Genomic DNA, 57,671 nt, shown 5'->3' with positions numbered 1-57,671 from the left:
AACCACACGGTTCGGCGGCGTGCGCGTTTTCTCCGTTTCCGTGTTCATGTTTGGCATTTTTTCTTTGCTTTGCGGCCTTTCCACTTCGCTGGGAATGCTGCTGCTGATGAGGGTTTTTCAGGGCATGGCGGGAGGCCCCCTGATGGCCTTATCACAAACCTTACTGCTGCGTATTTTTCCGAAAGAAAAATCCATGCAGGCGACGGGATTATGGGCGATGACAACATTGCTCGCGCCCGTAATAGGCCCAGTTCTGGGCGGATGGATTTGCGATCATTACAGCTGGTCTTGGGTGTTTATCATCAACGTTCCGATGGCAATCGCTTTTTCAGTCGTGGCGTGGTCAGTACTGAAAATCTTCGAAGATAAGCTGGTTAATAACTCTATTGATATTGTTGGGTTTATTTTATTGGTTATCTGGGTTGGCGCACTGCAGATCATGCTGGATGAAGGGAAAGACCTTGACTGGTTTGCCTCAGAAGAAATTTGCGTTCTGGCGATTGTTGCCTGTATCGGCTTTTTAAGCTTCTGCATCTGGGAACTAACCGCTAAACATCCGATCGTCGATATCAGAGTGTTTCGCCATCGCGGTTTTTCGGCCAGCATGTTTGTTCTCGCACTCGCGTTTGGATGTTTTTTTGGCCTGAATGTCCTCACGCCTTTGTGGCTGCAATATAACTTAGGGTATACAACAACATGGGCAGGGATTGTAGTTGCCTGGGGCGGACTTCTGCAGGTGGTATTTTCTCCGGTTGCCGCTAACCTCTCCAACAAAATCGATCCGCGCATTCTTATTTTCTTAGGCTGTGCCTGGCTGGGTCTCGACACCTTCTGGCGATCCTATGCGACGACCGATATGGACTACTGGTCCATCTGCGTACCGTTGTTATTCATGGGCGTGGGCATGCCGTTGTACTATGTCCCCATTACGGGGCTTGCAATGGGCTCTGTTGATGAAACGGAAATGGCTTCAGCAGCAGGGCTAATGAACTTTGTTCGAACGTTATCAGGTGCGTTTGCCACATCGCTCGTGACGACGTCATGGCAAGATCAGCGCTATATAGCACATGACAAACTGGCGTCCGTCGTCGATCCAACTGGCGATCTTTCGCACTACATTAGTTCGGCCCCTCAGCAAGGTGGACAGTTTGTTCGGGAGCTTTTTGACAAGATGGTTAATAGCCAAAGCATGATGCTTTCGACCAATAATCTGATGATGTCGATCGGCGTCATATTCTTTATCGCTGCTTTTGCTATTGCTTTAGCACCAAAACCTTCGCGCGTTGTTGATGCCGCATCTGTAGGACATTAATCGTTATTAAGCACAGGGATGTGAGCGTCAAATAAAAGAGAACATTTGATGGACGAAAAACCAGGCCTTTCTTTACAGGAAAACCGTTGCTTAATATCAGAAATATGATTTCCAATATATAAAAAAGTGGACGCTTCCCAGTGGAAGAAGCGTCCTAAATCAGGCAATTATTCAGACACAGATTGAAACCGTTAACTGACGATCTCACTGATAATATCGCATACTCCCTTCTGCTCATTATTTACATTTTCTGCCATCGCCTACCTGTTTCGGCACTTTTTCACGCTGGGTCACCGACTCGGTCAAAATTTCCGACACGATGAGTAATCCGGTCTTATGACAGCGGAAAGATTTAAACTTTTCGTGATATTCTTTCTTTACGCCCCTTAGTTCCTATACTCGAGCTATATTCGCCACTGTATTACCACATGTCACGCGCATTACGTTGTGCATGACAGGTGATGGTATTTTGTTCTGGAAAAACGTCTATGTCGAAACTGGATTTGAGGTCCAAAAAAACCTGGGGTGCGCTGGCTGCGATCGCCGTTGTCGCCGGTACGCTGGCTTCTGCTTTTGCATGGACGGCGGGCTGGCTTGGGTCACGCACGGTCAGCCAGGCACTGGTGGGTGAAACACCGAAACCCTTCCCGCCGGGTTTTCGTCGCGCGCATGGAAAAGGCATCTGCTTTGCTGGTACCTTTACGCCAAACGGCTCGGCGGATTCCCTTTCAACCTCCCGCCTCTTCTCGCAGCAGGAAGTGCCCGTGGTGGGCCGATTCTCTATTGGTACTGGCGATCCCCATGCCCCGGATAGTACGACCAAAACCCTGAGCATGGCGCTGCTGCTGAAGACAGATGACAAGCAACAATGGCGAATGGCGATGAACAACGAGCCTTTCTTCGCCACGCACAGCCCTGAGGGTTTTCTGGCCTTGCGAAAGGCCACTGCTGTTGATGCAGCCACCGGAAAACCGGACCCGCAGCGTCTCAAAGACTTTTTAAAAGCGTACCCGGAGGCGGAGAAATATCTTAAATGGGCGGCACAAAAACCCGCGCCCGGCAGCTTCGCGGGCGCGACGTTTTACAGCATTAACGCCTTTTATCTTGTGAACGCGCAGGGGGATCGCCAGGCCGTTCGCTGGATGATGCGTCCGCACGAGCCTTTCCTGTCGATAAGCGATGAAGAACGACAGAAAGCTGATGACAACTTCCTGTTTGAAAACCTGCGTCAGCGCCTGGCGCAAAAGCCACTCTACTGGGATTACGTTTTGCAGCTCGCACAGCCGGGCGATCCGGTAGATGATCCTTCCCAGCCATGGCCGGACGATCGCAAAAAGATGATGGCCGGCACGCTGGAAGTGACGCGCGTCGAAGCACAATCCACAGGCGCGTGCCGCGACGTTAACTTTGATCCTTCTGTCGTTCCAGCAGGCGTTGCGGTGTCTGATGATCCCATCTTAAACGCACGCTCCGCTGCCTACTCCCACTCTTTCAGCCGCCGCGAGCGGGAAATCGGCTACGGTAAGGCCACCGAAGCCGTGCAAAAGCAGGAGGTAAAATGAGCTCGAATAAAGATATGCGAGAGCACGCGCCGCAGCATTTCAATATCCTGGCGCGAAGCCTGCACTGGCTAATGGCGGTGATGATCCTGGCGATGCTGTTCATCGGTGTCGCGATGATGACGTCGTTGCATCACCGGATTTGGTTAATCGACCTGCACCGGCCGCTGGGTGTCGCCATTTTACTGATGGCACTGGTGCGTCTGGTCAACCGGCTTCTTAGCCGGACGCCTCCACTTCCTGCCGATTTGCCCGTCTGGCAGGTGCTTGCAGCAAAGGCATCACACTGGATGCTGTATGGGCTAATGCTGGCAATGCCGCTGCTGGGTTGGGCGCAACTGTCGGCAGCCGGCCTGCCGATTGTCATGTTTGATGGCGTCAACCTGCCGGCGATTGTCCCGACCAGTCCAGCACTGTATGCCTGGTGTCACGACGCCCATAGCCTTCTGGCAAAGTTGCTTTTTGCTGTGGTGCTGGTCCATCTCTCTGCGGCACTCGTTCATGCATGGATCTACCGGGACGCAGTGTTTTCCAGCATGGCGAAAGGGGGTAAGTCGGCGGCGGCCACCGAGGATGGCCTCAAGTAAGCAAAGCGGAATGGGACACGCACAATCAGAATGTTCGTGTCCTCGCTTATCAACGTCATCCTGAAACTACGGTCACAACCGGGGCGCGTATTCAGTCTCCAGATTCGCGTCCCAAAAAGCCACGGACATCCAAAAATTGTCGTGGAAGTTAATATCAATCAATTAAAGCGATTATTTTTTAAACAGAAGAGCATTTATGCCCGCAATTTTAGCTTTTATCAAAAAGTTAAGCGTCGCTCGAGTATCAAACACCCTGCCACCTGCAACACCTAACTCATTGATTAAAATGAGTTTATATCAATAAAAACGATAAAACCCCTTACTTCCCAACAAAATATATCAACTCGTGTGATATCTAAATTATAATTCTTATACTTACGTTAAAAAGGTGGAGGTCAAAATGCGATTAACCCTACTGCTGTTATGCTGTCTTGTACAAAGTGTAACCTGGGCTGGCGACCTGCCAAAACCAGTTGGTAAACCCATTTTAACGATTTACGGTAATATAGAAAATACCAACGAAAATGGAAAAGCAGTGTTTGATCTCGCCAGCCTTGAAAAACTCGGAGTAGTGAGTTTCGAGACGACCTCCCCCTGGTATAACGGTCGTACGAAGTTTGAGGGTGTCCCAATGAGCAAGCTCATGGATTATGTGGGTGCAAAAGGTACAAACGTTAATGTTATTGCGCTCAATGATTACTCAACCGTCATCCCTCTCAGCGACTTTAAAAAATACAACGCCATACTTGCCTTAAAGGTCAATGGCGAATATATGCGCATCCGCGATAAAGGCCCATCGTTCATTGTATACCCCTATGACAGTCTTCCTGAGTTGAATAATCAGATTTATTACTCACGATCAGCATGGCAGGTTAGCAAAATGAAGATTGAGTAGTCGTTCAGGAGAACATAATGAACAGGATACTGGTTGGTATCATTTTTTCTCTTTTTATCACGACAGGATATATTGCATTCCTTGTTTACGATCGACAGCAGGAATTGCAAAAACTGACTCAATACACTGAGTCCTGGTCCGTGGCACAATTGGTATCAGAGTATTACCGTTTTGAATCATGGCTTGGTCTATACGCAACCGATACCGATGACGTTACGATAGACCAGGTCCGCATGCGCCTCGAAATTATGCTTAGCCAGGCCGATTTAATGAAGGGGGGAGATTTAGGTCGCTACATTGACAGCGATAAAACGCATCAGGAGCTGGCTTTACGCTTAGAAAAAATACTGACCTATCTCGATAGTCATCTTGAAAAAATGAGCCATCCGGAGTTAAAGTCATACCTGACAAATATGCATGAGCTCGATGCACCGCTCAGCCAGCTGTCTGCAACGGCATTAACAAAAGATATTAACACGGTTAATGAATCCAACAACAAAATACAAATACTGTATTATATTTATTCCGCACTCTCTTTGCTCCTGGTGATTTTAAGCTTTATTCTTGGCTTCCTAATGATCTACCAGAATAAAAACATTCTGAAAGCACACATGCAGGTCAAAAGCCTGGCTGATGAACTTCAAATATCAAAAGAAAAACTGCAAATTCAGAACGCGAAGCTGGAGTATGATGTTTATCATGACTCCCTCACCGGCATGAAAAACCGCCTTTTCTTCTGGGACGATCTCAACAAAATTAATCTTCAGGCAGATAAAAATCACGTCCCCGTCACGGTGATGTTATTTGATTTAGACCGCTTCAAAGAGGTCAACGATACCTATGGCCACGATACGGGAGATTTGCTGTTGAATCAGGTATCCCGACGGCTGACCTCGATGAGCAGCGCAACGGATACGTTTTACCGTTTAGGCGGAGACGAGTTTGCCCTTCTGTCGAGTGGACTCACCGAAACTGCCGCCGTTTCACGCGCCAAAGAAATCAGCGAGCATATTAGCCAGCCCTACACGATAAATAACCAGCTGATAAAAATCGCCACCTGCGTGGGTATCGTTTTATCTGATAATGAACGACGCTCTGATTATCTTTATAAATTTGCCGATCTGGCGCTCTACGAAGCCAAAAAAGAGGGTTCACAGCAGATAAAAGTTTTCCGTCAATGGATGCTGCAAAAGTTGCAGGAAAGCAGAACTCTTGAACATGATATGGCACTGGCGATCGATAACCGTGAATTCGTTGTTTATTATCAGCCTATTGTCGATTCATTCAGCAATGAGATTTACGGCTATGAAGCGCTGATTCGCTGGATACACCCGGTGAAGGGGATGCTTGCACCAGATTATTTTATTTCCGTCGCTGAAAAAACGGGGATGATCAATCAGATCGGCAAAACCGTGCTTGAGCTTGCCTGCCGGGAAGCAGTTTCCTGGGCCGTTCCGGCAAGGATCTCTGTAAACGTTTCGCCTATTCAGTTAGGTAATAAATCTTTTACAACGATGGTGCAGTCCATCCTGAAAGAGACTGGGTTACCGGCTAGCCGACTTGAGTTAGAGGTAACGGAGTCTTCACTCTTCAGTGACAGCAACATGCCGATCACTATTCTCAAAAAGCTCAGAGCGCTGGGTGTAAAAATTTCTATCGATGATTTCGGAACGGGTTATTCGTCACTCTCACGACTGAGCGAACTCAATTTTGATAAAATCAAAATCGACAAATCCTTTGTGAGTCCGATATCCACGCAGGATGATGCCCTTAATATCGTTAAGTTAATTACCGGCATGGCGAAAAGCCTCAACATGCGGGTCATTGCAGAAGGTGTTGAAACCGAAGCGCAGCTTGAACGTCTTCAGGCGCTTGGCTGCGATCTCGTGCAGGGATACCTGTTCGGAAAACCCCAGGCTGAGATTGACAGGAAGATTAGATACGGTTGAAATGGTTGTCCGGTTGTTTATGGCCCAAAATCATTTAGACGATTGATAATCAAAGGTTAAGCAATGAAAAAAACAGCCCCGGCCTATACGCCTGTTGATTTATCTCGTTGGCCAAGGAAGGAGCATTTTGAAGTCTTCCAGTCATTTGCTGAATGCACAATTAACCAAACCGTTCTGATCGACATTACCGCGCTGAGAAAACACATCAAAGAGGTTGGCTGGAAGTTTTACCCGACGATTATTTTTCTCCTGTCTAAAATTATGAACAGGCATCCTGAGTTCCGCATGGCTATGAAGGACAATGAGCTTGTCATATGGAATGAAGTTCACCCCAGCTACACCATTTTCCACCCAGAAACGGAGACGTTTTCGTCATTGTGGAGCCACTATGACGGCAATATTCATCACTTCCAGAACACGTATACTGAAGATACGGCCCGCTATGGAAATATCCTTTCGTACTGGCCTAAGGAAGAATCCCGGGAAAATGTCTTTTTCGTCTCGTCTATTCCGTGGGTAACGTTTACCAACTTTAATATGAACATTGCGCACATGAAGAACTTCTTTTCGCCTATGTTCACGTTTGGAAAATACTACGAACAGGATGGAAAAGTGTTGTTGCCTATGGCAGTGCAGGTCCATCATTCGGTGTGCGATGGTTTCCATGTGGCAAGGATGTTTAATGAGCTGCAGGAGATGTGTGATGGTTTGTCGGGGCTTTCAGAGGAGAGGAATGGCTGATGCACAAGGGACAAATGTTGTTTATTTGATAGTCGGAAGACTACGTTTAAAGATGGTGCGATAATAGGAGTGAAACATTAATTCAAGTAATTGTTTAATAAGAGAAAAAATAAAATAAAACAATAAGATGCCCCCTAAAATGCCCCCATCACCATTGATTGTGAATGTTGGGGGCACTTACAAGTTAGCTTGCTAATTTGGCACAGAGCCTATCATATATGGCCAAAAACTCATCGCCATCTTGGGTAAAGAAGCTTTCCCTTAATTCGTCAAATGTTAGCGAACAAAAATGTTTATGAGTAACCTTTTTTCCTCCTAATCTTATTGTCAAAGCGTGACTTTTACACATTGCTTTAACATCACACCACTCATCTAAAATTAGGGATGAACCAGGAACCAACCTCTCTAAAGATTTTCCTGTGAAATAGTTTTCTATTTCTCTCCTTCGTAACACATTAAAATCCACATTTTCTACAAAGCCCATCTGCTCAAGTTCTTTTTTATTTGGAGATTCATGCTCTTTACTTTCCTTATCTGAATCCAACACAATAAAAAATGGCTTGTTGAATTCTTTAATAAGATCAAGCGTCACCCAGTGCTTGATACTGCTACACCCCCCAATAGGAATAGTTAAAATACCAAGCTCTTCGAAATGATTTGGGATAAGAGTTTCTTCATGGTACTTTTTACTAAGGTATTTAAATGCTGTACAATCATCTATACCTTCGAGTAAAAGTAATAATTTAGATTTTTCTATAGCCGGAAAGAAAGTGCTATCGGGTTTTATACCTAGATCATTAGCTATCTCCAAAACGTTATCTACTTCAGCATGATAACGATAGTCACCATTTTCTTTTATGACGTGATGTAAATGTCTTTTACATGATTTAGCTACTATGACTGGCGAATGTGTTGTAATGATAACCTGATATCCACTTTTGGTAATATCAAAGAGTTTATCAAAAAGATTTTCTTGTGCTGATGGATGAAGGAAAGTTTCTGGTTCTTCAAATCCGAATATTATATTTTGATGTTCAACTTCTTCAGCAAGGCTTTCAAAATAAGCCATCATCGTGATACGTCTAAAACCATCACCTCGATTGCTAAGAGGAATAGCCCCTTTATCAGAGATTGACTCAAATGATGTGCTTATTATTTTTGACCAATCGAAATCAACTCTAGCTCTTACCTGCTCAGTTGCTGGTACTACTGCATTTATTTTAGATGTTATTTTATCTAATACTTTTTGTAAACGTGAGCGTATAAGTGTTTCCGATTCAGAAGTGTCAATTTCATTTTTTATTGTAGAAAGTGCTAAATCCCTAAAATAATTTTGTATTTTTGTATCACTTTCGTCTAGCGATGAGTCTGCTACAAAATATTCAAATCTAGGCATTAATTTCTTTAATTCTGCCTCGACTTTTTTAATCCTGTTTTGTCCTTGAGTAGGAACTTTATCGAATATGTAATGATATTCATAATTCATCTCAATATAATAAGACAATAACTTTTCACGTTTTTCTGTATTGCTAAAAGCTTCAACATCTTTTTTAGTTGCAATGCCTTTTTCTGTTTTAATACCAGCTTCGGTACATGCCTTTATCAGTTGGGTTTCAGTCATTCCAAAAAAATCTTTATCTCCATAACTACGTCTTTGTATTGATATTTCAGGGGAAATCTTCCCAACCTTAGTCCCATCCCAAGTTTTTCTATACAAAATCAAACCATCTTGATTAACGAACCCTTCTTTTTGAAAAGTAGTTAAAACTGTGTCGTCTATTACAATACCATCATCATTTGGTAAAAAGCATAGAGTGATTTCACAATATTTCTCAGTTTCGTTATTCAAAAATTGCGGGTAAAAGGTTCTGTTATTGATGAAGAGATCCAATGCCTTGAGAATCGTTGATTTACCCGCATCATTTTTACCTACTATGACGTTAAGTTCTTTGATAGGAACTGTTATTTCTTCTTTAATCCCACGGAATCCTTTAATGCAAACTTTTTCTAATCTCATTATTTTTTCCTCAGAGGAGCTGTGTGAGCAATAAAAAGTTAGCACATAGTGTTTTATCTTTGAATACCTGTAATTTTATATATCTATGACTTAACTCAACTTTTGCAGAAGTAAAAATTTCTAACCTGACAAAAATTGCACTACACCGCACCCGCCTGCGGTTTTCAGATCGCAAAAATTTTTCAGTTGGGATTTTTTACAAATGATAGCGCCAGACCGCGCCACAACTGGGGATTTACAGCGAGAAGGGAACTGAAAAGAGTGAAAAGAATTTCAGCTTTTTTCAGTTTAGCTTTACTCCAACATCATAACCACTTGAATTAAGCCATTGATAGTAAAGAGATATAAAATTTTAGGTGAGATTTCTCATGATAACTGACGGCATACTTAAAAGTTAAGAAACTGATTCTTATAGACATTTTCCTTAAGCAACTGAAATTTAATGAACCGAAGCCGGGAAAATTTTAGTTTCTCCCGGCGAACCGTTCAGTGGCTCTCTTTGGCTGCCAACAGGAGTTCTAATGCTTTTTGTCGCTCGTCCGGTGGCAGGGCATCCATTAGCTCTTTAATCCGTCCCTGGCCGCTCAACGCGCTGGGACTAATCGTGTGTGAAAAGGAAACGTTCATCACAAACGTATGCCCACATTCTACATTTGAGCAATAACAGTACACATCTGATAATTTGGGGTGCTTTCGGTTTGTTTTCCTCACCGTTGCCGCAGACATACACTCCGGGCAGTAAATTTTCATCACTCGCATAACTAAACCTCTGTTGCCTGCCAGAAGAAGGGATTTTGGTTCCCTCCCTCTTGTTCTGAACGTGTAACACTGGTAACACGTGTAACATCGTTGATTTAATTGAAATTAATCTGTTACCAGTGAGCCAAATAAAGAGGTAACGCGTGGTAACACACTGATTTTTGTTACCACTGTTACCAGTGGATATTTCTGACTGGTAACAGTGGCAAGCCTCGTCATTACTGCCTGTTACCTCTGTTACCAGTGTTACCTCATAAAAATAAGACTCACGCGATAACTATTCGGGATCGGTGCTACCCAATACTTGCGTATTAAACTGGTACACGCGCTTAAGCCCTATTTCTGGCAGGCGAACGCTGTTTTGTGTTCTCCCGTCCTCTCCGGCCTTCAGCCATCCCGCCTCAACACACAATCTGGCCACCTTACGCGAATCGAACCCTTTACAAATTTCTTTCCAGCCAGATGGCAATACGTAGAAGGTCACAGTGGATTCTGTCACGTTGTCGCCCTTGTCCACTTTCCTGAACCCCATCATCGCCAGTGGACGGTTCCTGTCGTCGTGCCAGTCAGCAAAGCGGCTGAACTGATTACGTGTCATATAATCCCTGACCTGCTCCAGTGCGGTTTTATCCTCCTGGTTCGCGGTATGCCCACGATCAGCCATCCATGAGGCCAGGCAACACTCAGCAGCCCTGAACGCCTCACCTTCAGGCCATCCGGTTATCCCGGCTTGTGTGGCAAGTTCTCCGGCCATAGCAACCAGCGCAAAACGGGTAACAGCACGCCCAACCTGATTTCCTGCATCCGCTGGTGTCAACCTGCGGGTGTAGTCCTTCAGCAGCGCTTTCGCCTGGCTGGTCAGTTCTTGGAGATCGGCTGTCAGACAATGCAGCCAGTCGCGGAAGGGTGAGCCATGATAATGAATAACGGCGTGTTCCAGATGCTCCGCCAGCGTTTTACCGTCACTAAAGCCGTGCAGCTCCTCAAATACTCCATGCTTGCCCGAATCACTCGGGATCTGGATCATGCGCACTTCAACCCCGGCGTAGGTTCGCTCTCCGGCACTGGCGGCATGCTCGACCAGTGACAGCTCCCCCGTGGAAAGAAACAACAAATTCCAGCGGTTTGTTTCCCGTACCGAACCATCAGTTCGGGCGCGGGCTTTGCCCTGGCCGTTCGCCAGCATGTAGGCAATATTTCCCGCCTCTCTGCCATCCACCTCGCGGATTTCATCAAGCATCAGTGTGGCATCATTGCGGCGGCTGGCCGTTCCTTCCAGCGCGTTCCCGGTAGCACGCCATGTATGCCAGAAATCCGTACCACCGCACACCGAAGCAGCCACTTTCATGGTCGTGGTTTTACCGTCTGTAGATTCACCTTTCAGGTGATAACCGCCGCCACCTATGCCAACCAGCTTCAGAAGCGGCGCGGCGAATGCCAGGCTTACGGCAAAGGCCAGTCGGGCATTATTGACGCAATAGCGGCCTATGTTTTCCCGCCATTCTTCCGTGGTGCCCGTAACACGAAAATCACGCCCCTGAACGCTGGAAGTCTGGAGAATGACAGACTGTGACTCTTTGCCGATCACTTCATCCTGAAGAACATAAACCCCGCCATGCCAGCCTGTTTTATTTACACAGGTCACTTTTCTGTCGGGTTTGCACAGGGAGATATATTCCATCAGGTGTGCTCTGGCCATCCCGTTGATATTGATATAAGAAAGCCCATTGACCAGCAGCACGCGCCGCAGCTCTTCCCCGCTGCCGCCCAGCATTTCCATCGGCATTGCCCATTTTCGGCTCATACCGTTGGTGTCCTCCCATTCCAGCAGTCGGCCATAGTTGCTGCCGTCAGCATCGCTGGTGATGGCTGTCACACGCAGCGGGCTGCAAATCTTGATATTGCGGATCTCAGTGTCACCATCTGATTTGTTCACCAGCTTGTCGTACCACAAATATTCTTTCGTGAGCCTGAAGCCCTGCGGCAATCTGGTTTGCCCTTTTCCGTGCAACGTCATTTCCTCCCGGAAGGCTTCACGCGCCCTTTCCTTCCCGGTTTCCTGGCGATAATCATCCCAGTCGGCTTTATGACGTACCGGAGGCAGAGTTACCCAACCATCTACGGCTTTCGCCGCTTTTTCAGCCCATACCCGGCCAGTGTTCTCTTTGCCGTCAACAAGATCGTTATCTCCAGCCAGGATAATCCGGGTGTCAGGCCATCGAAGGCGGATTTGCTCAGCAACCTTTACCAAATTTGTGGCCGCAATAGCTGCAACGATCCAACCTTCAGCCAGGAGGCTGACCGTCAACGCAGTGGCATATCCTTCAGTGATAATGACCTGTTCCGGAGCATCAGACGGAACATCAGCCACGGCAATAAAAGCACCTGACAGCTGACTGCCGGGTAAAAGACTTTTATCACCATCGGAGTTAATAAGCTGACCACCTGTAACATTCCCGGTGATGTCAGTTAAAGGCAGCAGCAGCGACCCGGCTGGAAAAGACATCCCCGCCAGATTGATGGCGGCAGTAAGAAGCGGTAAAGAGTAACCCTGTAATCCCTTTTCGGTCAGATAGGCTGATTCACCGTTTTGAGACAGCTTTTTAAGTTTCTGATAGCGGTCTGCCCCGGTCTCTTTTCCCCCCGTCTTTTTCCTGGCTGGCATAGCGGGTTTATCCTGTACTTCAGGCAATGCCAGTACCTCAGAGACCATTCCCGCGGCCTCCTTCACTGAGCGCCCAGTCACCAGACGGACTAAATCAAGGCCATCGCCATTGCCGCACTGATTACAGAACCATGTTCCGCGCCCATCTTTGTCATCAAGACGAAAGCGATCTTTTCCGCCGCAGGCCGGACAGGCACCGTGGCGTCGGGCGGAAGGAACATTAATCCCTAACGCGGAAAGGATGTGTGGCCAGCGCCCGTTTGCTGCCCCCGAAACCGCAGATACAGACTGAACTTTCATAGCAGTACCTCCCCGACTCCCGCAGTGGTAATGCTGAACCCCGGAGGTACTTCTCCATCTGGCGCACCGAAAACGATGTCCCGGTACACTTCACGTAGCTCAGAAACACCAAATGCGGAAAGACGAATATTTTCAGCCATGTAACCAGGTGACAGCATTCGCTCCAGAACGTCACACGCCAGACGATGCCCCTCTTCCTGGCCGAATTCGTTAATCCAGGGCGCTTCAATATGATAAAGAATATTCATGGCCACACGCTCAGGTGTCAGCTCGATACGCTCGCCATCCTCGATATACACAGCTTCCCCATTAATCCGCAGCATCAGGGAGATATAGGCGTCAGCAATGCAGGAGCGCAGAAATGCCGCCCGAAATTCTGGTGAGTTGATCCCGATATTAGCGTGCATCGCTTTCTCCTTTCATAGTGCTGGTTTCCTTCACTACGCCTTCCAGCTGTTCTGCAATACATGCCATTAGCGCTGCGGCACCTTCAGCAGAAATCGTTTTCGTTCCGCTCATTACAGGCATTGAAAGAATTTCGGCAAGAAACTCGCTGGCCTGAGCTATTCGTAAAAGACGGCTTTCGCCCACTTCAGACAAGGTGCAACCATGTTTAGTGATAGGTAAATGGTTCATGCGTTCACCTCCCCGAAATTGTTCATCGGAATACGTGCGGCGAAGCTCAGTACAAAATCGGCAACGAGTTTCAGACGTGCAGCTCGCTCGCAGGGTGCAACAGTACGCCCAGCGAATGGACGCGCGGCATAGTCAGAACGGCGAACAGCGAGAAATACAAAGGTAAATTGAGGGTGAGGCAAAGCAGGGATCGTAGCCATGGTGGCAATCTCCTTCAGATAGCGGGTAACGCTACCACCGGAGTTCCTACGCTCATGGGTGGTAGCCCAGACGGGGGTAGGAATACCGGCTCTGAAGGATACCGGCCAGCCCGAAAGCTGCCCCGCCTGGACTACCATAATTTGGATGATGTGGCGTAAATAACGAATAGATACGGTTAACCACCACACCATAAAATAAGGGTGAGTCAAAGCTACGACACAAAAAAACACGCTCGGCGCGTGTGGTGTCGCCTTCAGATAACACGGGTTCCTACGCCCGATTGCCGATTTTGCGGCAACGCTGCGAATATAGCCCGAGCATTTAGCATGGTGCAAGAATTTTATAACCGAATCTTGTGTGTTGAACATATAGATAAACCCTGGCATTCTTAAACCGCAGACCGAAGTTTCGGTTTTTCATTATCCTGTTGCTGTGCATAAGACCCGCTTTTAGCGGGTCTTTTTGTTTCTATAGTCTCAGTCAGAAAAAGTCACCGCACTCTCATCAACAGCCGCATAAAGCTCCGGTTCACCCAGCGCATACCCTTCATTACGAAGATAAGAATTAACGTATTCACTTTTCTCATCATCAAACTCAGCCCGGAATGATCGGGTTCGGGACTGGGTATAGATGTGCAGATTATCCAGCGTAGTGACCGCAAGACGTTTTCCCGGCATGAACGGCGGGATAAAAGCAAACCGTCCAGCAACCGAACTGACTGCCATTTGTGCAGCATCCACATCAGCCGGGCGATCAGCTGCGTTGAAGAGCTTAAGACGCTGTTTAGCAGCAAGCTCGGCACCCACGAGAACCACCAGACGCGGATCTTCCCGATAAGGCTCTGCAATCAACTCAGTGATGAGGTGATTAGCGAGCAGATCGAGGTTTTTCCATTCCCCGGTATCTCCAAGGGTTAGAGGGGTGCTTAGAACCTGCTGACCATCTCGATAGTCTTTTGCCAGCGCATGCCAACCGATATTTACATCCTCACCTTTTTTATTGATCTCAGGATCAGTCGTATCGGCAATTGACTCTCCATTAAAACCAACCCGCAACATATCAAGTGCATAAGCCTGACTAAAAAACGCACTGACCGATTTATCAAATTCGCCCTGAACACCTGTATGATAAATATGTGACATATCTAAATAGCTGATTCGTGCACACGTGTCAGTTTCGGACAGAAAAAATTCAGTGCCATTTATCGCTAACATCTTACGGAATCTGCCACCGTGAACTCGTCCTGTATGTAACTCGCTGGCTCCAATATTAATGGCATTACCTGAAACAGCATTAACGTCACGCAAAGTGATATTATTGATTAACCAACCAGACTCAAGAATTGAGCTTCGCAAAATATTTTCTGTTGGTTTACTTAATGCAAATCTTCTGTTTGAAGATTCCTGGTAATTTGTGCCAGATACGAATTTACTGTGATAACGGCGTGCAGCGTCCGGCCTTTCGGCTTTGAATGCGTACATGATTTATCCTTTTATTATTTACGAAATATTTTTTTCTTGTATTGAGAGAGCTGATTATATTTCACAGCATGCTCTGCATACTCACGATCACTTATTACGGAGCGAAGAATGGCATTTTCAGCACGGTAGTACTCCCGGTAGGCCATAGTTCGACCTATCCCACCTCTTTCCAGTTCGTAACGGTCATTTGGGTATGCACAACATTTAAGAATGTGCTCAACTGCATTATCAAGCGCGCATAGAGCATCCAAGATAAATCTCACATCCCGAACTAGTGCCGCATCATGCAAAACGTTAATAAACTCAGCTGGAGAAGTTAACGAGCTGGTAAACGAGTTAAAATATTTTTTACTGACGTTTTTCCCAATATGTTCAGCCTCTTCAAGTAACAAACCTCCGAACCCTCTGAAGATACTTACCCGTGTTTGCTGCTCTTTCTGTCGTAAAAATGCAGAATGGTACTGTCTTTCATAAGCATCACGCGCCCCTTTCACGGCATTTTTGTTTTTTACTTCAGAAACTGTTCTGGCGTTAACATTCACCCCTGCATTCTTTAAGGCGTACTCGGCAGAGCTAACATCTTTTTGTCGGAAGGATAACTCTTCTTCTTCACGGTGACATAGCACCTCAAATCGACTCATTAAGAGATTGATTTCATCGGCAGTCGCTTCTGTATCGGGGATTGTTAGCCCGGTTAAAGACCGTAATTTCTCTCCTTTATGACGCAGTTTATTTAACATAGAGATCTCGATGATTCTTATTATACATGCAGAATCACCATATTCTTCATTGAAAATACTGACCTTATAAGTATCTATTGCCGTAACGTGATCACTTTTCAGGGAAGGATACAAGGGCTTACCCTCCATTGGGAGTTTAATAAATGTCATATCAGTCCTATTTTTAACAAGTTTAATTAGATGTGTGACTATCTCTCCAGGCATAATAATCACCAGCGCGCCATCGTGACATACGACCTAGCTTGATCGGTTTAGGGAATCTACCAAGAGAGATCAGTTTATAAATCCATTTATCAGTAAATAAGCAGTCGGAAGTTATAAATTTCATATCAACTAATTTGTCGTATGAAGGGCGGCATTTAGAATTATCCAAAATATCTCCATCAGTTCATCAATGTTCGTCAATGAACACTATCTAAACATAGATGGTTTCGTTTTAACGTTGAGTAGAAAAAATAATTTCTACTCAACGTAAACTAGGACTTAGTTCGCGATCAATTTACCAGCAATAGCTTTACCCAAAATTCGCTCTATTCTATCTATCGAAAGTGGAGGCTCACCATTTATATATAACAGTTCGGTTGCACGTTTTTCTATGCAATTAGCCCATGAGCGAATTGACCCAGAGCACTCATTCGGATACTTTTCTTTACAGAAAATAGCAGCCACGAGCACAACTTCTCTTTTCTTGGCATGACGTTCTGAAACAACTTTAGATAGTTTTACCGATTTTATACCTACGGATTCATGTGGCTTATGAATTATCTTATTGGCTATATCATTTGATAGAATTCTTTCAACATGCTCTCTCGTGATCCATAGATCGTTTGATGTAATTCTGCATCCTTGTGAATCAGGCAATAAACAACAAAAGAAACCCTCAAAGCTCATTTCCCCTGAAGGTAAAACTATTAGCCCATCATCATAGAAATTATTCATTTCCATTTTAATTAATACTCTTTGCTCAAGCTCCCATAATCCCGATGCGTGCCCATAAGCGATGTTAAGTGAGTCTTCATCGTCAGAGTCAAAACTAAATAAATCATCCTTAAAGAAAAATTCAATACCCTCAGTGTAAATTGAGTCGTCATTATATATAAATGAATTCCTAGTTAATTCTTTGAATTCTTCAGTATGATTAGGCAAATCCCTTAAGTCATTATTTATTTTTTTAACGTCCACAGAGCTATGAAAAATTGAATTGGCCATATCCAGCATGACACAAAGTTTGATTTTATCTACTGCTCCCCAATGAATTAAATCACCAACATCACAGCCTATTAATTTAGCTGCTCGGCTCACTCTGTAATAATCTAAAGAAGGAATAGTTTTCATTTTAGTCCCTCTAAAAAGTCAGCATACCACTGCATCATTTCCCTACGCCCTTCAATATATTGAGCATGGTTATAAATTCCACGAATAGAGTTCTTGTCTAAATGAGCAAGCTGGGTTTCAATCCAAGCGCTATTAAAACCTTTCTCATGCAGAATCGTACTCATCGTATGCCTGAAACCATGCCCTGTTACACGGCCAGCATACCCAATACGTTTAAACACCTGGTTTATACTGGCTTCACTCATGAATTTACTGGGATCGTTGCGTCCAGGGAACATGAGCGGATAGTTGCCTGTCAGCTCTTTCAACCGCCCGAGGTGAACTAATGCTTGTTTTGACAGTGGTACAATATGAGTCCTACGCATTTTCATGCGTTCTTTGGGAATTTCCCACACTGCGTTATCAAAATCCACCTCACGCCATTCCGCTGCTCGTAGCTCTCCGGTTCTGAGACCTGTCAGGATGAGCAGATGCGCTCCCAGCAACACTATCGGGCTTCCTGAATAAGCGTTAAGGGCAGTGAAGAACTCGAGTAGCTCGTTGACTTTGAGAAATGGATAGTGGACTGCTTCATGCCCTTGCATTGCACTGGCAAGATCCGGTGCCGGATTGTAGATCGCTCGACCTGTTACGATGGCGTAGCGGAATACTTCACCGCATCGTTGACGGACTTTCTTCGCTTTTTCCATTGCTCCTCTGGCTTCTATTAATCTCAGAACTTCAAGCAGCTCTAGGGGCTTAATATCAGCAATGGGTCGATGGCCAATGTGCGGGAAAATGTCTTTCTCAAATGCCTCGATAATGTCTGAAGCATAGCCCTCAGACCATTTAGGTGACTTCATTTTGTGCCACTCTAACGCCACTTCTCTGAATGGATTGAGTATCTCTGTAGCAGCGGTTAAAGCATGTTTTTTGGCTTTCTTCACTTCGCCGGGGTCTTCACCGGCTGCGAGCAATTTCTTTGCGTCTTCACGCTTTTGCCTGGCATCAGCCAAAGAAACTGTTGGATAGACACCAAAAGATAAACGCTTCTCTTTGCCAGCAAAACGGTACTTCATACGCCAGTAACGAGAGCCATTGGGTTCTACTTGAAGATACAGACCACCTCCATCAGACAGCTTGTAGCTCTTCTCTTTTCCTTTCGCGGCTTCAACCTTTCGGGCATTCAGCATCATTGGGGGCACATTTCCTAGACCGAACAGAACATGCCCCTGATTGTGCCCCCAAAGGCATGTTGATTTCAATGGATAGAGGTTGACGTCAAATGACTGAAAACAACGTAATATCTATGTTTTAAAAGGATTTTGTTGATGCGAGTTGACTTGAGAAAACTAGGGGATGGTGCCGATAATAGGAGTCGAACCTACGACCTTCGCATTACGAATGCGCTGCTCTACCAACTGAGCTATATCGGCCCTGAGAGGCCGGTTACGAGTGTAACCACGGGGCAAAAGGTTAGATCTAACCGGGTGATGCGTCAATGCCCTTTTGAATCAAACGGCTACTTTTGCATCACCCGTGATTATTTACGCACGAATCGTATCGTCACCGAAGCCGATCCACTTGTACGTGGTCAGCGCTTCGAGGCCCATCGGACCGCGCGCGTGCAGTTTCTGCGTGCTGACCGCCACCTCAGCGCCGAGGCCGAACTGACCGCCGTCGGTGAAGCGGGTGGAGGCATTCACATACACCGCAGAAGAATCTACTTCGTTCACGAAGCGATCGGCATTGCGCAGCGTACGCGTCAGGATGGCGTCAGAATGCTGCGTGCCATGCTCACGGATGTGCGCAATGGCGTCGTCGAGATCGCTCACGATTTTCACGTTCAGATCCAGTGACAGGAACTCGTCGTCGTACTGCTCCGCGTTGACGGGAACGACGTTAGCCGGGCCATCTTGCAGCAGCGCGAGCGCACTGGCGTCAGCATGCAGCGTCACGCCGCTCTCGGCCATCTGTTTGCTGAGGGCCGGCAGGAAGGTGTTCGCTATGTCCTGATGCACCAGCAGCGTTTCAACGGTGTTACAGGTGCTTGGACGCTGGGTCTTCGCGTTCACGATAATCTTCAGCGCCGGTGCAATCTCAGCGCTGTCGTCTACCACGATATGACACACGCCAATACCGCCGGTGATAACCGGAATCGTCGACTGCTCGCGGCACAGCTTGTGCAGGCCCGCGCCGCCGCGTGGGATCAGCATGTCGATGTATTTGTCCATGCGCAGCATTTCGTTGACCAGCGCGCGGTCCGGGCTCTCAATTGCCTGCACGGCACCCGCCGGTAAGCCACACTCTTCCAGCGCCTGCTGAATGACTTTCACCGTCGCGGCGTTGGTGCGCCAGGTCTCTTTCCCACCGCGCAGAATGGCGGCGTTGCCGGTTTTCAGGCACAGGGAGGCGACATCCACCGTCACGTTTGGTCGGGCTTCATAAATAACGCCGATAACGCCGAGCGGCACGCGACGGCGCTCCAGGCGTAAACCGCTGTCCAGCAGCCCACCGTCAATCACCTGCCCTACCGGGTCGGCCAGATTGCATACCTGACGAACATCGTCGGCGATGCCTTTCAGGCGGGCCGGGGTCAACGCCAGACGGTCGAGCATCGCTTCGCTCAGACCGTTGCGGCGCGCTTCCAGTAAATCCTGCTCGTTGGCGAGCAAAATCTCCTGAGACTGTGATTCGAGATAATCAGCGATTTTTTCCAGCACGCGGTTTTTCTCGCGGCTGGAAAGGAGCGCCAGTTTGTAAGAGGCGGCCTTCGCGGCGGCGCCCATTTGTTCCAGCATGTTCTGGCTCCTTAACGAATAATCATGTCATCGCGATGCACGGCAACCGGGCCATATTCATAGCCCAGAATGGCGTCGATCTGCTGCGAATGGTGACCCGCGATGCGGCGCAGGGCATCGCTGTTATAGCGGCTTACGCCGTGGGCGATGTCGCGGCCTTCGAGGTTACGAATACGGATCACTTCACCACGGGAGAAGTTGCCTGTCACGCTTTTAATTCCTTTAGGAAGTAATGAACTTCCTCGTTCCAGAATCGCGGCGGTTGCCCCTTCATCGACGACGAGTTCGCCCGCAGGCGGCGCGCCAAATATCCAGCGCTTACGGTTTTCCAGCGGGGATTCCTGAGCGTGGAAGCGGGTGCCGACGGAGATGCCTTCCATCACGTCGCCAATCACGCCAGGGCGGCTGCCCGCGGCAATGATGGTGTCGATACCGGCGCGGCACGCCACGTCAGCGGCCTGCAGCTTGGTCCCCATACCGCCCGTTCCGAGGCCTGAAACGCTGTCACCGGCGATAGCGCGCAGCGCATCGTCGATGCCGTGAACGTCGGTAATCAGCTCGGCTTCCGGGTTAGCGCGCGGATCGGCGGTGAACAGCCCCTGCTGATCGGTCAGCAACAGTAATTTATCGGCTCCGGCCAGAATGGCGGCCAGAGCCGAAAGGTTATCGTTATCACCCACTTTGATTTCAGCGGTAGCAACGGCATCGTTCTCGTTAATGACCGGAACAATATTGTTGTCCAGCAGCGCGCGCAGGGTATCGCGGGCGTTCAGGAAGCGCTCTCTGTCTTCCATATCCGCACGCGTCAGCAGCATCTGCCCGACGTGAATGCCATAGATAGAGAACAGCTGTTCCCAGAGTTGAATGAGTCGGCTTTGTCCCACGGCGGCCAGGAGCTGTTTGGAGGCGATCGTCGCGGGGAGTTCGGGGTAACCCAGGTGCTCACGCCCGGCGGCAATCGCCCCGGAGGTCACAATCACAATACGATGCCCTGCGGCATGTAACTGAGCGCACTGACGTACAAGCTCAACAATGTGGGCGCGATTTAGGCGGCGCGATCCGCCTGTTAAAACACTGGTACCGAGTTTTACCACCAGCGTCTGGCTGTCACTCATGATTCTCTGCCGTTCAACGATAAGGGAAAGTAATGTCAAACGAACGTTTTAACAGGAGTCAGCCCCGTTGCCAACTGCCTTAGCACATCGCGAAACACTTTGTTGCGCGGGATCAGGAAGCGTAGCGGGAGAATTTGACAGTTTTATTACCGAAATAATAAATCACAGTTTTTTAAAATTATTCTTAGTTTGTCATAAAAGTTTCATTCCAGAACGATAAAACCCTTCCTGTTTTTTCACGGGACTTAAGCATGAGCTTATCGTCCAGCGAATTTTTTAGCGCGTTTATAAGACAGGATCGAAAATGAAAAAGAGCACTCTGGCATTAATGGTTATGGGCGTAGTGGCTTCTGCATCCGTTCACGCAGCTGAAGTTTATAATAAAAATGGTAATAAGCTGGACGTGTACGGCAAAGTGAAAGCCATGCACTACATCAGCGATGATGCTACCAAAGATGGCGATCAGACTTACGTTCGTTTCGGTTTTAAAGGCGAAACGCAGATTAACGATCAGCTGACGGGCTATGGCCGTTGGGAATCTGAATTCGCAGGTAACAAAGCCGAGAGCGACTCTACTCAGAAGACGCGTCTGGCGTTCGCGGGCCTGAAGCTGAAAAACTTTGGTTCACTGGATTACGGTCGTAACCTGGGTGCCCTGTATGACGTCGAAGCATGGACCGATATGTTCCCTGAGTTCGGCGGCGACTCTTCCGCGCAGACCGATAACTTCATGACCAAGCGTGCGACCGGTCTTGCCACCTACCGTAACACCGACTTCTTCGGTGCGGTTGACGGCCTGGACATGACCCTGCAGTACCAGGGCAAAAACGAAAACCGCGACGCCAAGAAACAGAACGGTGACGGTTTTGGTACCTCTCTGACCTATGACTTCGGCGGCAGCGATTTCGCCGTCAGCGGCGCCTACACCAACTCTGACCGCACCAACGCTCAGAACCTGCTGGCGCGTGGCCAGGGCCAGAAAGCAGAAGCCTGGGCAACAGGTCTGAAATATGATGCGAACGATATTTATCTGGCTGCAATGTATTCAGAAACCCGCAATATGACGCCAATTTCCGGTGGGTTTGCAAATAAAGCGCAGAACTTTGAAGTGGTCGCACAATATCAGTTCGACTTCGGTCTGCGCCCGTCCCTGGGATATGTCCAGTCTAAAGGCAAAGATATCGAAGGTATTGGCGACGAAGATCTGGTGAAATATATTGACGTTGGCGCGACCTATTACTTCAACAAAAATATGTCCGCCTTTGTTGATTATAAAATCAACCAGATTGACGACAAAAATAAACTGGGCGTGAGCAGCGATGACATCGTTGCACTGGGTATGACCTACCAGTTCTAAGATTATCCGAATAAGAAAATCCCGGCAGTTGAGCCGGGATTTTTTTTGCCCGGTGGCGCTGCGCTTACCGGGCCTACGGGATAGTGCATTTTGTAGGCCGGGTAAGGCGAAGCCGCCACCCGGCGCTGTGACGCTATCAGGCAGTCAGCTTCACCGCTTCGCTGGAAAAGTCATCTGCGGGTTCGAACTTGAGATCCAGAGTCGCCAGCAGTGCGCTCGCTTTGTCGTGAAACTCTTTCAGGGTGTATTCCAGGCGGTCAATGACTTCCTGATCTTTGATAGTGGTCGCCTGCCAGTTGCCGTCTTTATTAAACAGGCCAAACTGGTAGCTATACGTAAAGCGTTTTTCCTCTGCTTCCATTTCCATCCACCAGCCCCAGAATTCACGTTTTTCGGGTGCAGGCTTCACGTTGACGCATACAGCCAGGCAGTCGAAAAAAAAGCGATTCTTTTCACACTGCTCTTCTCGAATATACGGGCCAAGAGCCATGAACTTCTTAATCAATCTACTTTTCGGGTGTCCACTCGGTAACGTCATTGCGATCTCCTTTTGTGAAGCCACTGTTTTACCAAACCAGCGAAATTTAGCAATCTATTAACACAATCTCTGAGCTATCCAGCGCGTAATCTCTTTCAGTGCTTTGTCGAAATTCTGATAGACCGGGCTGAACGGCACCTCAAGCAATTTGCCATCCGCAGATGACGAAGTGATTAAGCGCGACTCTTCTTCCGGGCTAAACGGATCGTTTTTCCAGAATCCCGACAGCATCGGCGTCGGGCAGCGACGTCCCAGCAAGCCTTGCGTTTTTAACGAGTAGCGATTGAGCTCAACGCGCAGCGCTTCGTCTGATGCATCATGCATGCCAAGACGGCTGGCCAGCACATCTAAGTACATTTCAGGCACGCTCCCCTGACGTGCGGGATCGCTGAGCAGGGCGTGTACGACCGGGCCGAGGCAGGCGACGGCTTTAAGGCGAGAAGATTCAAGGTAAGCCAGACGCACCGCGACGTTCGCGCCGAAACGGAAGCCGAATGCCGCCACGCGGGTGTGGTCAACCCACGGAATGTTTTCCAGCGCTTTTAGCGCATGCTGGTGCAGCAGGCTGGAATCCTGAGTCAGTTTCCATTTGGATGAGAAACCAATTGAAGGCATATCAAGCGTCAGCATCGCGATCCCTTTTGGTGCGAAGTAGCGCTCATACAGGCTGTAATAGTCGATTTGCAGCGAATCCAGCCCCCCGCACATGAGGACGGTCGGGAACGGACCTTCACCTTCAGGCATATGCAGGAACCCGGTGATGGATGACCCACCCGGAATGGTAAACTCGAGTTCGCGCATCTGGCCTGGCAGGCGTTGAGCCGCCTCTTCGTAAGCGCGATTCGCCAGCGCCTGTGCCTGCTCAGCCAGCTCATCACCTTTCAGATGTGGATAAGCGGCAATGGCGTAGAGATTGGCCGCATGCAGCCAGTGCTTGCCGCTGCGCGTGGCATCCTCTTCCTGGCTGGCTTTTTGCTGCCAAACCATCGCCTGTTTAGACCACTCATAGATCCAGTTTCCGCCACGGTAGCCCACCACGGTATCATAGAGTTCGCTGTCGGTACGCTCGGCTTCACTCATCACGATACGTGCCTGCACATCGAGGATTTCACGGGGGTCGATACCGCGCCAGATCCACATCAGGCGGTTAATCATGCGATACCAGTGAGGCACGTTTTTACCGTCTAACGCGGACTGGACGGCAGGCTGGGTACCCGGATTAAAGCGACGCACCAGCGTCGACGTTTCAGGGTGTTTGAAACGGGGTTTGAAGAGTGTCTCGGTGAGATTCGCCTGCGTCATTGCGTTGCCTCCATGAATACGTCATATGAAGACTATTGTAACGCGTGGCAGGCCAAAAAGAACAACGCCCGACATAGCCGGGCGTGTAAAGTTACGTACTGGTATTAACGGCCTGAAATAGGCGGTACAAAGACCACGCCCATATCCCATGGCTGTTCAATCCAGGTATCCTGCGGGATATCAATCACGTAATCGTCAACCAGCGGGCGGCCAGCCGGTTTAGCGAAGATAGTGACGAAGTGCGCTTTAGGATACATTTCGCGGATAGCGACCGCAGTACCGCCGGTATCCACCAGGTCATCAATAACGATGAAGCCTTCACCGTCACCTTCCGCACGTTTCAGCACGGTCAGCTCACGCTGGTTGTCATGGTCATAGCTGGAGATGCAAACGGTATCGACATGACGAATACCCAGCTCACGTGCCAGCAGCGCCCCCGGTACCAGACCGCCACGGCTGACGGCAATAATGCCTTTCCACTGTTCGGAAGGCATCAGACGCGCAGCCAGTTTGCGTGCGTGAATCTGCAACATGTCCCAGGTGACGACGTATTTTTCGCTCATGTGAAGTGTCCCAGCCTGTTTTTATACGGCTTAAAAAGTGTTCGAGGGGGAAATAGGTTGCGCGAGATTATAGAGATCTGACGCACTAAAAACCAGTGTTTAGCGCCCTCTGCCTGAGTTTTTACATGCTTTATGCTACCAGCCAGCAGAGAAAGTGGTATTCTCAGTTTCATCTCGCAAGCCTGACTTGTGGTAACTATTAACCTGCTAACCCTGTGACCTGCAACCCTGTTTGCAGCGCCTCGACAAGGAGACTTATCGTGTCTGAACTGTCTCAACTATCTCCGCAGCCGCTGTGGGATATTTTTGCCAAAATCTGCTCCATTCCACACCCTTCCTACCATGAAGAACAGCTTGCCGAACATATTATGGGCTGGGCGAAGGAAAAAGGTCTGCATGCTGAACGCGACCAGGTTGGCAATATTCTGATCCGCAAACCTGCAACCGCAGGCATGGAAAACCGCAAACCGGTTGTGCTGCAGGCGCACCTGGACATGGTGCCACAGAAGAACAACGACACCGTTCACGACTTCACCAAAGATCCGATTCAACCGTACATCGACGGCGACTGGGTGAAAGCACGCGGCACCACGCTGGGCGCGGATAACGGCATCGGTATGGCCTCTGCGCTGGCGGTGCTGGCCGACGACAGCGTTGAGCACGGTCCACTGGAAGTGCTGTTAACCATGACCGAAGAAGCGGGCATGGACGGCGCATTCGGTCTGCAGGCGAACTGGCTGCAGGCGGATATCCTGATCAACACCGACTCAGAAGAAGAAGGCGAAATCTACATGGGATGCGCGGGCGGGATTGATTTTATCTCTACCCTGCCGCTGTCTCGCGAAGCAATACCTGCGGGCTTCCAGACCTTCAAGCTGACGCTGAAAGGTCTGAAAGGCGGCCACTCCGGCGGCGATATTCACCTGGGTCTGGGTAACGCCAACAAGCTGCTGGCACGCTTCCTGGCAGGCCATGCGGCCGAGCTGGATCTGCGTCTGGTGGATTTCAACGGCGGTACCCTGCGTAACGCGATCCCACGCGAAGCGTTCGCCACCGTAGCGGTTCCAGCAGCAAAAGCGGACGAGCTGAAAAAACTCTCCACCGTGTACCTGGATATCCTGAAAAACGAACTGTCGGCGAAAGAGAAGAACCTGACCGTAGTGCTGGAATCTGTTTCTACAGATAAAGCCGCGCTGACCGTGCAGTCTCGTGACACCTTTGTTCAGCTGCTGAACGCGACGCCAAACGGCGTGATCCGCAACTCTGACGTGGCGAAAGGCGTGGTGGAAACCTCACTGAACGTGGGCGTGGTGACCATGAGCGACGACAGCGCGGAAATCATCTGCCTGGTCCGCTCGCTGATCGACAGCGGTAAAGAGTACGTGGTGAGCATGCTGGAATCTCTGGGCACGCTGGCGGGCGCGAAAACGTCTGCAAAAGGCAGCTACCCGGGCTGGCAGCCGGATGCAAGCTCTCCGGTGATGGCGCTGGTGCGTGAAACTTACCAGCGTCTGTTCAACAGCACGCCAAACATTCAGGTGATCCACGCGGGTCTGGAATGTGGTCTGTTCAAGAAACCGTATCCGGATATGGATATGGTGTCCATCGGGCCAACCATTACCGGTCCGCACTCGCCGGATGAGCAGGTTCATATCGAAAGCGTCGGTCACTACTGGACGCTGCTGACTGAACTGCTGAAAGCGATCCCTGCGAAATAACATCTTCATCCCAGCCCTCCTCCTGTGGAAGAGGGTGAAAAATCCAGGCCCGGTAAGCGTAGCGCCACCGGGCTTTTTTACAATCCCAGAACCAGCTGTCGCTCTAGCTGCGGATCCAGCAGCGTGACGTGCAATCCCACCAGCCTTACCCCTCGCCCGCCCCGGCGCTCTTCCCAGGCCTTTTTTGCCGTCGCGATGAGATCGTCTTTATTCAGTCGCGGCCAGACGTGTTCCTGCGTGGTCTGCTGGAAGTCGTTGAATTTTAATTTGATACCCTGACGGGCAATCAGCAGGTCCGGCTTCACCTTGATTAAACGCCGTTCCAGCTCCGGATAAAGCTGTTCCGTGATGATCATTTCGCATTCGGACCAGTCATGTATATCTTCAATGAGGGTGCGCTCAACGCCGACGGATTTACGGAGCCGCTCGCTGTTCACATCGCGATCGTCAATTCCCTGGCTACGCTCCCACAGCACGCGGCCAAACTTCCCGAAACGCTTGAGCAGCATGGCGAGATCGCTTTGCTGCACGTCTTCACAGGTCCGTAGCCCCATGCTTTCCAGCTTTGCGGCAGAAACTTTTCCTACGCCGGGGATTTTGCCGAGCGGCAGCGTTTTTAAAAATGCAGGCACCTCTTCCGGTGTGATGACGTACTGACCGTTGGGCTTATTTAAATCGGAGGCGATTTTGGCAAGGAATTTAACGGGCGCGACGCCCGCCGACGCCGTCAAATTCAGCTCGTTGAAAATCGTCTGGCGGATCTCCTTCGCCATCAGCGTGGCGGAGCCGTGGCAGTGAACGCTGTCGGTCACGTCCAGATAGGCTTCGTCGAGCGACAGCGGCTCTATGAGAGAGGTATAGCGGGAGAAGATTTCCCGGATGTGAAGGGAAGCCTCTTTATAGGCTTCAAACCGGCCGGGCAGAAGCGTGAGATGAGGACAAAGCTTTAAGGCCATCGCCGTCGGCATGGCGCTGCGCACGCCAAATTTGCGCGCAGGATAGTTGGCGGTGCTGATGACGCCACGCTGAACGCGGCTGCCGCCAATGGCGATGGGAATATCCCGCAGCGCCGGGTTGTCTCGCATCTCCACTGCGGCAAAAAAGCAGTCCATATCAACATGGATTATTTTGCGCATAGTATGCCCTCACTTATAACTGGATAAGTATACAGTAAACAAATGAGGGTTGAGAAGCGTGCGTGGAAATTGTCGGGTGACGGCTTCGCCTTACCCGACAGACAAGACTAAATAATGCGCTGCTGTTCGCGGGCCATCCTTTTCTTCCGCGCATCGCACGGTTCCGGGCAGTCGCAAACCTTTTCCATCCCAATAGAGGAGATACCGCCGCAGCTGCCCTGAATGCTTTTCCGCTTAACGATCCAGCCTAACGACATGCCGAAGATGACAAGCACAAAAACCACAAAGGTTGCCAGAAACGTCAGCATCATCAACCTCCAAAGTCGTCGAGCAAGATGTTCTCATCTTCGACACCGAGATCTTTCAGCATCTTAATCACGGCGGCGTTCATCATCGGCGGGCCACACATATAGAACTCGCAGTCCTCGGGTGCCGGGTGCTGTTTGAGGTAGTTTTCATACAGCACGTTGTGGATGAACCCCGTATAGCCCGTCCAGTTATCTTCCGGCTGCGGATCGGAAAGCGCAACGTGGAAGGTAAAGTTCGGGTTTTCACGCGCCAGCTGTTCAAACTCGTCGTCGTAGAACATCTCGCGCAGCGAGCGCGCCCCGTACCAAAAGCTGATTTTACGCTTGCTGCCGAGCCGCTTGAGCTGGTCAAAAATGTGCGAGCGCATCGGGGCCATACCGGCACCGCCTCCGATAAAGACCATTTCCGCGTCGGTATCTTTCGCGAAAAACTCCCCGAACGGACCGGAGATAGTCACCTTATCTCCCGGCTTCAGGGACCAGATGTATGACGACATCACGCCCGGCGGTGCATCCGGCACATTCGGTGGCGGCGTGGCGATACGCACGTTGAGCATGATGATGCCTTTCTCTTCCGGGTAGTTAGCCATCGAGTAGGCGCGCAGCGTCGGCTCTTTTATCTCCGATACAAAGCGGAAGAGATTGAATTTGTCCCAGTCGGCGCGGTACTCATCCGGCACGTCGAAGTCCGCATACGCCACGGTATGTTCAGGACACTCAATCTGAATGTATCCTCCGGCGCGGAACGGAACATCTTCCCCTTCCGGTACCCGCAGCTTCAGCTCTTTAATAAAGGTGGCTTTGTTATCATTTGAGATAACCTCGCACTCCAATTTTTTGACGCCGAAGATCTCTTCCGGCAGCTCAATCTTCATGTTCTGACGCACCGCGACCTGGCAGGCCAGACGGCAGCCCTCTTTCGCTTCACGCTTTGTGATATGCGCCAGCTCGGTTGGCAGAATATCGCCACCGCCCTCTTTTACCGTCACGCGGCACTGCCCGCAGGAGCCGCCACCGCCGCAGGCTGACGAGACAAAGATCCCATTGCCCGAGAGCGTATTGAGCAGTTTGTCACCCGCTGGCGTGCGGATCTGATTCTGCGGCTCGTCGTTAATATCAATCACCACGTCACCGGAATTCACCAGCTTCGCGCGCGCCACCAGAATTAACCCTGACAGCACCAGTACGATCAGCGTGAACATCACCACGCCAAGGATAATTTCCATCTGTTAGCCCTTATAGCTGCACACCGGAGAAGGACATAAAGCCCAGCGCCATCAACCCGGTGGTGATAAAGGTGATCCCTAAGCCACGCAGACCCGCAGGCACGTTGGCATATTTCATTTTCTCGCGGATCCCCGCCATGGTGACAATCGCCAGCATCCAGCCGATGCCGGAACCAAAACCGTACACCACGGATTCACTGAAATTGTAATCACGCTGAACCATAAACGAGACGCCACCAAAGATGGCGCAGTTCACCGCGATCAGCGGGAGGAAGATCCCCAGCGCGTTGTACAGCGACGGGAAGTACTTATCGAGGATCATCTCGAGGATTTGCACCAGCGCCGCGATCACCCCGATAAAGGTGATAAAGTTCAGGAAGCTGAGATCAACCCCTTCCACCAGCGCGCCGTCACGCAGCACAAAGTTGTAGACCAGATTGTTAATCGGAACCGAAAGTCCCAACACAACGGTGACCGCCACGCCCAGCCCAAATGCCGTGGAGACCTTTTTAGACACGGCAAGGAACGTACACATGCCCAGGAAAAACGCGAGCGCCATGTTTTCAACAAACACCGCCCGCACAAACAAACTCAGGTAATGAGCCATCGTCGGTTACTCCTTTTCCTGCTGTTCTGGTCTCAACGTACGAATCAGCCAGATCAACAAACCGATAATGAAAAATGCGCTAGGGGCCAGCAGGAACAGGCCGTTTGGCAGATACCAGCCGCCGTTCTGCACCGTGTCCAGCACCGTGATGCCAAACAGCTTGCCGCTGCCAATCAGCTCGCGCAGAAACCCAACCGTAAGCAGGATCACGCCGTAGCCGAGGCCGTTGCCGATGCCGTCCATAAAGCTCGCCAGCGGCGGCATTTTCATGGCGTAGGCTTCCGCACGCCCCATGACGATACAGTTAGTGATAATCAGCCCGACAAACACCGAGAGCTGTTTGGAGGTTTCATAGGCAAAGGCGCGCAGCAGCTGATCGACCACGATCACCAGCGAGGCGATGATCGCCATCTGGACGATGATCCTCACGCTGTTGGGGATGTGGTGGCGGATCATCGAGATAAACATGCTGGAGAACGCCGTGACCAGCGTAACCGCCAGCGTCATCACTACCGCCGTTTCCAGTTTGGTCGTCACCGCCAGGGCTGAACAGACGCCCAGCACCTGCAGCGTGATCGGGTTATTGGCGAGCAGTGGGCCAATGAGTACTTTTTTGACTTCTTTCAGTTCACCGGTATCAGCCATTGTTCAGCGCTCCTTCACGTACGTTTTTCAGGAAAGGACCAAAGCCCAGCTCGCCCATCCAGAAATCAAAACTGTGCTGCACGCCTTTTGATGTGAGCGTGGCGCCGGAAAGCCCGTCAACGGCGTAGTCGTCACCGGGACGAGCCGCCCCTTTCATCACCTTCAGCGCAGGCAGGCCGTTATCGTCGAGCACTTTCTTGCCGACAAACTGTGCCCGCCAGTTAGGGTTCTCAACTTCACCACCCAGCCCCGGGGTTTCGCCCTGGTCGTAATACGTAATGCCTTTGACCGTGCGGCCATCGGTATCAAGAGCGACAAAGGCATACATCATTGACCACAGACCATTACCGTAAATAGGAAGTACCACTTCCTGAATGCGTTTTTGGGGATCGCGAACCAGATAAACTTCGGCAAGGTTGCTGCGACGCTTAATCCCCGCGGGATCTTGGGATGCCTCCAGCGTCAGGCTCATCTGCGGATCTTTGAGCGCCAGCGCCTGGTTGAATTTTGCCGGGTCTTTATCGAGCAGTTCACCCGTTTTTAAATCCACCAGACGCGCCGAAATACGTTCAGCAAAGACGGCAGAAACGTCGTCTGCGCTCATTCCTTCCTGCATCAGCCCGGCGACGGCCAGAATGTTGCGCTGTTTATCCAGCGCACGTTGCTCCTGCTGCAGGGGTTTTAACCCTACGGCAGAGCCGGCTACGACAATGGAGCAGACCAGGCAGAGCACCAGTACCACCAGTAGCGTTTTGCTGATGCTGTCGTTATTTTTTACTTCAGCCACGCGCCTTCCTCCGCTTGATGTTGGCCCGCACCACAAGGTAATCGAAGAGTGGCGCAAACAGATTGGCAAACAGAATGGCCAACATCATCCCTTCCGGGTACGCCGGGTTGACCACGCGGATCAGGACACACATTGCGCCAATGAGCACGCCATAGCTCCATTTACCTTTGTCAGTGAAGGAGGCAGACACGGGGTCGGTTGCCATGAACATCATGCCGAACGCGAAGCCACCCAGCACCAGATGCCAGTACCACGGCATGGAGAACATCGGATTGGTGGTCGAACCGATAACGTTGAACAGGGTGGCGGTCAGCACCATGCCGATCATCACGCCCGCAACAATTCGCCAGGAGGCCACGCGGCCAAAAAGAATGATCGCGCCGCCGAGCAAAATCATCAGCGTAGAGACTTCTCCGATGGAGCCCGGAATGTTGCCAATAAAGGCATCAAACCAGGTCACGGGCTGACCCGTCGCGTTGTTCACCAGAGTTTCGCCGCCGTGTGCGGCCCACTGTGAAAGCGGCGTCGCGCCGGAAAAGCCGTCTGCCGCCGTCCAGACCAGATCGCCTGAGATTTGCGCCGGATAGGCAAAGAAGAGGAACGCACGTCCCGCCAGCGCCGGGTTGAGGAAGTTCCGCCCGGTGCCGCCGAAAATTTCTTTAGCAATGACCACGCCGAAACTGATGCCCAGCGCCGCCTGCCAGAGCGGTAAGGTTGGCGGGACAATCAGGGCAAACAGAATAGAGGTCACGAAGAAGCCTTCGTTGATCTCATGTTTACGGATGATGGCGAACAGCACTTCCCAGAAGCCACCCACGATAAATACCGTGATATAAATCGGCAGGAAGAACACCGCGCCCAGCGTCATCATGCTCAGCCAGCCCGCGTCTGCAGCAAAGCTTACCCCTAGCGACTGCGCCAGGCGGTAGTGCCAGTCAGACTGGATCACCTGCGCCAGCTGCTGGGCATCGTACATGTGGTGCAGCGCCGGAATGGTCTGCAAGCCAACGTTGTACATGCCCCAGAACATCGCCGGGAAGACCGCAAACCATACCAGGATCATCATGCGCTTAAGGTCGATGGCATCGCGAACGTGCGCCGCCCCTTTCGTCACCAGCCCCGGCGTGTAGAAAATAGTCGTCGTGGCTTCATACAACGGGTAGTACTTTTTGAGCTTCCCTTCGGTAAAGTGCGGCTCAATTTTTTCAAAGAGGTGTTTTAAGCCCATCGGTTATCCTTCCTGCTCAATGCGGGTTAACACCTCGCGCAATACCGGTCCATATTCGTATTTGCCTGGACAGACATAGGTACAGAGCGCCAGATCTTCCTCGTCCAGTTCCAGACAGCCCAGCGCCTGCGCGCTATCGGTATCCCCAGCGAGCAGATCGCGCAGCAGCATGGTAGGCAGAATATCCAGCGGCATGACGCGCTCGTAGTTGCCAATCGGGACCATGGCGCGCTCGCCGCCGTGCGTGCTGGTCGAGAAGCTAAACAGCTTATTACGCAAGAAGTGGCCCAGCGTAGTCCGGGTGACGGAGTATTTTTCCGCACCGGGCAGCACCCAGCCGAACAGCTCTTTTTCGCGCCCTTCCTGCACAATGCTGACCTGCAGATGGAAACGTCCCAGATACGCGTGCGTATTGACAGCATGGCGTCCGCTGAGGACCGAACCGGAAATCAGGCGGTTTTCACCCTCTTTCATTTCTCCCACCAGCAGTTCATTTATGTCTGCCCCCAGCAACGTCTTCACCAGGCGCGGGTTTGCAGCCTGCGGTCCACCGATGGCGATTATCCGTTCAGCGCAGAGTTCACCAGTGGTGAAAAGCTTACCGATGGCGATGACGTCCTGATAATTAAGGTGCCAGACCTGTTTCGTCAGGCTTACTGGCTCAAGGAAATGGATGTGCGTCCCGACCAGCCCCGCCGGATGCGGGCCAGCAAACTCATTAAACGTGACCTGCCCTTGCGGATGCCCACCAAGCTTGCCGCCGCCGGCCTGGCAAACGTGGACTTTCCCCGAAGTCAGGCGGGTTAAAACGGTCAGTCCGGCATCAAAGGCTTTGCGCTGCGCCAGAATAACCGGCTGCGGATCCACGCTGAGCGGGTTGGTGTCGATTGCCGTGACGAAAATCGCGGCCGGTTCCGTGCCCGGAACAGGGGATTTGCTGAAGGGACGCGTACGAAGCGCGGTCCATAAACCGGACGCCAGAAGCTGAGCCTGAACGGCGTCACGGTTCAGCGCAGCGAGTTCTGCGGCGTCATAATGGGGAAACTCACGCTTTTCATCGCCTTCAATGCGGATAACCACCGACTGCAGAACGCGCCGTTCGCCACGGTTGATGGCCACAACGGTGCCGCTCGTGGGGGCCGTGAACATCACGCCGGGATTTTTTTTGTCCTCGAAGAGCGCCTGTCCTTTGATCACGCGATCGCCCTCCTGTACCAGCATTGAAGGGCGCATTCCCAGATAGTCGTCGCCCAAAATGGCGACATGACGGACGCTTGCGCCTGTCGAAACGTGCTGCGCGGGCACGCCTGCAATCGGCAGATCAAGTCCTTTTTTTATTTTAAACATGTGGTTAGCAGGTTTCCATGAACAACAATCCAGTGGGCGCAAAGTGTAACATTTTCCCCTTTCCGCGGGCAGGGTATCCGCCATTGCGCGCGCCAAATTGCGAGCTAATGCGCAAAGTTTCTGGAACCATCGCAATTTTGATGGTTTATTAAGTAAAACTAATTTGTAAACTCACCGCCCGGCTCTTGCGAAAATCTATAGCGGTGCTAATGTGAGCGCTCCTAACAGAATAATCTGATTTCGGGTCTCTTTTGCCGTCCTGGCAAGTTGGTCATGGTTTTATCAAGGAACTAGTAGTATGCGTAAAATCGCATTGTTCATTGCGATGCTTCTGATTCCGTGCATGTCGTTTGCCGGACTGCTCAGCAGTAATAGCTCAACGACGCCGGTCAGCAAGGAATATAAACAGCAGTTAATGGGATCGCCGGTTTATATTCAAATCTTCAAGGAAGAACGCACTCTCGATCTGTTTGTGAAGATGGGCGAGACATATCAGCTGCTTGATAGTTACAAAATTTGTAACTACTCCGGCGGACTGGGGCCAAAACAGCGTCAGGGCGATTTCAAAAGTCCGGAAGGGTTCTACAACGTTCAGCGCAGCCAGCTCAAGCCTGACAGCCGCTTCTATAAAGCCATTAACATCGGCTTCCCGAATGCCTATGACCGTGCACACGGTTATGAAGGTAAATATCTGATGATCCACGGTGCCTGCGTGTCTATCGGCTGTTATGCGATGACCGACTCCGGCATTGATGAGATTTTCCAGTTCGTGACGGGCGCGCTGGTCTTTGGGCAGCCTAACGTTCAGGTCAGCATCTATCCGTTCCGCATGACGGACGCCAACATGGCGCGTCACAAATATTCTTACTACGCGGATTTCTGGAAACAGCTGAAGCCAGGGTACGACTATTTTGAGCAGACCCACAAGCCGCCGGTGGTCTCTATCGTAGATGGCCGTTACGTGGTCAGCAAACCGCTGAGCCACGAAGTCGTCCATCCACAGCTGGCGTCAAATTACACGGTCCCCGAGACAAAATAGCACCCACTCGCCTGGCATAATCTTTTGCCAGGTTTCGTTGCCCGTCAGCGGCTGCGTTGCGATAACAGTGACCACATCGTTCGGTGTGGTCTCCTTCTGAAAATCTATCTCCACATCCTGATCGAGAAGCGTCGCAACGCCAAACGGCGCACGGCGGGTGATCCAGAACAGATTCGTCGAGCAGAACGCCATCACATAGCGGCCGTCAGAGAGCAGCATGTTGAACACGCCTTTTTCACGCAGTTCAGTTGCCAGCGTCGCGATATATTTGAACACGGCAGTCATGTTGCCGGGCGTGCGGGGATAGCGCTCCGTCAGCTTGTGCAGCAGCCAGCAGAAGGCTTTTTCGCTGTCCGTTTCGCCAACAGGGCGAAAATTGCCCGTCTCCAGCGATTTATAGCCCGTGAGTTGCCCATTATGCGCATAGGTCCAGTTACGGCCCCACAGCTCGCGGGTAAACGGATGGGTATTTTCCAGCGCCACTTCGCCGCGGTTAGCCTGGCGGATGTGGGCGATCACCGAGCGGGACTTGATCGGGTAGTCCTGTACCAGTTTGGCAATCGGTGAATTAAAGCTGGGCTGTGGATCTTTGAACGTGCGACACCCTTTTCCTTCGTAGAAGGTGATGCCCCAGCCGTCTTTATGCGGCCCGGTTCCTCCACCGCGCTGCACCAGCCCGGTGAAACTAAAGCAGATATCGGTTGGCACATTCGCGCTCATCCCGAGCAGTTCGCACATACATCACCTCCACAACAGCGGGGGCAAGAATGCCCCCAGCGAAGTCTTACTTAGCCATCTCTTTTTCGATCAGCTGGATCAGGATGTGGATCACTTTGATGTGAATTTCCTGAATGCGGTCAGCATAACCGAAGTGCGGAACGCGAATTTCGACATCCGCCGTACCGTCCATCTTACCGCCATCTTTACCTGTCAGGGTGATGACTTTCATCCCTTTTTCACGCGCGGCGGCGATCGCTTTGATCACGTTGCCGGAGTTACCGGAGGTCGAAATCCCCAGCAGCACGTCGCCTTCACGGCCTACCGCTTCTACATAGCGGGAGAAGATGTGATCGTAACCGAAGTCGTTGCCCACGCAGGAGATATGGCTCACGTCGGAAATTGCAATCGCCGGGTAGCCTGGACGGTTTTCGCGATAGCGTCCGGTCAGCTCTTCTGCGAAGTGCATCGCGTCACAGTGAGAGCCGCCGTTACCGCAGGAGAGCACTTTGCCACCCGCTTTGAAGCTGTCGGCCAGCAGGACCGCTGCGCGCTGAATAGCGTGAATATTGGCATCATCTTTCAGAAAGTTAGCCAGCGTTTCCGCCGCTTCGTTCAGTTCGTTACGAATAAGATCCTGGTACATGAGGATAATCCTTCAGTATTGATGAAATAACACAGTGGAGTGTACCGGATAGCGGGAAAAGCGAGAAGCTAAAGCCATGCGATTCGTCCGGCGTTTTGATTTTTTGTGCCGGCTAAAACACGAACAATGTGAACCAGGTTGTAATTATTTTGTAAACACATTGCTAAAGGAATTCACATCAACTACAACCATATCATCACAAGTGGTCAGACCTCCTACAAGCAAGGGAGCTTTTCTTTATGATGATTTTGAGCATTCTCGCAACCGTTGTTCTGCTCGGTGTGTTGTTCTATCACCGTGTGAGTTTATTCCTGAGCAGCCTGATTCTTCTGGCCTGGACTGCTGCGCTTGGCGTCTCAGGCCTCTGGAATATCTGGCTTTTAGTCCCTCTTGCCATCATTCTTCTGCCGTTTAACTTTGCCCCGATGCGTAAATCAATGATCTCTGCGCCGGTGTTCAAAGGCTTCCGCAAAGTGATGCCGCCAATGTCGCGTACCGAGAAAGAAGCGATTGACGCAGGCACCACCTGGTGGGAAGGCGATCTGTTCCAGGGCAACCCGGACTGGAAAAAGCTGCATAACTATCCGCAGCCGCGCCTGACCGCTGAAGAACAGGCCTTTATTGACGGCCCGGTGGAAGAAGCGTGCCGTATGGCGAACGACTTTGCCATCACCCATGAAATGGCCGACCTGCCGCCGGAACTGTGGGCGTACCTGAAAGAGCATCGCTTCTTCGCGATGATCATCAAGAAAGAGTACGGCGGCCTGGAGTTCTCCGCCTACGCTCAGGCCCGCGTCCTGCAAAAGCTGGCGGGCGTCTCCGGGATCCTGGCGATTACCGTTGGCGTGCCTAACTCCTTAGGCCCGGGCGAACTGCTGCAGCATTACGGTACTGAAGAGCAGAAAGATCACTACCTGCCGCGTCTGGCACGCGGTCAGGAAATCCCTTGCTTCGCGCTGACCAGCCCGGAAGCGGGCTCCGATGCGGGCGCGATCCCGGATACCGGCGTGGTCTGCATGGGCGAGTGGCAGGGCGAGCAGGTACTCGGCATGCGCCTGACCTGGAACAAACGTTATATCACCCTGGCGCCTATCGCCACCGTGCTGGGTCTGGCCTTTAAGCTCTCTGATCCGGAAAGACTGCTGGGCGGCGAAGAAGATCTGGGCATTACCTGTGCGCTGATCCCAACCTCTACCCCAGGCGTTGAAATTGGTCGTCGTCACTTCCCGCTGAACGTACCGTTCCAGAACGGTCCGACACGCGGCCAGGATATCTTTGTACCGATTGACTACATCATCGGTGGTCCGAAAATGGCCGGTCAGGGCTGGCGTATGCTGGTAGAATGTCTGTCTGTGGGTCGCGGCATTACCCTGCCGTCGAACTCAACCGGCGGTCTGAAGTCTGTGGCGATGGGGATTGGTGCCTACGCCCACATCCGCCGTCAGTTCAAAATTTCCATCGGCAAGATGGAAGGTATCGAAGAGCCGCTGGCGCGTATCGCGGGCAACGCCTACGTGATGGACGCCGCCGCCACGCTGATTACCTACGGCATTATGCTGGGCGAGAAACCGGCCGTGCTGTCCGCCATTGTGAAGTACCACTGTACCCACCGCGCGCAGCAGTCGATCATTGATGCGATGGATATTGCTGGCGGTAAAGGCATTATGCTCGGCGAAGGCAACTTCCTGGCGCGCGGCTATCAGGGCGCACCGATTGCCATCACCGTGGAAGGGGCAAACATCCTGACCCGCAGCATGATGATCTTCGGTCAGGGCGCAATTCGCTGCCATCCGTACGTGCTGGAAGAGATGGCCGCTGCGCAGAACAACGACGTGGATGCCTTCGATAAGCTGCTGTTCAAACATATCGGTCACGTGGGCAGCAACAAGGTACGTAGCTTCTGGCTGGGCCTGACGCGCGGTCTTACCAGCGCCACGCCAACCGGCGATGCAACCAAACGTTATTACCAGCATCTGAACCGTCTGAGCGCCAACCTGGCCCTGCTGTCTGACGTCTCCATGGCGGTGCTGGGCGGCAGCCTGAAGCGTCGCGAGCGTATCTCTGCCCGTCTGGGCGATGTGTTGAGCCAGATCTTCCTGGCCTCGGCGGTCCTGAAGCGCTACGACGATGAAGGCCGTCAGGAAGCGGATCTGCCGCTGGTACACTGGGGCGTTCAGGATGCGATGTATCAGGCTGAACAGGCGATTGACGATCTGCTGGCAAACTTCCCGAACCGCTTCGTGGCGGGTGCCCTGCGCGCGGTGATCTTCCCGACCGGTCGTCACCATCTGGCGCCGTCCGACAAGCTGGACCACAAGGTTGCGAAGATCCTACAGGTTCCGAGCGCAACCCGCTCCCGCATCGGTCGCGGTCAGTATCTGGCACCGACGCAGCATAACCCGGTGGGTCTGCTGGAAGAGGCGCTGCTGGACGTGATGGCTGCCGACCCGATTCATCAGAAGATCTGTAAACAGTTGGGCAAAAACCTGCCGTTTACTCGTCTGGACGAACTGGCAAAACAGGCACTCGCAGGCGGTATTATCAATAAAGATGAAGCCGCTCTGCTGGTGAAAGCCGAAGAGAGCCGTCTGCGCAGCATTAACGTGGATGATTTCGAACCGGACGAACTGGCGACGCAGCCGGTAAAGCTGCCGGAGAAGCACCGCAAACCTGAAGCGGCATAACGCGTTTCGCTTATACAAACCCCGCCTCGCGCGGGGTTTTTTATTGCCACATTTTCTCGTTATGTCGTGCTACAGTGTCAAAAAGTGGTCGTTTGAGGAGTCTGAATTGTGCCTGGTCTGAAGATTTCTATTTTGCAGCAACCTTTAGTGTGGATGGATGGCCCCGCCAACCTGCGCCACTTTGATCGTCAACTGGAAGGCATTACCGGGCGTGATGTGATTGTCCTGCCGGAAATGTTCACCACCGGCTTCGCCATGGAAGCGGCAAAACAGTCAATGCCTCAGGATGAGGTGGTCGCCTGGATGCATGCCAAAGCGCAGCAGACCAACGCGCTGATTGCCGGAAGCGCCGCTCTGCAGACCGAACGCGGGCCGGTGAACCGCTTCCTGCTGGTGGAGCCGGAAGGGAAAGTGCATTTCTACGATAAACGCCACCTGTTCCGCATGGCGGATGAGCATCATCACTATGAAGCCGGTAACGAGCGCGTGGTGTTTGAATGGCGCGGCTGGCGTATTTTGCCGCTGGTCTGCTACGACCTGCGTTTCCCGGTGTGGTCGCGTAACCGCAACGATTACGACCTGGCGCTGTATGTTGCCAACTGGCCTGCACCGCGCTCCCTGCACTGGCAGTCGCTTCTGGTGGCGCGCGCGATTGAGAACCAGGCGTACGTGGTGGGCTGCAACCGCGTGGGGACGGACGGCAACGGGCATCACTATCGCGGCGACAGCCGGGTGGTGAACCCGCAGGGCGAGATCATCGCCACCGCCGAGCCGCACCAGGCAACGCGCATTGATGCCGAACTGTCGTTGACGGCGCTGAAGGAGTATCGGGAGAAGTTCCCGGCGTGGCAGGATGCGGATCCGTTTAGCATTGAGTGAAATTATCCCCTCACCCCGCCCCTCTCCCAAAGGGAGAGGGAGGATAAAATATTAACTCACCAGCGCCTGCCCGTCCTTGCGGCTTTCCGTCGCGGCCACGTAGTGCCCTTCCGGCAGGCGGTAAATTACCTGCGCGCCACCGAAGTTGTAATCCTGAAGCGGATCTTCCACCACGATCTGATGTCCGCGCTCGCGCAGGGCGGCAATCGTGTTGCGATCGAACGTCGATTCAACGATCACCTCCCTGCCCTGCACCACTCGCCAACGCGGGGCGTCGATTGCTGCCTGCGGGTTTTGCCCGTGCAGCATAATGCGCAGCGCCATCTGCATGTGTCCCTGCGCCTGCATCGGGCCGCCCATAACGCCGAAGGACATCAGCGGCTGGCCGTTGCCGTCCATCGCAAAGCCCGGAATGATGGTGTGGAACGGGCGCTTGCTGCCCGCCAGCGCGTTCGGGTGACTGGGATCAAGCGAAAAACCACAGCCCCGGTTTTGCAGGCTGATGCCGGTGTCAGGCACCACGATGCCTGATCCAAAGCCCATATAGTTGGACTGAATAAACGAGACCATCATTCCGCTGGCGTCCGCGCTGCTGATGTAGACCGTGCCGCTCTGGGTCGGGGAACCGTAGACAAAATCGGACGCCTTGTCATGATCGATAAGCGCCGCGCGTGACTTCAGATAATGGTCGCTCAGCAGCTCTTTCGCCGCGAACGCCATATGGTCTTCATCCGCCACGTAGCGGTCGAGATCCGCCAGCGCCAGCTTCATCGCCTCAATGGACAGGTGCAGGGACTGCACGGAATCCGGATGATGCTTCTCAATGCCGCACTGCTCAAGAATGCCGAGCGCAATCAGCGTGGCGATCCCCTGGCCGTTAGGCGGGAGCTCCTGCACCGAACCGCCCGCGAAGTCGCGCGATAGCAGTTCTACCCAGTCCACGCGATGGCTCGCCAGATCCTCAGCCGTCAGGTGCGCGCCATGTTCTTTGGCGAAGGCAGCAATTTTCTGCGCCAGCTCGCCGCGGTAAAAGGCTTCGCCGTTGGTGCGGGCGATCAGCTCCAGCGAGTTCGCCTGCGCCGGGTTACGGAAGATTTTCCCCACGCGCGGGGCGCGGCCTTCCGGCGCGAAGCAGGCGCTGAAGCCCGGCTGATCTTTCAGCTTGCTATAGCCGCGCTGCCAGAGATGGCCAATCAGCGGGGAAACCGGGAAACCGTTGCGCGCGTAGTCAATGGCGGGCTGCGCCAGCGTGGTCAGCGGCAGCGTGCCGAAGCGTTCCGCCAGCGCGACCCAGCCGGATACCGCCCCCGGCACGGTCACCGCGTCCCAGCCGATTTCCGGCACCGCGGTTTTACCGGCAAACAGATCCGCATGCCAGCTCGCAGGCGAACGACCGGACGCGTTCAGGCCGTGCAGCTTTTCGCCGTCCCAGACGATGGCAAAGGCGTCGCTGCCGATCCCGTTACCAGTCGGCTCTACTACTGTCAGCGCCATCGCGGTGGCAATGGCCGCATCAACGGCGTTGCCGCCCAGCTGCAGCATCTTCATCCCCGCCTGCGCCGCCAGGGGTTGCGACGTGGCAACAGCATTATGGCCCATCATCGGCGGGCGGCGTGAAGCGTAACCGGACGTAAAATCAAGCGCTTTGGTCATCATGACTCCTTAGTCGTGGCGCGGATCGAGCGCATCGCGCAGCCCGTCGCCAAGTAAATTAAAGCCCTGCACGGCAAGGAAAATCGCCACGCCGGGGAAAACGGACATCCACGGCGCCTGCTCAAGGAAACCTTTCGCGGTGTTGAGCATGGACCCCCAGGACGGATTGGGTGGCTGCTGCCCCAGCCCTAAAAACGACAGGCTGGCTTCGGCGATAATCGCTGAGGCAATCGCCAGCGTGGCCTGCACCAGGATCGGCGACATCACGTTGGGCAGGACGTATTTGATGATGATCCAGCGATCCGGCAGGCCAATCGCCCGCGCGCCGTCGATATACTCTTCGTTGCGAATAGCGATCACCTGACCGCGCGTAAGGCGGGCGAAGATCGGCATCGCCGAAAGACCGATGGCGATCATGGCGTTCGTCAGGCTCGGGCCCAAAAACGCCCCCAGCGCGATCGCCATGATCAGGAACGGACACGCCAGCAGCGCCTCGATAAACCGCGAGATCACGCCGTCCCACATCTTCTGGAAGTAGCCCGCCACCAACCCTAGCGGCACGCCGATAACCACCGCGATAACGACCGACATACAGCCCGCCATCAGCGAGGTGCGAGCCCCCCAGATAATGCGGGATAGAATGTCGCGCCCCAGCTCGTCGGTGCCGAACCAGTACATAGCCGACGGCGCTTTGCGCACCGCCAGGAAGTTAGCTTTAACCGGATCGAACGGGGCGATCCACGGCGCCAGCAGCGCCACCAGCACAAAGAAACCCACCACCACCGCACCGATCACCGCGCTTTTATTGCCGAGGAATTTCTTCAGCACCCGGTTTTGCGCCCGCGGCAGCGCGGGCACAACGGTTTGCGTCGTCAGTTCCGCCATGGTTACCCTCGCATTTTCGGATTGATAAGGACGTAGAGCACGTCCGCCAGCAGGTTGAGCATCAGGAAGCCGATTGCCACAATCAGCACCACGCCCTGCACCACCGCGTAGTCACGGTTGAAAACCGAGTCAACGATCATCTTGCCGAAGCCCGGAATGGTGAAAACCTGCTCGGTCAGCACCGCGCCGCCCAGCAGCTCGCCGAACAGCAGCGTGGTGAGGGTGATTACCGGCACCAGCGCGTTGCGAAAGGCGTGCTTCAGGATCACCGCTTTCGGCAGTAGCCCTTTCGCCCGCGCGGTGCGGATATAGTCCGCCTTCAGCACGGCAATCATCGAGGCGCGGGTGTGGCGCATCAGCGTTGCCGCGAGACCCGTTCCGAGCACGGATGCGGGGAGCAGCAGCGTGCGCAGGTTCTGGAGCGGATCTTCACTGAACGGCACATAGCCGGACGCGGGGAGCCACTGCAGGTTTACCGAAAAGACCAGAATCAGCAGGATCCCCAGCCAGAAGTGCGGGATCGAGATCCCCGAGATCGCCACGAAGTTCGCCCCGTGATCGACCCAGCTGTTTTTGTTCACCGCCGCGAGGATCCCCATGCTGATGCCAAACACCAGCGCGATAATCATCGCCAGCAGCGACAGCTCCAGCGTGACCGGCAGCTTGCTGGCGATCAGCTGCGTCACCGGTTCATGCGTACGTAAGGAGACGCCCAGATCGCCCTGCAGCGCCCGCGTCAGCCAGTGGAAATACTGCACGGGGATCGGCGCATCGAGGTTCAGCTCCGCACGCAGCTGAGCGATGACAGCAGGGTCGCGCTCCTCGCCGGCCATAGCAATCAGCGGATCACCGGGCAGCAGCTTTTGCAGCCCGAATACCATCATGCTCACCAGCAATAGCGTCGGAATAGCCAGCAGCAGACGTTTGCAAATCAGTTCCAGCATGGGTTCTCCTCAGGACGTTTATTTCGCCAGCGTCAAACCCGCCAGACGCACGATGCCGTCCGGGTATGGCTTAAAGCCCTGCACGCTTTTGTTCAGACCGAAAATGCGCGGCTCGAAGTAGAGGTAGGCAATCGGCATATCCGTTTGCAGCTGCTTCACCACCTTGTCGTACAGCGGCTGGCGTGCGGCCTGGTCGGTGCTCTGGCGCGCCTGGATCAGCCACTCATCGACCTGGGCGTTGCTGTAGCGGCCATCGTTAAGCGTGCCTTTGCTGTTGATAAAGCCGTAGATGCTGCCGTCCGGATCCGGGCGTCCCGACCAGCCGGAGAAGCTCAGCTGATAATCCCCGCTCTGCTGGCGGTCGAGCAGCGTGGCGAATTCGGTCATCTGCAGGTTCAGATTAAAGCCCGCCTCGGCGACCATCGCCTGCAGCACCTGCCCCACCTGCTGTGAGGTTGGGTTGTTCGGCACCAGCAGGTTGACGTTTAGCGGCGCGGTAATGCCTGCCGCTTTCAGCAGCGCTTTGGCCTTGTCGACGTCACGTGGCGGGACCGGCAGGTTAACGTGATACGGGCTGACCGTCGAAAACGCCTGGTTGGCTGGCGTATACAGTCCTTCAAAGACCACCTGGTTTAACGCATCGCGGTCGATAGCCTGCGAGAAGGCCTCGCGCACGCGGGCATCTTTGAACGGGTCGTTGGCCGGCACCTTGCCGTTGTTGATGTTGAAGGTAATGCCCTGATAGCCCAGGCCAGTTACCTTCGCCAGCGCCAGCTTGCTGTCGGCTTCGACGGTTTTCACGTCGCTGGCGGCGATGCCTTCGGTCAGGTCGAGATCCCCCGCGCGCAGGTTCGCCAGACGCACGGAGGCATCAGGGATCGGCAGATAGATAATTTTGTCGAAGTGGTAGGCGTCTTTGTTCCAGTAGTTGTCGAAGCGGCTCAAAACGATGCGGTCCTGGGACACGCGGCTGTCGAATTTATACGGGCCAGAACAGACAGGATGGGCGGCAAAGTCAGGCTTTTTCGCCGCCTCAGGGGCCATCATCGCGCCCGCGCGGTCGGTGAGCTGCATCAGCAGCGCGGCATCAAGCGTTTTCAGGTGCAGCGCAATCTGCATCGGGCCGGTGACTTCTACCGATTCAACGGAGGAGATCTCGCTTTTACGCAGAGAGCCTTTTAAGGTCAGGGCGCGGTCGAGGTTGTATTTTGCCGCGGCAGCATCGAATTTCTCACCGTCGTGGAAGGTGACGCCTTCGCGCAGATTGAGCGTCAGGGTTTTACCATCGTCACTCCACGCCCAGTCTTTGGCCAGACCGGGGACGACCTTCAGGTTTTCATCCACGTCCACCAGCCTGTCGCACAGGGAGGCAAAGACGAAGCGGCCATAGTAGGTACGCGCCAGATGCGGGTCGAGCATGTCCGGGTCTGCCCCGAGGCCAATACGAAGCACGCTTTCAGAATGGGCGGGCAGCGCCGCGCCAAGCAACATAACGCTTCCCAGTACGGTCAAAAGAGAATTACGGATTGTCATTATCATGAGTTCCTTGAAGGAGGGGACGAGTGGGTAACCGCGTGTTCAAACAGCGCGCGGCGGCGCAGAAAAGCGGCGGATGGCGGTGCGATCTGAATAACGCTGCGATCGCGGTTGATCTCCTGCCAGCGGTGGCAGGCAACCTGACGTCCACCGTCGAGCACCTGATTGATCGGCTCAACCTGGCGGCATTCGTCGGTGCCGTACGGGCAGCGGGTGTGGAAACGACAGCCGGACGGCGGGCTGGCCGGGTTGGGCAGATCCCCCTGCAGCAGCGGTGCGTCGCGTTCAGTGCCCGGCTGCATCTGCGGCGCCGAGGCGATCAGCGCCTGAGTATAGGGGTGCAGCGGCGCGTCAAAAATCTCGTCAACGGTGGCAAGCTCGACGATTTGCCCGAGATACATGACCGCCACGCGATCGCTCATGTGGCGGATCACCGCCAGACCGTGGGCGACAATCACCATCGTCAGCCCCAGCTGGTTCTTCAGGCTCTCCAGCAGGTTAACCACCTGCGCCTGGACGGAGACGTCCAGCGCGGAAACCGGCTCATCCCCCAGCAGCAGCTTCGGTCCCGAGGCCAGCGCGCGCGCAATGCCGATACGCTGGCGTTGCCCGCCGGAAAACTCGTGCGGATAGCGCCCGGCCCAGGCGGCAGGCAAGCCTACGGTCTTAAGCAGTTCGGCGACGCGGTACTGACGGTCCGCTTTCTTCATATTCTGGTGCAGCCACAGCGGCTCACCGACGATCTGCTCCACCGTCATGCGTGGGTTCAGGGACGCGAAGGGATCCTGAAAGATGATCTGCAGCTCGCGGCGGAGCTGATTGAGGCGCGCGCCCGAGGCGTGGGTGATCTCTTCCCCCTGATAAAATACGCGCCCTCCGCTGGCGGCCAGCAGGCGCAGCAGCAGACGGCCAAGCGTGGATTTTCCGGAGCCGGACTCGCCGACAATTGCCAACGTTTCGCCCGGCATGACGGCAAGCGACACGCGATCGACCGCCGTGACAAACCGTGCCGGAGTAAAGAGCTTTTTGGGGCCTGGGAAAAGCTTGCTGAGATCACGGGCTTCAAGTATGGGCGTGGTCATGCGGTCTCTCCAAGGGCAATGTGATGTTCGAGCGGCACGCGGAAGCAGGCGACCCGATGGCCCGCGCCGAGCGTGGTGAGCTGCGGTTTTTCATCATGGCAGCGCGACTGCGCAAACGGGCAGCGCGTCGCAAAACGGCAGCCTTGCGGCATGGATTCCGGGAGCGGGACCGCGCCGGGAATGGTGGAGAGCTGGCCCTTGCGTGCGCCAACGGAGGGAATCGAGCCCATCAGGCCGATGGTGTAAGGGTGCTGCGGATCGGCAAATATCGCCTCCACGCTTCCCTGCTCCACTACCTGTCCGGCATACATCACCGCTACCTGCTGGGCGACTTCTGCCACCACGCCCAAATCGTGGGTGATCATCAGTACCGCCGTGCCGGTTTCTTCTTTTAAGGTGTTGAGCAAGGCGAGGATTTGCGCCTGGATGGTGACGTCGAGCGCAGTGGTCGGTTCGTCGGCAATCAGCAGTTTGGGGTGGTTAATCAGCGCCATTGCAATCATCACCCGCTGGCGCATGCCGCCGGAAAGCTGGTGAGGATAAGCCTTGAGGCGCATCTCTGCCGCCGGGATCTGCACTTTATCGAGGATCTGCAGCGCGACCTTCATCGCCTCTGCGCGCGAGACGTTCTGGTGTCGCATAACCGCTTCGCTCAGCTGATCCCCCAGCGTAAATGCCGGATTGAGCGAGGTCATCGGCTCCTGAAAAACCATCGCCAGCTCGCTGCCGCGCAGGTCGGCATATTCCCGCGGCGAGAGCTTGCGCAGATCGTGGCGGCGAAACAGCATCTCCCCGCTGACGATCTGTGCGCTGGCAGGCAATAACCCCATCAGCGCCAGTGAGGTAATACTTTTCCCGCAGCCGGACTCCCCCACCAGCGCCAGCGTTTCGCCCGCCCTGACGGTCAGCGAGATACCGTCAAGCACGCTAACCGGCGAGCCAGCAAACGTAACGTTGAGGTTTTGCACTCGCAATACGGGCGTTGCGTCCTTAAAAGGTATAGTCGTCATGGCGTGAAGTCGTCCTCGAGGTGGATCGCCTGAATCAGGGCGGTTTGCAGGTTGAGCAGGTGTTCGCGCATGGCGGCCGCGGCTTCATTAGGCTGGCGATGGATAATCGCAGACATGATCTTATGGTGGTGGTCGTTATAGCTGTCGACACGTTCGGGCGTGCGGGCTAATTCACGCAGATGCTGCCAGCCCGGTTCGCGCCGAACGGCATCAATGGCATCAAACAGGCCGAGCATCAGGCGGTTGCCCGCAGCCTCGGCAATAGCCCGGTGAAAGGCGCTATCCCAGAGTTCGTTAAGATCGCGGTCGTCCGGGCTGACCTTGTCGATGCGTTCCAGCATGCGCTGCATAAGCGCGAGGTTTTCCCTGGTGGCACGCAGTGCCGCAAGCCGGGCTAAGCCGGGTTCGAGCTGTAGACGAGCTTCCATCACTTCCAGAAGGTTGGTCTGCTGAACCAATCCCTGAAGGGCCAGCGGTTCAACAGGTGCCGCCGGGCCAATAAAGGTCCCTTTGCCCTGCTTACGCCAGATGCGCCCCTCTTCTTCCAGCACATCCAGCGCACGACGCACTTCACGTCGTCCTACGCCGAGTGTGTCCGACAGCTCACGTTCCGTGGGCAGCGGTATGCCTGGTGTTGACTCGTGCTGGTTGATAAGCCCGCGCAACTGCTCAAGCGCGGTGCTGGAATTGGCCAGAAACCGTGACGGTTTTTCCATATTGGTTCGCTCGCTTTCATCATGACTTTATTTTTATTAACGATAAGTTATTGATATGGAATGACGCTTATCGTGCTAATGATTAAGCAATAACCAAACCAATACGTAATTGGTTCGGTATTTTTTTGGCAAGCGGGAGATAACCAAATGATTCTGCGTGAATTATTTTTACAGAAAGACACATTCTGAATGAGGTCTGAAGAGAGGCGTGGTGGCAAAATGCACAACAACAGTGCAAATAACGCACTACACCTGTGCAATTGTTAATTAATTGCACTATAGACATTAACTTTTTGTTAACGACAAGAGAGAGGATGAGATTACAGAACGCTGAAACGACGAAGGCCTGAATCATTTCTGATTCAGGCCTTCTGAATAGTGGCGGAACGGACGGGACTCGAACCCGCGACCCCCTGCGTGACAGGCAGGTATTCTAACCGACTGAACTACCGCTCCACTGTTCCCGTTTGGGGAACGAGGCGCATATTACGGTGCGCCTCCGATCTCGTCAACGCTTTTTCTCGCGTTTTGAATCGTTTGCTGCAAAAATCGCCCAACCGATGATTTTACAGGCATTCCGGCGCTTTTTCAGGCACGCCACAGACAGCTGCCGCCCTTCTTCTGCACCAGATCAAGACGGGATTCGTGGTTAAGCAGCTCTTCATCACTGGCTAAAACAACCCGCAACCGACTGGCCTGACGAACAACACGCTGAATGCCCGCTTCGCCCTGCGTCTGCTGCGACTCATTTTCCATACTGAACTTCATTGACGTCTGCCCGCCGGTCATCGTCAGATAGACATCGGCCAGGATCTGGGCATCGAGCAACGCCCCGTGGAGCGTTCGCTTGGTATTGTCTATCTCGTAGCGTGAGCAGAGTGCATCCAGGCTGTTACGCTTGCCGGGGAACATCTTCCTTGCCAGCGCCAGACTGTCTGTTACCTTACAGAAGGTGTTCGTCTTCGGGATATCACGATTAAGCTTGCTGAATTCATAGTCCATAAAGCCGATATCGAACGAGGCGTTATGGATGACAAGCTCAGCGCCCTTGATGTATTCCAGGAACTCGTCAGCCACATCCGCAAACGTCGGCTTATCCAGCAAGAACTCATCGGCAATCCCGTGAACGCCGAACGCTTCGGGGTCCACCAGCCGATCGGGCTTGAGGTAAACGTGGAAGTTGTTCCCCGTTAGACGACGGTTCACCACTTCAACGGCGCCGATCTCGATGATCTTATGCCCTTCGTAGTGCGCGCCGATCTGGTTCATACCGGTGGTTTCGGTATCGAGGACGATCTGGCGAGTAATTGCAGTGCTCATAGCGGTCATTTATGTCAGACTTATCGTTTAACTGAACGTTTCGAATACAGGAAGTCTACCAGAGATGCGTAAACAGGTAGAAATTTTCACCGATGGATCTTGTCTCGGTAACCCAGGGCCCGGCGGCTACGGCGCGATTATGCGCTATCGCCAGCACGAAAAAACCTTTAGTGAAGGCTATTTTCTGACCACCAACAACCGGATGGAGTTGATGGCGGCCATCGTGGCGCTGGAGGCATTAAAAGAACATTGTGACGTGGTGTTAAGTACCGACAGTCAGTACGTGCGTCAGGGGATCACCCAATGGATCCATAACTGGAAAAAACGCGGCTGGAAAACCGCCGATAAAAAACCGGTCAAGAACGTCGATCTCTGGAAACGTCTTGATGCTGCGCTGGGTCAGCACCAGATTAAATGGGAGTGGGTTAAAGGCCACGCAGGCCACCCGGAAAACGAACGCTGCGACGAACTGGCGCGTGCTGCGGCATCCAATCCTGCACATGAAGATGCAGGCTATCAGCCCGACGTCTAATCGGTTTTTTTGTACTGCCGCGTCGCGCCGACGGTCTGGCGGATGGGCGTTTTCGATTTGCTCTGCTTCATGGGGTTAAGCGTAAGCGGAATGGTTCGCTTACGCGCGACGATAAACTGCAAACAGCCCAGGGCGGGGAGATGGGTGCTCAGCACCACGCCACCCTGACGCGCCCAGGGCAGCACCTGAAAACCACCGTAGCAGAGCACTTCAAAGTTCAGCAGTGAAAGCCAGTCGAGCTGGCGCATCATGGTGAACATCCGGCTGTTGTAAGGTGGATTCCTGCGTAGCACCGGCACCAGCTTACGCAGCCCCATCAGGCTTAACGGATTGAATCCGCTAAGTACCAGCCAGCCGTCATCAATAAGCACGCGATCGGCTTCACGAAGCAGACGATGCGGATCGCTGCACCAGGGCAGCGTGTGAGCGAGTAAACACGCATCAACGGATTTTTCCGCAAATGGCAGATGCAACGGATCTGCTTTTACCTGAACCGGCGATCCGCCGAGAGAGACGTTGACCTGATGCGAGATAGCGCAGCTTTCGGTATTGATTTCCGCGCTGAGATTGCCAATCTTAAGCAGGTGAAAGCCATACATTTTCGCGAGCCAGGGCTTCAGCTGTTGTTCTAACGCTTCGCGATAATATTCACCCCAGGGCAATTCCGCCCAACGTTCCGGTGCTGCGACAGTCTGAGGTATCCTTGCCGGTTTCATCAAAACACCCGCCACGCTATAAGAGGTAATGTATGAATCTTATCAGTATTCCAGCGTTTCAGGACAATTACATCTGGGTTTTGGTTGACGACGATCGTCGATGTGTCATTGTCGATCCCGGAGAATCGGCCCCTGTTCTGCGCGCAATAAAAGAGAACGACTGGCAGCCAGAAGCCATTCTGTTGACGCATCATCATAACGATCACACTGGCGGCGTGCCTGAACTGCACGCTCATTTTCCGCATCTTGTGGTTTACGGACCGGCAGAAGCACAAGATAAAGGAATCACGCATGTAGTCGAAGAAGGCGAAAATATCCTCATACGTGAGTGGGAGTTTTCCGTATTTGCTACACCGGGTCACACTTTGGGACATCTGTGTTTCTACAGTAAGCCTTATCTTTTTTGCGGCGACACCCTGTTCTCCGGAGGCTGCGGAAGACTGTTTGAAGGCACGCCAGCGCAAATGTACCAGTCTTTACAGAAGATTAACGCATTGCCCGATGACACCGTTATTTGTTGCGCTCATGAGTATACATTAGGAAATATGAAGTTTTCCGTCAGCCTGTTGCCTGAGGATCGGGCGATTAAGGATTATTATCACAAAGTGAAGGAGTTACGTGCAAAAAACCAAAAAACACTCCCCGTAATTCTGAAAAACGAGCGCCAAATTAATTTATTTTTACGAACGGATGATATTGATTTAATTAATAAAATTAACCAAGAAACAAATTTGCAACAACCAGAACAGCGATTTGCATGGTTAAGGTCAAAGAAAGATAACTTCAGATAATTGCGGGTTGCCTTTTCAAAATTTCGCCGTTATCATCGCTCGTCTTTTAAGCAACTATTGACACACACATGAAGGCAAAAGCGATATTACTCGCCTCTGTCCTGCTTGTAGGTTGCCAGTCACAGAATGGCAGCAACGTACAACAGCACGCACAGAGCCTTTCTGCAGCTGGTCAAGGGGAAGCAGGGAAGTTTGCAAGTTCGGCGCGCTGGATGGACGATGGAACATCTTTCGCGCAGGATCAAGACTTGTGGACCTCTATCGGCGACGAGCTAAAGATGGGAATTCCGGAAAATACCCGGATTCGCGAACAGAAACAGAAGTATTTAAGTAATAAGAGCTATCTCCACGATGTAACGTTACGGGCAGAGCCGTATATGTACTGGATAGCCGGGCAAGTTAAGAAACGTAACATGCCTATGGAGCTGGTACTCCTACCCATAGTGGAGAGCGCTTTTGACCCACACGCGACGTCTGGCGCCAATGCCGCGGGCATTTGGCAGATCATTCCGAGCACAGGGCGAAACTATGGTCTGAAACAGACCCGCAACTATGATGCGCGTCGTGATGTTGTCGCTTCAACGACAGCCGCTCTCGACATGATGCAACGTCTGAACAAGATGTTTGACGGCGACTGGCTGTTAACGGTCGCAGCGTATAATAGTGGCGAAGGTCGTGTACTGAAGGCAATGAAAGCGAATAAAGCACGGGGTAAATCCACCGATTTTTGGTCGCTCTCACTGCCACAGGAAACAAAGATTTACGTACCGAAAATGCTGGCTTTGAGCGATATTCTCAAGAACAGCAAGCGTTACGGTGTACAACTGCCAACACCAGACGAAAGTCGTGCACTGGCGCGTGTTCGCCTCAGCAATCCAGTTGATATTAAACAGGTTGCTGATATGACGGGTATGTCGGTAAGTAAATTGAAAACCTTTAATGCTGGCGTTAAAGGCTCAACCCTGGGGGCAAGTGGCCCGCAGTATGTAATGGTTCCGCAGAAACATGCTGACCAGTTACGTGAGTCTTTAGCTTCTGGTGAAATCGCCGCCGTTCAGTCAACGCTGATCGCGGATGCTTCATCAGTCAACACCCGTAGCTATAAGGTTCGTTCAGGTGATACGCTTTCGGGCATTGCGTCACGTCTTGGCGTGAATGCGAAAGATCTGCAGCAGTGGAATAATCTGCGCAGCTCCGGCCTGAAAGTGGGTCAGACTCTGACGGTAGGTGCAGGTAGCAGCGCGCAGCGTCTCGCCAGCAACAGCGATAGTATTACCTATCGCGTGCGCAAGGGCGATTCATTGTCCAGTATCGCAAAACGACACGGCGTAAACATCAAGGATGTGATGCGCTGGAACAATGATACTGACAATCTGAAACCTGGCGACCAGCTGACGCTGTTTGTGAAGAACAGCGCTACGCCAGACTCCTGATAGCACGATCGAAAGATAAAAAGGCACCGATTCCCCTCGGTGCCTTTTTTGTTTATCCCGCTTTTTGCGCTTCACCCATGATGGTATCGCTGGTGAATGAACCATCGTTCTGCAGTTCAAAGTACGCCTTTACCTCCGCGGATGCACTCTCCTGATACAGCCTGATCGCCTGGCTTAATGCTTCCGGAGTGCGCATACGAGCGATCCAGGAACTGAACTCCAGCGGTAAGCGATCGGTAATCAACGCGCGCGCGATCAGCCCCGCTTCAGTTATAAGCGACAACCACTCTCCGCTGGAGTAATTTTGCACGTGCGAAGTATCGCGCAGCGCTTCTACCGTTTGCAGCCAGATATTGCGCACCGGATGTCCAGGTGACATCACATCCATAATGATGAATGTTCCGCCCGGCTTCAGAACGCGTTTGACCTCGCGTAATGCCTGGCCGACATCATGCCAGTGGTGCGCGGAATAACGGCTGATAACCACCTCAAACGACGCATCATCAAACGGTAAGGATTCGGCATAGCCCTGGCGCGTATTGATGTTGTTCAGCCCCTTCGCTTTCGCCGCCTCGGCAACAACGTCCAGCATCTGGCTGGATAAGTCATACGCGGTAACGTGCGCCACCTGCTGCGCAGCCGTAAAGCTGGCATGCCCAGCCCCGCAGCCTAAATCCAGAACGTGCGCCTGCGGGAACGCAGACAGACGTTCACCGAGACGCACCAGATCGCGACCTGAAGCGTGCACGGCGCTGCTCAGATAGGCATTTGCCTGAGAACCAAACTGTTTTTCTACGTTGTCATGATGGGAGTGTGTTGTTGTCATCGTACTGTCCTTTGTGAGTGAAAAATAAAGGGCAGCACCCGCGCAGGCCTGCCCCACGGCAGACCTGACACACCATTATTTATCAGGTTTGCCGGGACTGAATTCGACTAGTAGAGGATTATGATCCGAGGCGCGAGTCACCAGAACAGAGGCATCGTGCACGCTCAAACCACGATAGAAGACAAAATCGAGAGGACGACCAAAGGCTTTTTTGCGCTGGTCATCGCTAAAACGAACTTCACGCAACGACATTTCGCGCGCAAAGCGATAGAGCGCATTCATGCGCGGACGGCTCCAGGCATTGAAATCACCGGCCATAATGATGGGCCCGCTGTGATGGGCAATCTGATCGCCGATCGGAAGTAACTGCTTACTGTAGACATCCACGCCCAGGCTGAAATTTACCGCATGGATATTCACAACCATCAGCATTCGGGTATCCGGCAGCGGATAGACCGTCACCAGCGCCGATTTCGCCAGACGCAGGATAGGCTCGCGTTCCCGCAGAGGACAGCAATAGACCGGATGTGCTGCTGAAAGTGTCATCACACCTGAGGGATGTTGCGGCAGGACAAACGCAGGCACCTGGTCGGCGGCAAGATAGTTCGTGGTGGCAAACCGTACCAGCTCCGGGGTGGTTTGCGCCTCCTGGAGCAGAACCAGGTGGGCATCTTTTCCAAAATTCTTGAGTACCGATAACCATTCGGCACGCTGCTGCTTAAAAATATTCCACACCAGTACGCGGATTTTCTCATCGCTACTTAACGGTGTACCGGCGGGTAATGCCTGGCTTATGCTCGCAAATGACCCCGGAGGCAAGATCCTCTCCGCGGGCATTCCGGCAACATAACGCATGGCATAGGTATTTTTTCGCACTTTTGGAAACAGCCTCTGTAACATGAACCAGCCCGGAAAACGGACTGGTTCTAATGTTATAGGGACTTTAGGTCATACTTTCAACGCAATTTCTGAGAAACCGCTTTCCAGTTTTGTAAGCAAGCGCTTACTTATATTAACCCAGCGCGACGCGAGCAGGTTTATCAAGGCGCCCACTCAGGCCAATCAGCAGGAAGGCCACCAGAACAATCACCGCTCCAATCCACGGGGTCTGGGTTAATCCGAAGTGTTCGACGGTTTGCCCACCAACGATGGAGCCCAGCGCGATACCAATATTAAAAGCGGCAATATTCAGGCCGGAAGCCACATCCACTGCATTAGGCGTATAAAGCTCGGCTTTCTGTACAACGTAGACCTGAAGCCCGGGCACGTTGCCAAAGGCGAAGATCCCCATGACCAGAACCGTGACCAGCGCGGCGTAGTGTATCGAAGCGGTGAACTGGAAAATTATCAACAGAACAACCAGCGCGGCGAAGATAAATTTCAGCGCAGGTACCGCGCCATGCTTATCCGCAAGCTTGCCGCCCCAGATATTGCCAATGGCAACGGAAATACCGTATCCCAGCAAAATCCAGCTTACGGCATTGGGGGAGAAGCCAGCCAGATCCTGCATCATCGGCGCCAGGAAGGTGAAAGCGGTGAATACGCCGCCATAACCCAATGCAGTTACCGCGTAGATGATCAGCAAACGCGGATGCGTAAGCACCTTCAGCTGATCGCGCAGGCTGGCGCTCGCCCGGCCTGGAATATTCGACGGCACCAGCAGCAGGCTGGCCACCAGGGCGATGACCCCCAGTAAGGAGACGGCCAGAAACGTTTCACGCCAGCCGAAGTGTTGTCCGATGAACGTTCCCAGCGGTACGCCCGTAACGAGTGCAACGGTCAGTCCACCAAACATGATCGCAATGGCGGAGGCCGCTTTCTCTTTGGGTACCAGGCTGGTTGCAATAGTGGAACCAATCGAGAAGAACACCCCGTGCGCAAGGCCGGTCAACAGACGGGCAATCACCAGCGTGGTGTAGTCCGGTGCCTGCCAGGCCAGAATGTTGCCGGCGGTGAACAGCACCATCAGCGCGACTAACAGCTGCTTACGCGGAAAACGCCCGGTCAGTGCCGTCAGCACTGGTGCTCCGACGGCGACGCCCAGAGCGTAGATAGACACCAACAGCCCGGCAGAGGGTAACGAGATCGCAAGCTGGTTAGCAATAGTGGGAACCAGTCCCACGATAACAAATTCGGTCGTGCCAATTGCAAAGGCACTGATCGTCAGGGCAAGTAGCGCCAGTGGCATAAAATACTCCGTATCATCAGGATTAAGATGACAGGCAGTATGCGCCAGTGCTTAAATAACAAAAATGGTCAAAATCTCAATAGAATTTTGCAGGTGGTGCAACAATGAAAGCTACATCGGAAGAGCTGACAATCTTTGTCGCCGTCGTTGAAAGCGGCAGCTTTAGCCGCGCGGCCGAACAGCTGGGACAGGCTAACTCAGCCATCAGCCGTTCGGTAAAAAAACTGGAGATGAAGCTTGGAGTGAGTTTGCTCAACCGAACGACGCGACAGCTGAGCCTGACGGAAGAAGGAGAGCGTTATTTTCGCCGCGTGCAGTCGGTACTGCAGGAGATGGCCGCAGCGGAGACCGAGATAATGGAGACCCGCAGCACGCCGCGCGGATTGCTGCGCATTGATGCAGCCACGCCGGTAGTGCTTCACTTTCTGATGCCGCTGATCAAACCTTTCCGCGAACGCTATCCGGAGATGACGCTTTCTCTCGTCTCCTCAGAGACGTTTATTAACCTCATCGAGCGTAAAGTGGATGTGGCTATTCGGGCGGGAACGCTGACCGATTCAAGCTTGCGTGCCCGCCCTCTGTTTGCCAGCTACCGTAAAATTATCGCGTCGCCACAGTATATTGCTGAACATGGTAAACCGGAGACGGTTGAAGAACTGAAGCAGCATCTGTGCCTGGGCTTTACGGAGCCGGTATCGCTGAACACCTGGCCTGTAGCCTGTCATGATGGTCAACTTCATGAAATTACGAGCGGATTGTCATCTAACAGCGGGGAAACGCTGAAGCAGCTGTGCCTTGAAGGCAATGGTATCGCCTGCTTGTCAGACTATATGATTGATAAGGAGATTGCCCGAGGTGAGCTGGTGGAATTGATGGCCGATAAACGCCTGCCGGTCGAAATGCCTTTTAGCGCGGTGTATTACAGTGACAGAGCGGTGAGTACGCGCATTCGTGCCTTTATTGATTTTCTGAGTGAACATATAAAAACAGCTCCCGGAGGAGCTGTGTGAGGGTTCAGGTTACAGAGGGCGGGTCAAACTTAATCCCAGTCAGGAGCTAAACCTTCCGGGCTGACCAGACGATCGTTGCACTCCAGCGCGGCAATCGCTTTTTTATCGTCAGCATCCAGATGAAGATCCATTGCTAACAGGTTGCTGGCCAGGTTTTCACGCTTAGTTGATGATGGGATCACGGCATAACCTTCACCCATTGCCCATGCCAGAATGACCTGCGCGGCAGTCGCGTTATGTTTCTCAGCGATACGCGTAATCACTTCATCTTTCAGCGCCTTACCGTAGGCCAGCGTCATGTATGAGGTGATATGGATCCCGTGCTGTTTTGCCCAGTCCACGACTTTACGATTTTGCAGGTACGGAGACAGCTCAATCTGGTTGGTCGCAATATTTTCAGCGCCAACAGCAGCAATAGCTTTTTCCATCAGCGGGATCGTGAAGTTGGAGATCCCAATTTCGCGGGTTAATCCCTGCTTTTTCGCTTCCAGCAGCGCCTGCATGAAATCTTCCACGGAGACGGCATCGTTCGGCGATGGCCAGTGGATCAGCGTCAAATCCACGTAGTCAGTACGCAGTTTTTTCAGGCTCTCTTTCAGGCTTGGGATCAGCGTGTCTTTGCTGAGATTCTCAATCCAGATTTTCGTGGTAATGAACAGCTCATTACGCGGTACACCACTCTCTTCGAGAGCTTGTCCAACGGCAGCTTCGTTTTCATAGATCTGTGCCGTATCAATTGCGCGATAGCCAAGTTCAAGAGCGGTTTTAACTGATGCGATAACTACGTCGTCTTTCAGGCGGAAGGTGCCCAGACCAAATGCAGGGAGAGTCATACTATTCCTCAATGGTTATGTTCGTAAACTGAGGACGATTATCGCTGGCGGTTTTATGGAGAAAAAGATCGTAAAACGCAGAGGATTTTTGCTGATTTCGCAATAATTAAATATCAGATAAGAAAAAAGCCCTGAGCGTTAGCTCAGGGCTTTTAATAAGTGGCGGAACGGACGGGACTCGAACCCGCGACCCCCTGCGTGACAGGCAGGTATTCTAACCGACTGAACTACCGCTCCACCGAAGACTGCTGTAATCACCGGATTTATGCACCGGCTTACTACTTAATTTGATGCCTGGCAGTTCCCTACTCTCACATGGGGAGACCCCACACTACCATCGGCGCTACGGCGTTTCACTTCTGAGTTCGGCATGGGGTCAGGTGGGACCACCGCGCTA

The 57,671-nt window shown here is 52.6% G+C and carries 54 protein-coding genes, 3 tRNA genes and 1 rRNA gene (1 of these 58 running past the window's edge); 15 read left to right on the top strand and 43 right to left on the bottom strand.

The features are described from left to right. The 6 genes from USH94_RS11970 to catA all read left to right on the top strand — a co-directional run. A protein-coding gene (locus USH94_RS11970) for a DHA2 family efflux MFS transporter permease subunit (protein WP_258525017.1) crosses the window boundary here: on the top strand, positions 1 to 1,312 show its 3' portion. It extends 233 nt beyond the left edge of the window; the window shows 1,312 of its 1,545 coding nt (coding positions 234–1,545); the start codon falls outside the window, past its left edge; it ends in the stop codon at positions 1,310 to 1,312. Positions 1,313 to 1,800: 488 nt separating this feature from the next. Next, entirely contained in the window at positions 1,801 to 2,874 is a 1,074-nt protein-coding gene (locus tag USH94_RS11965; protein ID WP_111963478.1) for a catalase family peroxidase, read from the top strand. Continuing rightward, complete coding sequence (locus USH94_RS11960; protein WP_111963480.1) at positions 2,871 to 3,458, top strand: cytochrome b; 588 nt, start codon at positions 2,871 to 2,873, stop codon at positions 3,456 to 3,458. The genes USH94_RS11965 and USH94_RS11960 overlap by 4 nt, the downstream gene beginning before the upstream one ends. Positions 3,459 to 3,858: 400 nt before the next feature. Further along, positions 3,859 to 4,353, top strand: coding sequence for a molybdopterin-dependent oxidoreductase (locus USH94_RS11955; RefSeq protein ID WP_024909477.1), 495 nt, complete (start codon positions 3,859 to 3,861; stop codon positions 4,351 to 4,353). Between the two features lie 17 nt (positions 4,354 to 4,370). After that, a complete protein-coding gene (locus USH94_RS11950) occupies positions 4,371 to 6,302 on the top strand; it encodes a putative bifunctional diguanylate cyclase/phosphodiesterase (protein ID WP_111963481.1) in 1,932 nt (643 codons plus the stop codon). 63 nt (positions 6,303 to 6,365) lie between these two features. Further along, positions 6,366 to 7,043, top strand: a complete 678-nt coding sequence (gene catA / locus USH94_RS11945) for a type A chloramphenicol O-acetyltransferase (protein ID WP_111963483.1) — start codon at positions 6,366 to 6,368, stop codon at positions 7,041 to 7,043. A gap of 184 nt (positions 7,044 to 7,227) precedes the next feature. On the opposite strand, the gene USH94_RS11940 is transcribed toward catA, so the two are convergent. From USH94_RS11940 to proB, 14 genes are all read right to left on the bottom strand, one after another. After that, positions 7,228 to 9,060: an ATP-dependent nuclease gene (locus tag USH94_RS11940; RefSeq protein ID WP_320731324.1), complete on the bottom strand. Its 1,833-nt coding sequence runs from the start codon at positions 9,058 to 9,060 to the stop codon at positions 7,228 to 7,230. A 486-nt stretch (positions 9,061 to 9,546) separates the two neighbouring features. Beyond that, on the bottom strand, positions 9,547 to 9,819 hold the full coding sequence (locus USH94_RS11935) for an ogr/Delta-like zinc finger family protein (protein WP_044158864.1): 273 nt from the start codon (positions 9,817 to 9,819) through the stop codon (positions 9,547 to 9,549). 277 nt (positions 9,820 to 10,096) lie between these two features. Next, a complete protein-coding gene (locus tag USH94_RS11930; protein ID WP_111965849.1) occupies positions 10,097 to 12,784 on the bottom strand; it encodes a DUF927 domain-containing protein in 2,688 nt (895 codons plus the stop codon). Next, positions 12,781 to 13,191, bottom strand: a complete 411-nt coding sequence (locus USH94_RS11925) for a hypothetical protein (protein WP_013095754.1) — start codon at positions 13,189 to 13,191, stop codon at positions 12,781 to 12,783. The genes USH94_RS11930 and USH94_RS11925 overlap by 4 nt, the downstream gene beginning before the upstream one ends. Continuing rightward, a complete protein-coding gene (locus tag USH94_RS11920; RefSeq protein WP_013095753.1) occupies positions 13,181 to 13,420 on the bottom strand; it encodes a hypothetical protein in 240 nt (79 codons plus the stop codon). The genes USH94_RS11925 and USH94_RS11920 overlap by 11 nt, the downstream gene beginning before the upstream one ends. After that, positions 13,417 to 14,007 (bottom strand): host cell division inhibitor Icd-like protein, encoded by a 591-nt coding sequence (locus USH94_RS11915; protein ID WP_181574054.1) that lies wholly within the window; start codon positions 14,005 to 14,007, stop codon positions 13,417 to 13,419. The genes USH94_RS11920 and USH94_RS11915 overlap by 4 nt, the downstream gene beginning before the upstream one ends. Positions 14,008 to 14,097: 90 nt before the next feature. Continuing rightward, on the bottom strand, positions 14,098 to 15,102 hold the full coding sequence (locus USH94_RS11910) for a P2 family phage major capsid protein (RefSeq protein ID WP_044158865.1): 1,005 nt from the start codon (positions 15,100 to 15,102) through the stop codon (positions 14,098 to 14,100). 14 nt (positions 15,103 to 15,116) lie between these two features. Continuing rightward, positions 15,117 to 16,046 carry a hypothetical protein gene (locus USH94_RS11905; RefSeq protein ID WP_234943195.1) on the bottom strand — a complete coding sequence of 310 codons (930 nt, stop codon included), beginning with the start codon at positions 16,044 to 16,046 and terminating at the stop codon, positions 15,117 to 15,119. Next, positions 16,015 to 16,170, bottom strand: coding sequence for a helix-turn-helix transcriptional regulator (locus USH94_RS11900; RefSeq protein ID WP_058688253.1), 156 nt, complete (start codon positions 16,168 to 16,170; stop codon positions 16,015 to 16,017). Before USH94_RS11900 ends, USH94_RS11905 begins: the two co-directional genes overlap by 32 nt. A 155-nt stretch (positions 16,171 to 16,325) precedes the next feature. After that, on the bottom strand, positions 16,326 to 17,177 hold the full coding sequence (locus USH94_RS11895) for a hypothetical protein (protein WP_111965851.1): 852 nt from the start codon (positions 17,175 to 17,177) through the stop codon (positions 16,326 to 16,328). After that, entirely contained in the window at positions 17,174 to 18,352 is a 1,179-nt protein-coding gene (locus USH94_RS11890) for a tyrosine-type recombinase/integrase (RefSeq protein ID WP_111965852.1), read from the bottom strand. The genes USH94_RS11895 and USH94_RS11890 overlap by 4 nt, the downstream gene beginning before the upstream one ends. A 164-nt stretch (positions 18,353 to 18,516) precedes the next feature. Beyond that, a tRNA-Thr gene (locus tag USH94_RS11885) sits at positions 18,517 to 18,592 on the bottom strand. A 111-nt stretch (positions 18,593 to 18,703) separates the two neighbouring features. Beyond that, the gene (gene proA / locus USH94_RS11880; RefSeq protein ID WP_032646979.1) at positions 18,704 to 19,957 is read right to left on the bottom strand and encodes a glutamate-5-semialdehyde dehydrogenase; all 1,254 of its coding nucleotides are present in this window, start codon (positions 19,955 to 19,957) and stop codon (positions 18,704 to 18,706) included. An 11-nt stretch (positions 19,958 to 19,968) separates the two neighbouring features. Then, positions 19,969 to 21,072, bottom strand: coding sequence for a glutamate 5-kinase (proB, locus tag USH94_RS11875; RefSeq protein ID WP_021242883.1), 1,104 nt, complete (start codon positions 21,070 to 21,072; stop codon positions 19,969 to 19,971). A gap of 304 nt (positions 21,073 to 21,376) precedes the next feature. Between proB and phoE the strand changes: the two genes are divergently transcribed. After that, positions 21,377 to 22,429 carry a phosphoporin PhoE gene (gene phoE, locus USH94_RS11870; protein WP_111965853.1) on the top strand — a complete coding sequence of 351 codons (1,053 nt, stop codon included), beginning with the start codon at positions 21,377 to 21,379 and terminating at the stop codon, positions 22,427 to 22,429. A 136-nt stretch (positions 22,430 to 22,565) separates the two neighbouring features. On the opposite strand, the gene crl is transcribed toward phoE, so the two are convergent. From crl to gpt, 3 genes are all read right to left on the bottom strand, one after another. Continuing rightward, a complete protein-coding gene (gene crl, locus USH94_RS11865) occupies positions 22,566 to 22,967 on the bottom strand; it encodes a sigma factor-binding protein Crl (protein ID WP_111965854.1) in 402 nt (133 codons plus the stop codon). A gap of 57 nt (positions 22,968 to 23,024) precedes the next feature. Next, positions 23,025 to 24,269 carry an esterase FrsA gene (frsA, locus tag USH94_RS11860; protein ID WP_111965855.1) on the bottom strand — a complete coding sequence of 415 codons (1,245 nt, stop codon included), beginning with the start codon at positions 24,267 to 24,269 and terminating at the stop codon, positions 23,025 to 23,027. Between the two features lie 104 nt (positions 24,270 to 24,373). After that, entirely contained in the window at positions 24,374 to 24,832 is a 459-nt protein-coding gene (gpt, locus tag USH94_RS11855) for a xanthine phosphoribosyltransferase (RefSeq protein WP_010427903.1), read from the bottom strand. 260 nt (positions 24,833 to 25,092) lie between these two features. Between gpt and pepD the strand changes: the two genes are divergently transcribed. Continuing rightward, positions 25,093 to 26,550 (top strand): cytosol nonspecific dipeptidase, encoded by a 1,458-nt coding sequence (pepD, locus tag USH94_RS11850; protein ID WP_111965856.1) that lies wholly within the window; start codon positions 25,093 to 25,095, stop codon positions 26,548 to 26,550. 77 nt (positions 26,551 to 26,627) lie between these two features. Here pepD and dinB read toward each other — a convergent pair whose 3' ends face one another. From dinB to USH94_RS11810, 8 genes are all read right to left on the bottom strand, one after another. Next, positions 26,628 to 27,686 carry a DNA polymerase IV gene (gene dinB, locus USH94_RS11845; RefSeq protein WP_111965857.1) on the bottom strand — a complete coding sequence of 353 codons (1,059 nt, stop codon included), beginning with the start codon at positions 27,684 to 27,686 and terminating at the stop codon, positions 26,628 to 26,630. A gap of 107 nt (positions 27,687 to 27,793) precedes the next feature. Next, positions 27,794 to 27,997 (bottom strand): (Na+)-NQR maturation NqrM, encoded by a 204-nt coding sequence (gene nqrM / locus USH94_RS11840; protein ID WP_023615899.1) that lies wholly within the window; start codon positions 27,995 to 27,997, stop codon positions 27,794 to 27,796. Next, the gene (nqrF, locus tag USH94_RS11835; RefSeq protein WP_111965858.1) at positions 27,997 to 29,220 is read right to left on the bottom strand and encodes an NADH:ubiquinone reductase (Na(+)-transporting) subunit F; all 1,224 of its coding nucleotides are present in this window, start codon (positions 29,218 to 29,220) and stop codon (positions 27,997 to 27,999) included. Before nqrF ends, nqrM begins: the two co-directional genes overlap by 1 nt. Before the next feature lie 10 nt (positions 29,221 to 29,230). Then, complete coding sequence (gene nqrE, locus USH94_RS11830; protein WP_023334613.1) at positions 29,231 to 29,827, bottom strand: NADH:ubiquinone reductase (Na(+)-transporting) subunit E; 597 nt, start codon at positions 29,825 to 29,827, stop codon at positions 29,231 to 29,233. A gap of 6 nt (positions 29,828 to 29,833) precedes the next feature. Then, positions 29,834 to 30,472 (bottom strand): NADH:ubiquinone reductase (Na(+)-transporting) subunit D, encoded by a 639-nt coding sequence (locus USH94_RS11825; protein ID WP_008500256.1) that lies wholly within the window; start codon positions 30,470 to 30,472, stop codon positions 29,834 to 29,836. Beyond that, on the bottom strand, positions 30,465 to 31,259 hold the full coding sequence (locus tag USH94_RS11820) for a Na(+)-translocating NADH-quinone reductase subunit C (RefSeq protein ID WP_111965859.1): 795 nt from the start codon (positions 31,257 to 31,259) through the stop codon (positions 30,465 to 30,467). The genes USH94_RS11825 and USH94_RS11820 overlap by 8 nt, the downstream gene beginning before the upstream one ends. Next, positions 31,252 to 32,487, bottom strand: coding sequence for an NADH:ubiquinone reductase (Na(+)-transporting) subunit B (locus USH94_RS11815; RefSeq protein ID WP_047653269.1), 1,236 nt, complete (start codon positions 32,485 to 32,487; stop codon positions 31,252 to 31,254). Before USH94_RS11815 ends, USH94_RS11820 begins: the two co-directional genes overlap by 8 nt. A 3-nt stretch (positions 32,488 to 32,490) precedes the next feature. Beyond that, entirely contained in the window at positions 32,491 to 33,834 is a 1,344-nt protein-coding gene (locus tag USH94_RS11810; RefSeq protein ID WP_111965860.1) for a Na(+)-translocating NADH-quinone reductase subunit A, read from the bottom strand. A gap of 298 nt (positions 33,835 to 34,132) precedes the next feature. Between USH94_RS11810 and dpaA the strand changes: the two genes are divergently transcribed. Next, entirely contained in the window at positions 34,133 to 34,873 is a 741-nt protein-coding gene (gene dpaA / locus USH94_RS11805) for a peptidoglycan meso-diaminopimelic acid protein amidase (RefSeq protein WP_111965861.1), read from the top strand. Here dpaA and USH94_RS11800 read toward each other — a convergent pair. Together USH94_RS11800 and lpcA are read right to left on the bottom strand one after the other, a co-directional pair. Continuing rightward, positions 34,844 to 35,611 carry a class II glutamine amidotransferase gene (locus tag USH94_RS11800; RefSeq protein ID WP_111965862.1) on the bottom strand — a complete coding sequence of 256 codons (768 nt, stop codon included), beginning with the start codon at positions 35,609 to 35,611 and terminating at the stop codon, positions 34,844 to 34,846. The genes dpaA and USH94_RS11800 overlap by 30 nt on opposite strands. Before the next feature lie 46 nt (positions 35,612 to 35,657). Next, a complete protein-coding gene (lpcA, locus tag USH94_RS11795; RefSeq protein WP_021242877.1) occupies positions 35,658 to 36,236 on the bottom strand; it encodes a D-sedoheptulose 7-phosphate isomerase in 579 nt (192 codons plus the stop codon). A gap of 239 nt (positions 36,237 to 36,475) precedes the next feature. Between lpcA and fadE the strand changes: the two genes are divergently transcribed. Then, a complete protein-coding gene (gene fadE / locus USH94_RS11790) occupies positions 36,476 to 38,920 on the top strand; it encodes an acyl-CoA dehydrogenase FadE (protein WP_111965863.1) in 2,445 nt (814 codons plus the stop codon). A gap of 108 nt (positions 38,921 to 39,028) precedes the next feature. Then, positions 39,029 to 39,799: an amidohydrolase gene (locus USH94_RS11785; RefSeq protein WP_111965864.1), complete on the top strand. Its 771-nt coding sequence runs from the start codon at positions 39,029 to 39,031 to the stop codon at positions 39,797 to 39,799. 51 nt (positions 39,800 to 39,850) lie between these two features. Here the strand turns inward: USH94_RS11785 and USH94_RS11780 are convergent, their stop codons facing one another. The 9 genes from USH94_RS11780 to dnaQ form a co-directional block, all read right to left on the bottom strand. Beyond that, the gene (locus USH94_RS11780) at positions 39,851 to 41,452 is read right to left on the bottom strand and encodes a gamma-glutamyltransferase family protein (protein ID WP_111965865.1); all 1,602 of its coding nucleotides are present in this window, start codon (positions 41,450 to 41,452) and stop codon (positions 39,851 to 39,853) included. Positions 41,453 to 41,461: 9 nt separating this feature from the next. Further along, on the bottom strand, positions 41,462 to 42,337 hold the full coding sequence (locus USH94_RS11775; protein ID WP_111965866.1) for an ABC transporter permease: 876 nt from the start codon (positions 42,335 to 42,337) through the stop codon (positions 41,462 to 41,464). A 2-nt stretch (positions 42,338 to 42,339) separates the two neighbouring features. Further along, a complete protein-coding gene (locus tag USH94_RS11770; protein WP_023310491.1) occupies positions 42,340 to 43,281 on the bottom strand; it encodes an ABC transporter permease in 942 nt (313 codons plus the stop codon). 18 nt (positions 43,282 to 43,299) lie between these two features. Further along, positions 43,300 to 44,814: an ABC transporter substrate-binding protein gene (locus USH94_RS11765; RefSeq protein WP_181574055.1), complete on the bottom strand. Its 1,515-nt coding sequence runs from the start codon at positions 44,812 to 44,814 to the stop codon at positions 43,300 to 43,302. Between the two features lie 2 nt (positions 44,815 to 44,816). After that, a complete protein-coding gene (locus USH94_RS11760; RefSeq protein WP_111965867.1) occupies positions 44,817 to 45,899 on the bottom strand; it encodes an ABC transporter ATP-binding protein in 1,083 nt (360 codons plus the stop codon). Further along, positions 45,896 to 46,909 carry an ABC transporter ATP-binding protein gene (locus USH94_RS11755; RefSeq protein ID WP_111965868.1) on the bottom strand — a complete coding sequence of 338 codons (1,014 nt, stop codon included), beginning with the start codon at positions 46,907 to 46,909 and terminating at the stop codon, positions 45,896 to 45,898. The genes USH94_RS11760 and USH94_RS11755 overlap by 4 nt, the downstream gene beginning before the upstream one ends. Further along, positions 46,906 to 47,625: a FadR/GntR family transcriptional regulator gene (locus USH94_RS11750; RefSeq protein ID WP_111965869.1), complete on the bottom strand. Its 720-nt coding sequence runs from the start codon at positions 47,623 to 47,625 to the stop codon at positions 46,906 to 46,908. The genes USH94_RS11755 and USH94_RS11750 overlap by 4 nt, the downstream gene beginning before the upstream one ends. 379 nt (positions 47,626 to 48,004) lie before the next feature. Beyond that, positions 48,005 to 48,081: transfer RNA gene (locus USH94_RS11745), tRNA-Asp, on the bottom strand. A 132-nt stretch (positions 48,082 to 48,213) separates the two neighbouring features. Continuing rightward, the gene (gene dnaQ / locus USH94_RS11740) at positions 48,214 to 48,945 is read right to left on the bottom strand and encodes a DNA polymerase III subunit epsilon (protein ID WP_048029949.1); all 732 of its coding nucleotides are present in this window, start codon (positions 48,943 to 48,945) and stop codon (positions 48,214 to 48,216) included. Positions 48,946 to 49,009: 64 nt separating this feature from the next. On the opposite strand from dnaQ, the gene rnhA reads away from it, so the two are divergent. Next, positions 49,010 to 49,477: a ribonuclease HI gene (gene rnhA / locus USH94_RS11735; protein ID WP_023334599.1), complete on the top strand. Its 468-nt coding sequence runs from the start codon at positions 49,010 to 49,012 to the stop codon at positions 49,475 to 49,477. Here rnhA and USH94_RS11730 read toward each other — a convergent pair. Next, entirely contained in the window at positions 49,474 to 50,193 is a 720-nt protein-coding gene (locus USH94_RS11730; RefSeq protein WP_111965870.1) for a class I SAM-dependent methyltransferase, read from the bottom strand. The genes rnhA and USH94_RS11730 overlap by 4 nt on opposite strands. Before the next feature lie 32 nt (positions 50,194 to 50,225). Between USH94_RS11730 and gloB the strand changes: the two genes are divergently transcribed. After that, positions 50,226 to 50,984 (top strand): hydroxyacylglutathione hydrolase, encoded by a 759-nt coding sequence (gene gloB, locus USH94_RS11725; protein ID WP_111965871.1) that lies wholly within the window; start codon positions 50,226 to 50,228, stop codon positions 50,982 to 50,984. A 68-nt stretch (positions 50,985 to 51,052) separates the two neighbouring features. Then, positions 51,053 to 52,417, top strand: coding sequence for a murein transglycosylase D (mltD, locus tag USH94_RS11720; protein WP_111965872.1), 1,365 nt, complete (start codon positions 51,053 to 51,055; stop codon positions 52,415 to 52,417). Between the two features lie 52 nt (positions 52,418 to 52,469). On the opposite strand, the gene USH94_RS11715 is transcribed toward mltD, so the two are convergent. From USH94_RS11715 to USH94_RS11705, 3 genes are all read right to left on the bottom strand, one after another. After that, complete coding sequence (locus tag USH94_RS11715) at positions 52,470 to 53,243, bottom strand: class I SAM-dependent methyltransferase (RefSeq protein ID WP_111965873.1); 774 nt, start codon at positions 53,241 to 53,243, stop codon at positions 52,470 to 52,472. Positions 53,244 to 53,318: 75 nt separating this feature from the next. Continuing rightward, on the bottom strand, positions 53,319 to 54,119 hold the full coding sequence (locus USH94_RS11710; protein ID WP_024909448.1) for an endonuclease/exonuclease/phosphatase family protein: 801 nt from the start codon (positions 54,117 to 54,119) through the stop codon (positions 53,319 to 53,321). A 136-nt stretch (positions 54,120 to 54,255) separates the two neighbouring features. Then, positions 54,256 to 55,431, bottom strand: a complete 1,176-nt coding sequence (locus USH94_RS11705; protein WP_111965874.1) for an MFS transporter — start codon at positions 55,429 to 55,431, stop codon at positions 54,256 to 54,258. Positions 55,432 to 55,535: 104 nt separating this feature from the next. Here USH94_RS11705 and yafC point away from each other — a divergent pair, with 104 nt between their 5' ends. Further along, complete coding sequence (yafC, locus tag USH94_RS11700) at positions 55,536 to 56,441, top strand: DNA-binding transcriptional regulator YafC (RefSeq protein WP_045909864.1); 906 nt, start codon at positions 55,536 to 55,538, stop codon at positions 56,439 to 56,441. A gap of 29 nt (positions 56,442 to 56,470) precedes the next feature. Here yafC and dkgB read toward each other — a convergent pair whose 3' ends face one another. From dkgB to rrf, 3 genes are all read right to left on the bottom strand, one after another. Continuing rightward, positions 56,471 to 57,274, bottom strand: coding sequence for a 2,5-didehydrogluconate reductase DkgB (gene dkgB, locus USH94_RS11695; RefSeq protein WP_111965875.1), 804 nt, complete (start codon positions 57,272 to 57,274; stop codon positions 56,471 to 56,473). 160 nt (positions 57,275 to 57,434) lie between these two features. Further along, a tRNA-Asp gene (locus USH94_RS11690) sits at positions 57,435 to 57,511 on the bottom strand. 55 nt (positions 57,512 to 57,566) lie between these two features. Then, positions 57,567 to 57,671: ribosomal RNA gene (gene rrf / locus USH94_RS11685) — 5S ribosomal RNA — on the bottom strand; the annotation flags it as partial.

The sequence above is a fragment of the Enterobacter sp. 148H3 genome (assembly GCF_034107425.1).
GTDB lineage: Bacteria > Pseudomonadota > Gammaproteobacteria > Enterobacterales > Enterobacteriaceae > Enterobacter > Enterobacter vonholyi.
Note: the sequence above shows the minus strand (reverse complement) of the source record. Positions and strands in the feature narration are given on the sequence as shown.

Coding starts and splice junctions, on each gene's coding strand:
- USH94_RS11965 (WP_111963478.1), top strand. CDS start 1,801: ATGTCGAAACTGGATTTGAGGTCCAAAAAAACCTGGGGTGCGCTGGCT.
- USH94_RS11960 (WP_111963480.1), top strand. CDS start 2,871: ATGAGCTCGAATAAAGATATGCGAGAGCACGCGCCGCAGCATTTCAAT.
- USH94_RS11955 (WP_024909477.1), top strand. CDS start 3,859: ATGCGATTAACCCTACTGCTGTTATGCTGTCTTGTACAAAGTGTAACC.
- USH94_RS11950 (WP_111963481.1), top strand. CDS start 4,371: ATGAACAGGATACTGGTTGGTATCATTTTTTCTCTTTTTATCACGACA.
- catA (WP_111963483.1), top strand. CDS start 6,366: ATGAAAAAAACAGCCCCGGCCTATACGCCTGTTGATTTATCTCGTTGG.
- USH94_RS11940 (WP_320731324.1), bottom strand. CDS start 9,060: ATGAGATTAGAAAAAGTTTGCATTAAAGGATTCCGTGGGATTAAAGAA.
- USH94_RS11935 (WP_044158864.1), bottom strand. CDS start 9,819: ATGCGAGTGATGAAAATTTACTGCCCGGAGTGTATGTCTGCGGCAACG.
- USH94_RS11930 (WP_111965849.1), bottom strand. CDS start 12,784: ATGAAAGTTCAGTCTGTATCTGCGGTTTCGGGGGCAGCAAACGGGCGC.
- USH94_RS11925 (WP_013095754.1), bottom strand. CDS start 13,191: ATGCACGCTAATATCGGGATCAACTCACCAGAATTTCGGGCGGCATTT.
- USH94_RS11920 (WP_013095753.1), bottom strand. CDS start 13,420: ATGAACCATTTACCTATCACTAAACATGGTTGCACCTTGTCTGAAGTG.
- USH94_RS11915 (WP_181574054.1), bottom strand. CDS start 14,007: ATGCCAGGGTTTATCTATATGTTCAACACACAAGATTCGGTTATAAAA.
- USH94_RS11910 (WP_044158865.1), bottom strand. CDS start 15,102: ATGTACGCATTCAAAGCCGAAAGGCCGGACGCTGCACGCCGTTATCAC.
- USH94_RS11905 (WP_234943195.1), bottom strand. CDS start 16,046: ATGCCTGGAGAGATAGTCACACATCTAATTAAACTTGTTAAAAATAGG.
- USH94_RS11900 (WP_058688253.1), bottom strand. CDS start 16,170: ATGAAATTTATAACTTCCGACTGCTTATTTACTGATAAATGGATTTAT.
- USH94_RS11895 (WP_111965851.1), bottom strand. CDS start 17,177: ATGAAAACTATTCCTTCTTTAGATTATTACAGAGTGAGCCGAGCAGCT.
- USH94_RS11890 (WP_111965852.1), bottom strand. CDS start 18,352: ATGATGCTGAATGCCCGAAAGGTTGAAGCCGCGAAAGGAAAAGAGAAG.
- proA (WP_032646979.1), bottom strand. CDS start 19,957: ATGCTGGAACAAATGGGCGCCGCCGCGAAGGCCGCCTCTTACAAACTG.
- proB (WP_021242883.1), bottom strand. CDS start 21,072: ATGAGTGACAGCCAGACGCTGGTGGTAAAACTCGGTACCAGTGTTTTA.
- phoE (WP_111965853.1), top strand. CDS start 21,377: ATGAAAAAGAGCACTCTGGCATTAATGGTTATGGGCGTAGTGGCTTCT.
- crl (WP_111965854.1), bottom strand. CDS start 22,967: ATGACGTTACCGAGTGGACACCCGAAAAGTAGATTGATTAAGAAGTTC.
- frsA (WP_111965855.1), bottom strand. CDS start 24,269: ATGACGCAGGCGAATCTCACCGAGACACTCTTCAAACCCCGTTTCAAA.
- gpt (WP_010427903.1), bottom strand. CDS start 24,832: ATGAGCGAAAAATACGTCGTCACCTGGGACATGTTGCAGATTCACGCA.
- dinB (WP_111965857.1), bottom strand. CDS start 27,686: ATGCGCAAAATAATCCATGTTGATATGGACTGCTTTTTTGCCGCAGTG.
- nqrM (WP_023615899.1), bottom strand. CDS start 27,997: ATGATGCTGACGTTTCTGGCAACCTTTGTGGTTTTTGTGCTTGTCATC.
- nqrF (WP_111965858.1), bottom strand. CDS start 29,220: ATGGAAATTATCCTTGGCGTGGTGATGTTCACGCTGATCGTACTGGTG.
- nqrE (WP_023334613.1), bottom strand. CDS start 29,827: ATGGCTCATTACCTGAGTTTGTTTGTGCGGGCGGTGTTTGTTGAAAAC.
- USH94_RS11825 (WP_008500256.1), bottom strand. CDS start 30,472: ATGGCTGATACCGGTGAACTGAAAGAAGTCAAAAAAGTACTCATTGGC.
- USH94_RS11815 (WP_047653269.1), bottom strand. CDS start 32,487: ATGGGCTTAAAACACCTCTTTGAAAAAATTGAGCCGCACTTTACCGAA.
- USH94_RS11810 (WP_111965860.1), bottom strand. CDS start 33,834: ATGTTTAAAATAAAAAAAGGACTTGATCTGCCGATTGCAGGCGTGCCC.
- dpaA (WP_111965861.1), top strand. CDS start 34,133: ATGCGTAAAATCGCATTGTTCATTGCGATGCTTCTGATTCCGTGCATG.
- USH94_RS11800 (WP_111965862.1), bottom strand. CDS start 35,611: ATGTGCGAACTGCTCGGGATGAGCGCGAATGTGCCAACCGATATCTGC.
- lpcA (WP_021242877.1), bottom strand. CDS start 36,236: ATGTACCAGGATCTTATTCGTAACGAACTGAACGAAGCGGCGGAAACG.
- fadE (WP_111965863.1), top strand. CDS start 36,476: ATGATGATTTTGAGCATTCTCGCAACCGTTGTTCTGCTCGGTGTGTTG.
- USH94_RS11780 (WP_111965865.1), bottom strand. CDS start 41,452: ATGACCAAAGCGCTTGATTTTACGTCCGGTTACGCTTCACGCCGCCCG.
- USH94_RS11775 (WP_111965866.1), bottom strand. CDS start 42,337: ATGGCGGAACTGACGACGCAAACCGTTGTGCCCGCGCTGCCGCGGGCG.
- USH94_RS11770 (WP_023310491.1), bottom strand. CDS start 43,281: ATGCTGGAACTGATTTGCAAACGTCTGCTGCTGGCTATTCCGACGCTA.
- USH94_RS11765 (WP_181574055.1), bottom strand. CDS start 44,814: ATGACAATCCGTAATTCTCTTTTGACCGTACTGGGAAGCGTTATGTTG.
- USH94_RS11760 (WP_111965867.1), bottom strand. CDS start 45,899: ATGACCACGCCCATACTTGAAGCCCGTGATCTCAGCAAGCTTTTCCCA.
- USH94_RS11755 (WP_111965868.1), bottom strand. CDS start 46,909: ATGACGACTATACCTTTTAAGGACGCAACGCCCGTATTGCGAGTGCAA.
- USH94_RS11750 (WP_111965869.1), bottom strand. CDS start 47,625: ATGGAAAAACCGTCACGGTTTCTGGCCAATTCCAGCACCGCGCTTGAG.
- dnaQ (WP_048029949.1), bottom strand. CDS start 48,945: ATGAGCACTGCAATTACTCGCCAGATCGTCCTCGATACCGAAACCACC.
- rnhA (WP_023334599.1), top strand. CDS start 49,010: ATGCGTAAACAGGTAGAAATTTTCACCGATGGATCTTGTCTCGGTAAC.
- USH94_RS11730 (WP_111965870.1), bottom strand. CDS start 50,193: ATGAAACCGGCAAGGATACCTCAGACTGTCGCAGCACCGGAACGTTGG.
- gloB (WP_111965871.1), top strand. CDS start 50,226: ATGAATCTTATCAGTATTCCAGCGTTTCAGGACAATTACATCTGGGTT.
- mltD (WP_111965872.1), top strand. CDS start 51,053: ATGAAGGCAAAAGCGATATTACTCGCCTCTGTCCTGCTTGTAGGTTGC.
- USH94_RS11715 (WP_111965873.1), bottom strand. CDS start 53,243: ATGACAACAACACACTCCCATCATGACAACGTAGAAAAACAGTTTGGT.
- USH94_RS11705 (WP_111965874.1), bottom strand. CDS start 55,431: ATGCCACTGGCGCTACTTGCCCTGACGATCAGTGCCTTTGCAATTGGC.
- yafC (WP_045909864.1), top strand. CDS start 55,536: ATGAAAGCTACATCGGAAGAGCTGACAATCTTTGTCGCCGTCGTTGAA.
- dkgB (WP_111965875.1), bottom strand. CDS start 57,274: ATGACTCTCCCTGCATTTGGTCTGGGCACCTTCCGCCTGAAAGACGAC.